A 41,317-nucleotide genomic window follows, 5' to 3' on the forward strand; every position below is an offset into this window, starting at 1 on the left:
ACACCAGCCCCCGCCAAATACGTCGGGATCAACCTGCCCGAGACCAAAACACCCCAAAAACTAGCCCAGTGACTCCACACAGCTTGACAATTTTCGCGTTGCCCAAAAACCTGCATCAAGTGAGAGAGCGTTCGAGTTGGGCGGCGGTCTTTCGCGTAGGAGCGCATCGCGGCGCATCGGGAACCGGAGGTCGCACAGCGACCGGAGGTTTCCCTATGCGTCGTGTCTAAGCGACGGCGAAGGGCCGCTGTCCGGCGGACTTAAAGGGGCGGTCCGCGGACTAGCGTTCGCGCTGGGGGTCTCCGGCTACGGTTTTGGCGGCCTCGACTTCGAGCATGAGCGTGCCCTCTTCTTCGACCAGCAGTGCCTGGTACACGTGGGGTTTGCGCTTGTAGCTGAGGTAGGCGATGCAGCCGTTCGCTGCGGCCATCTTCTCCAGCATGATCTCCGACCCCGGCACCAGGAGCTGGCCGAGGGTAAGGCCAACGGTGTTCTCCTGGCCCACTTCATCGCCCAGGGCAGTGGTGCTGCGCGCGGCGATGGCCTTGGTGGCGCACACCCAGCGGCCCCAGACGCCCTTGCTCTCCAGCAGGCTGGGCTGCTGGTTCATGGGGACGGTGGCGGCGAAATAGCGGGTGTCGAAGCGGCGGTGCGCGAAGTCGGGGCTGCGCCAGTTGACGAGCGGCTTCAGCAGATCGGTCCGCAGCGAGAGTCCCCGCTTGGCGAGGAGCTCCGTGAAGGTCTTCTCCTGGTCGGCAACGGCCACACGGGCCCGCATCCAGTCCTGCGTTGACGTATTTTCCACGGTGGTGGACATGTCCGGCCCGGCAAGGAGCACGCCGGCTTCCTCAAAGAGTTCGCGGATGGCGCCCACCACGTGGCGCCGCGCCAGCCCGACGTCGTCCGTCCCCATCTGCTCGGCCCAATGCTGGGGTGAGGGGCCCAGCCAGCCGACGGCGTCGTTGTCGGACGCCTCCAGGGAACCTCCGGGGAAAGCGAGGACGCCCAGCGGCGAGGAGCCGGGCCGGTACCCCAGCCATGTCTCCAGGCCGGTGGGCGAGTCCCGCAGCAGCACAACGGACGATGCGTAGCGGGCGGCACGCGGGGTCCGCTCACCGTGTTCGAGCCAGCTTTGGGCAGCCCCTTCAAGATCCGGAGGAAGGGCAAATAATCGTCGGGCGAGCTGAGGCAATTGAGTGAACCGGGTCCTTAGCTGAATTCAGCGATCAGTTCGACCTCTACGGGAGAGTCGAGCGGAAGAACCGACACGCCGACGGCGGAGCGGGCGTGCCGGCCTGCGTCACCAAAGACCTGGCCGAGGAGCTCGGACGCACCGTTGATGACGCCAGGCTGTCCGGTGAAGGCCGGATCGGAGGACACGAAGCCCACCACCTTGACTATGCGGGTGATGCGGTCCAGATCGCCGATGACGCTCTTGATGGCCGCCAGTGCGTTGATGGCGCAGACAGCGGCGTAGGCCTTGGCGTCCTCCGGGGACACGGTGGGCTCGTCGGAGGCGCCCTCTGTGCCGGTGGAGACCTTGCCGGTTGCTTCGAGTTTGCCGTTAATAAACGGCAGCTGGCCGGACGTGTAAACATGGCTGCCGGTGATGACGGCCGGCACGTAGGCGGCGACGGGAGCGGCCACCTCGGGGAGGGTCAGTCCCAGCTCGGCGAGGCGCTGCTCGACGGCGGAAACCGGCGCTGACTCAGACGCGTTTTCCGGCGTGGATAAAGGGCCGGACGTGGTCTCTGCGGGGGTGCTCATTGCTACTGCTTCTCCCTCTTGAGGTAGGCAACCAGGCCGTTGCCGTCAGGTCCGGTGATTACCTGGACGAGCTCCCAGCCGTCCTCTCCCCACTGGTCCAGGATCTGCTTGGTGGCGTGAATAATGAGCGGAATCGTCGCGTACTCCCATTTGGTCATGAGCTAAAGACTAGTCCTTGCCGGTAAAGTGGAAAACATGGTGACTCGTAAGAACCCCATTTTCGACACGGCCACTACCCTCGGAAAGATATTTGGTTTCCTCGGTGTGAGCGCGATTTGTGGTGTCCTGGTGGCGGGCCTGCTGGTTCCGGCTGCGGCCGTTTCCGGCAGCGCGGCAAGCGGTTCTATCGAGTTCTTCGATACCCTCCCGGCAGAGCTGCAGGTGGACCCCCCCAGCCAGTCCACCCGGATCCTCGCCGCGGACGGCAGCCTGATCGCGAACCTCTACGAGGAAAACCGGACCAAGGTTGCCCTCGACCAGATCTCGCCGTTCGTGAAGGAAGCCATCATCGCTGTCGAGGACAGCCGGTTCTACGAGCATGGCGGTGTGGACACCACCGGCATCCTCCGCGCCATGGTCAGCACAGCCCGTGGCAACAAACAGGGTGCCTCCACCATCACCCAGCAGTACGTGAACAACGTGCTCAACTCCAACCTCGCTGCCGAGGGAAACACTGAGGACATCAAGCTCAACGGTGTTAACAAGGGCGTGGGAGACAAGCTTCGCGAAATGAAGCTCGCGATCGCCCTGGAGAAGGAATTCTCCAAGGAACAGATCCTCGAGGGTTACCTCAACATCGTCTTCTTCAACCGCGACGCCTACGGCATCGAGGCCGCGTCCAAATTCTTCTTCAGCACCACCGCCAAGGATCTGACCCTCCCGCAGGCAGCACTCCTGGCTGGCCTCGTTAACAGCCCGTCAGCGTTTGACCCCATCACCAACCCGGAGAACGCCAAACAGCGCCGGGACCTGGTGCTGGGCCTCATGCTGGACCAGGGAAAGATTACCCAGGTCGATCACGACGCCGCTGTGGCCACCCCGGTGGAACCGAAGATCACAGAGTCACGCCAGGGCTGCGCGTACGCCACCACGGCACCTTACTTCTGCAACTACGTGCTACACCTGCTGCTTAACAACCCGGCCTACGGTGCGGACGCAAAAGAGCGCGAACAGAAGATCTTCCGCGGCGGCCTGACCATCACCACCACGCTGGACGTCAACGCCCAAAACGTTGCCCAAGCTGAGTCTGATGCAGCCGCCGGCGTCAATCCGGACAACTGGGGTGCGTCCATCGTCTCCGTGCAGCCCAACACCGGCAAGATCCTGAACATGGCGCAGAACACGTCGTTCCTGCCCACCGAAGGCAAGTTCAACCAGACGCAGAACTTCAACGTAGACAAGCTGGACAAGGACGGCAACGACCTCAACGGCCTGGGCGGATTCCAGCCCGGTTCCACCATGAAGCCCTTCACGTTCGCCGAATGGCTGAACGAGGGCAAGGCCATGAACACCAACATCAACGCCGCCACTCGCAAGTACCCGCAGAACTTCCCCTGGAAGAACACGTGCCCGGACCCCACCGTTGGCTGGTACGACGCCAGGATTCCCGGCAGCTTTGACCTGCAGAACTCCGACGAGGGCTACTACCGGAACATGACGATCCTGTACGGCCTGCAGAACTCGATCAACACGGCCACCTTCGCCTCGGCGGCTCAGGTTGACCTCTGCGGCATCCAGAAGATCGTGGATGCGGTCGGAATCCACGGCGGCCTGCCCTCGGCTGAAGATCCCAACCCGAAGGTCAAGATGACCACTTTGGCCAACCTGATCGGCTCCACGCAGACCGCCCCGCTGACCATGGCCTCCGCGTTTGCCACGTTCGCCAATGACGGCAAGTACTGCGAGCCCATCGCTATCACCTCTGTCACAGACCAGACCGGCGCGCAGCTCCCGGCACAGGCCACGAGCTGCCGGGATGCCGTCAAACCGGAGGTCGCCCGGGGCGTTGCGTATGCCATGCAGAAGGTCCTGGATGAGGGGTCCGGATCCCTCATCAAGCCGCGACTCTCCACGAAGACCAACTTCCCGGTGGCCGCCAAGACCGGCACCAACGACACCAACGGATCCACCTGGGTGGTCGGTTTCACCACCGGTGTGGCCACCGCCGCATGGTTCGGTGACCCGCTGGGTGACCAGAGCCGTGAGGGCCGTAACCTCACGGTCAATGGAAAGTTCTACAAGGCGATCGACGGTTACATGATCGCCGGTCCCATGTTCTCCAAGTACATGGCCCAGGTCGCTCCGGCCTATGGCACCAACGCGTTCACGGCCCCGCCCACCAACATGGTGAGCGGAACGCCCGCCCGGACCACGCCGTCAACGCAGGCCACCGCGCCTGCCACGGCTCCCGCCCCGCAGCCGTCCACGGACCCTGCACCGGGCAACAGCGACAAGAAGAACTAGCCTCCCATGGCAGTCAGCCCTGCATTGGCCAGCCGCGTCCGGAACATCGGGCGCGGCTTTGCCGTCACCGCCGGCGCGGGCACTGCGGCGGGTCTCGCCGCCGTCGGATACGGGCTGTGGGAGAAGAACCAGTTTGTCCTGCGCGAGGAGGCACTGCCCATCCTGCCCGCAGGCCACCCGCCCTTCCGCGTCCTGCACCTGAGCGACATCCACTTCGTCCCGGGCCAGGACACCAAGGCGCGCTGGCTGGAGTCGCTGGCGTCGCTGGAGCCGGACCTGGTGGTCAACACCGGGGACAACCTCAGCCACGTCAAGGCGGTGGAGCCCCTGCTCAAGGCACTGCGACCGCTTCTGGAGTTTCCCGGCGTTTTCGTCCCGGGGTCCAACGACTACTTCGGCCCTAGATTCAAGAACCCCGGTTCCTACCTGCTGGGCCCGTCCAAGGTCAAGCCCAAACCCATCGAACTGGACTGGCCGCGGCTGCGGTCCGGCTTCGGCATGGGCGGCTGGGTGGACCTCACCAACCGGCACCAGTCGGTGGTGTTGAAGGGCATCCGTTTCGACTTTTCCGGCGTGGACGATCCGCACTTGGGCCGGGAGCGCTATGCGGGCTGGCCCCGCGGCACCCGTGACCAGGATGAGAACGCGCACCTCCGCGTTGCGGTCATCCATGCCCCGTACCAGCGGGTCCTGGACCACTTCACGCAGGACGGCGCGGACCTGCTGCTGGCGGGCCACACCCATGGCGGCCAGCTCTGCATCCCCGGCTACGGCGCCCTGGTGTCCAACTGCGACCTCCCCACGTGGCGGGCCAAGGGACTCAACAACTGGGAAAGCAACGGACGTTCGACGCCGGTCAACGTCTCGGGCGGCATCGGCACCTCCCGGTTCGCTCCCATCCGCATCGCCTGCAAACCCGAGGCCGTCCTGCTGACGCTCACCTCCCCCGAATAACGAAGGTGTGAACCTGCTCACGCCATGGCATAGGGTAGTTGCTAAGGGAAACTACATTCGATTTAGAGCTTGAGAAGCGGGCATGGCCAAGCAGACCTCATTTTTCAGATCCATCAGCCGTCTTTACCCTCACGTGAGGCCGATCATCCCCCGGCTGGTGATGGGGCTACTCTGCGCACTTCTGGCCAGCGTCGTGGCGCTGACCATACCGCAGGTGCTGCGCGTCCTCGTAAATGAGTCCCTCAAACCCGGTGGCGCGTCGGACGCCGTCTGGACTGCCGCCGTCGTCATCCTGGTCCTGGGCATCGCCGAGGCGGGACTCGTGGCCTTCCGCCGGCAGTTTGTGATCAACCCGGCCACCACCGTGGAAACCCGGATGCGGGTCTCGCTCTATGGGCACCTGCAGGACCTGACTGTGTCCTTCCACGACCGCTGGGGCTCCGGCCAGCTGCTGTCGCGTGCCATGACGGACCTGAACTTCCTGCGCCGCTGGATGGCTTTCGGTGCCATCATGCTGGTGGTCACCACGCTCACGGTGGTCATCGGCATTGTGGTTATGTTCTCCATGAGCTGGCAGCTGGCCCTGATTTTCCTGGCCGCAGCGGTGCCCGTCATGGCCTACGGTTTCCGGTTCCGGACGCGCTTCAGCAAGGTGGCGCGGCGGAGCCAGGACCAGGCCGGCGACCTCGCCACCACGGTGGAGGAATCCGTCCACGGCATCCGCGTCCTGAAGGCCTTCGGCCGCAGCCGCGAGGCCCTGGAGAACTTCAACGAGCAGGCCGAGGAACTCCGCCAGACCGAGATCGTGAAGGCCAAGCACCAGGCAACGTTCACCATGGTGGTTACCCTGCTGCCGGAACTCGCGCTCGGCGCCGGGCTGGTGGTGGGTGTGATGCTCTGCGCCAGCGGCCAGTTGAGCATCGGCGCCCTGGTGGCTTTCTTCGCCACCGCCGCCGTCATTGCGACGCCGGTGGAGTTCTCCGGCATGCTGCTGGCCATGGCACTCACCGCCAAGTCCGCCGTCGACCGCCACTTCGAGGTCATGGATTCGGTCAACACCATCACCAGTCCCCCGGCGCCGCGCACCCCCTCGCAGCTGAAGGGCGCGCTCAGCTTCAAGAACGCCACATTCGCGTTCGAGGACGCACCGGACAAGCCCATCCTCAAAGAGATCAACCTGGACGTCCGGCCGGGCGAGACCATGGCCCTGGTGGGCATCACGGGAAGCGGCAAGAGCGCGCTGATCCAGCTGGTCCCGCGCCTGTTCGACGTCACCGACGGCTCCATCACCATCGACGGGGTGGACCTGCGCGAGTTCGACGTCGACGGGCTCCGGCGCGTGGTGGGCGTCGCGTTCGAGGACACCACGCTGTTCTCCAATTCCGTCCGCGACAACGTGCTCCTCGGGGCGCCCGACCGGACCGAGGGAGCCTTGGACGAAGCCCTGGATGTAGCGCAGGCGCACTTCGCGTACTCGCTGCCGGAAGGCGTGGCCACCCTCATCGGCGAGGAGGGACTGAGCCTCTCCGGCGGGCAGCGGCAGCGGATCGCCCTGGCCCGGGCCATCGCGGCGCGGCCCCGGGTCCTCGTACTGGACGATCCGCTCTCGGCCCTGGACGTGCACACCGAGGAGCTTGTGGAGACCCGGCTCCGCGCGGTCCTGAAGGACACCACCACGCTGATCGTCGCGCACCGCCCGTCCACCGTGGCGCTGGCCGACAGGGTGGCGCTGCTCGAGGATGGCCGGATCGCCGCCGTCGGAACCCACACGGAACTTCTGGCGCACAACCCCCATTACCGCTACGTCATCGCCAGCCTGGACCAGGAACCACGGGACCTGGATTCGGAACTGTCGGAGCTTGAGGACGAGTCAGAGGACAGCATCCGATGAGTAACACAACCTTCGGCACCGCCAACGAGGACGACACCCACCTCAGCAAGTCGGACAGTAAAACCGTACGACGGCGGTCGCTCGCCCTTTTGGCCACCCTGATCCGTCCGGTGCGGCTCAGGTTCTGGCTGACCATCGCCACCGTGGTCCTGTCCCAGGCCGCGCGCGTGGCCGGGCCTGCACTGATCGCGTTCGGCATCGACCACGCGCTCCCGTCGTTGCAGGCGGGCGACAACCTCCCTCTGGTGCTTACCGGCGTCGCCTACCTGCTCGCAGCGATCGCGACGGCGGGACTCACCGCCCTCTACGTCACCTCCACCGCGCGGCTCAGCCAGGCGATGCTGCTGGACCTGCGCGTCCGGGTCTTCCGGCACACGCAGCGCCTGAGCCTGGAGTTCCACGAAAAGTACACGTCGGGACGGATCATCGCCCGGCAGACCTCGGACCTGGATGCGCTGCGGGAACTCCTCGACTCCGGCGTCAGCTCCCTGGCCTCGGGCCTGCTGTTTATGGTCTTCACGGCTGTGACGGTGTTTGCCTTGGACTGGCGCAGCGGGCTGATCGTGCTGGCCGCCGGCGTCCCGATGCACTTCCTTTCGCGCTGGTACCAGAAGCACTCCCAGATCGTATTCCGCGAATCCCGGGTGGTGTCCGCCCGGCTGATTGTGCATTTTGTGGAGACCATGACCGGGATCCGCGCCGTGAAGGCTTTCCGAAGGGAAACTGAGAACGCCGGGACGTATGGCCGGCTGGCTGAGGACTACCGGCTGGTAACGGTCCGCTCTATCAACCTCAACGGCATCTTCCAGCCCGGGCTGGTGCTGATCGGCAACGTCTGCGTGGCCGTGGTGCTCCTGTTTGGCGGGTTCCGTGTGCTGGGCGGGGACCTTGCCGTGGGCGTGCTGCTGGCACTGATCCTGTCCACCAAACGCTTCTTCCAGCCGGTGGACCAGATGGCCATGTTCTACAACTCCTTCCAGAGCGCCCAGGCTGCCCTGGAGAAGGTGTCCGGCCTGCTGGAGGAGGTTCCCACGGTCCGTCCGCCCAAGAACCCTGTTGCGCTCCGCGATGCCAGGGGCGCCGTCGATTTCAAGGGTGTGGAGTTCCGCTACGGCGACGGCCCTGTGGTCATCCCCACCATGGACCTGCACATCCCCGCCGGCCAGACCGTTGCCCTGGTGGGGCAGACCGGCGCCGGGAAATCCACGCTTGCCAAGCTGATCGCCCGCTTCTACGACGTCTCCTCCGGCTCCCTGACCCTGGACGGAGTGGACCTGCGCAGCCTCACCACCACGGACCTGCGCCGGAACATCGTGATGGTCACGCAGGAGGCGTTCCTGTTCAGCGGCTCCGTGGCGGACAACATCGCCCTTGGCCGGCCGGAGGCTTCCCGGGCGGAGATCGAGGATGCTGCCCGGGCCGTGGGCGCCCACGACTTCATTACCGAACTCCCCGAAGGCTATGACACCGATGTCAACAAGCGCGGCGGCAGGGTGTCCTCCGGGCAACGGCAGCTGATCAGCTTCGCCAGGGCGTTCCTGGCCCGGCCGGCGGTGCTGATCCTGGACGAGGCCACCTCGTCGCTGGATATCCCCTCTGAGCGGCTCGTCCAGAGCGGCCTGGCGCGCCTTCTGCGGGCAACGTCCGACGCCGGCAGTCCGGCAGGTGCCCCGGGCTCGTCTGGTGCGGGGTTTGCGACCGAGGGCTCAGCTTCTGCGGGCGGCGGCCGGACGGCGCTGATCATCGCGCACCGCCTCTCCACCGTCGAAACCGCCGACCGCGTCCTGGTGGTCCATGACGGCCGCGTGGTTGAGGACGGCACCCCCGCGGAACTCATCGGCGGCGGCGGACGCTTCGCAGACCTCCACGGCGCCTGGAAGGACTCCCTGGACTAGGGATCTGACCCGGCCGGCGCCGCCGATTTCGCATCCGGGCCCGGCGTCGGCTATCCTTGTAAAGTTGCTTTTGCAGCGGATCGGGATGTGGCGCAGCTTGGTAGCGCGCGTCGTTCGGGACGACGAGGTCGCAGGTTCAAATCCTGTCATCCCGACCAATCGAAAGAGGGTCTCCCCCAGGGGAGGCCCTCTTTTGTATCTCCCGGCGGTCAAGTACCCGGGGCAGAACCGTCACGTGTCCGGGCAAAGAAATAGCCCCGAGGCATGATGACCATGCCCCGGGGCCGCGCCTCCTGAGAGGATTCCTTACATCGGGTCAGTTGCCCACGTTGGTGGTGTAGGTCTAGCCCTTGTCCTTGACGGGCTTGGACATTGGATCGGGCCAGTTGCCAACGGCTACGGATACGCCGGTGGTATCGGCGATGGAACCTGCCGACAGGACAGCCGGGGCCGCCGCAGAAAATGCCAAGGCAGCAGCAAGTAGGCCTGCGGCCGCAATATTCTTCAACATATGAGTTCCTCAATACGAGTCGGATTCGTTACAAAGTCAGCACTGTCCTTGTTGACATACATTGTAAAATGTTTTGCACAGGTACTGTCAAGCATTGAGTACAAAGACTGTCCAGAATCAGGAGGAATTCCCGTGGGCAACGGATTCGGGGAGAAGCTCCGTGCGGAGCGTCTCGAACGTGGGCTGACACAGGCTGCACTGGGCAAGGACCTGTATTCCCCCAGTTATATCTCCCTCCTCGAAACCGGCCGCCGTGAGCCGACGGCCGAAGTCATCGAGGAGCTCGCCCGCAGGCTGGAGCTGGCGCCCAAGGCGCTGGAAGCCTGGAGCCAACCCATCACAGTCAGCGACGCCGAGTACGTCCTGGCCGGCCTCTACGCGCGCCAGGCCTGGGACCTCAGGGACTATCCGCTGGCGGCCACCCACGCAGCCACCGCGGCCCAGATAGCTCTGGAGGGCAAGAACACCAGCGCGTGGTGGAACATGACCTACATGCAGGCCGAATGCCTGATCAAACAGGGCAACTGGCAGGAATGCCAAAAGATCATGCAGCACCTCCTGGAGCACCCGATGGCCACGGAATCTGCCGGCCTCGCCGTCCGTGCCCGCCAGATGCTCGCCGCTATCTGCCAGGGCCAGGGCCAGCTGAGCACTGCCGTCGAACATGCGCTGGCGGCCGTACAACTCTGCGGCCAGCTGCCCAACGGATCCACCCTGATCATCGGCGCCTACCGCGCGCTGATCGGGGCGCTGGCGGAGAGCGGCCGCCTGGATGAGGCCTGGAAATACTGCCAGGCCATGAATGACCAGATGGACGAGCACTCCATGTCCCAGCTCGCCGGTGAGGTTGCCTGGGTGATCGGCAACGTGGCCTTTATGCGGCACGATTACCCCGAAGGCATCAAGTACCACGAGCGCGCCGCCCGGATGCTGTCACCTGCCAACGACATCGATCTGTGGGCCCGTTTCAACAAGGCCTCGGCCGCCGTCCGGCTGTCCTCCGGAATCGTAGAACCGGAAACACTTTCCAGCATCGAGCGCGCCGAACTGGCGCTGTCCATTGTGGGCGGCAACAAGAGCGACCAACTCGAAGTTGCGTTTATCCGCGCGCGCTGGCTTTATCTCACCGGCGACATCGTGGCTGCCATCAACAAGCTCCGGGAAATCCACGCCGAATCCGGCGCGCTGGCCAAGCACACGGCCGGGGAAGTCTCACTCCTGCTGGGCAAGTCGCTGAAGGCCGCCGGTGAGTCCGACGAAGCCCTGGTCTACCTCGAAGAAGCGCAGAAGGCCTTCAGTGCCGCGGGAGCCTCGGACCGTGTCCAGCAGGCCCTAGACGCGGTCCTTGAGATCAGACTCGCCCAGCAGCGGGCCGCCGCAGGAGCGAAAAACGCCAAGGCAAGCTAGTAACGGGCCCGGCCGGAAGCCGGGCCCGTCAAAGGTGTTCTAGGCGAACGTCCTGCCGGTGATTTTCTCGTAGGCCTCGACGTAGCGGCCGCGCGTCCGGGCCACCACGTCTGCGGGCAGGGCTGGCGGTGGCGATTCGGAGGACCGGTCCCAGCCTGATTCGGCGGACGTCAGCCAGTCGCGCACATACTGCTTGTCGTAAGAAGGCTGCGCTTTGCCCGGCTCATACGTGGCCGCATCCCAGAAACGCGAGGAATCCGGTGTCAGGACCTCATCGCCCAGGGTGATGGCCCCGGACACGGCGTCGTAGCCGAACTCAACCTTGGTGTCGGCCAGGATGATGCCGCGTTCGCGGGCGATCTTCTCCGCGCCGGTGTAGATCTTGAGGGTCAGCTCGCTCAGGCGTGCGGCGATGTCGTCCCCCACCATGGCCACAACATCGTTGTAGGAGATGTTCTCGTCATGCTCGCCCACTTCGGCCTTGGCAGACGGTGTGAAGATGGCCCGTTCCAGCCGGGACCCGTCCACCAGGCCCGGCGGCAGCGGAATCTCGCAGACCGTCCCCCTGGCCTTGTACTCCAGCAGCCCGGTGCCGGTGAGGTAGCCGCGGGCGATGCATTCCACGGGGAACATATCCAGCTTCCGGCAGATCATCGCGCGGCCTTCCACGGCCGCGGGAACGCCGTCCTCCACGGTGGATGCCAGCACGTGGTGGACCACGTCAAGCTGGTCGAACCACCACAGGCTCAACTGCGTGAGGATGCGGCCCTTGTCCGGGATCTCGCTGGCCAGCACGTGGTCGAAGGCGCTGATGCGGTCGCTCGCCACCACCAGGACGCAGTCCTGGCCCACCTGCCGGCGGATGGCTTCGTCCGCCGGCTCGTAGAGGTCGCGGACCTTGCCGGAGTAAACGTGCGTCCAGCCCGGCAGGTCCAGGGTTTCGGTGCTGAAGCCGCGGGGCTGCTGTGGTTCCTGGGCGGAGTTCTCAGTCATGTTATGCCTTCGCCTTCGTGACAGGGAGCGATCCGGTGGCCAGTGCCGTTACCTTGATCTCACCGCGGGCGGCCTTGCGTCCGATGTCCGTCCGGAACTGGGAGCCTTCCAGCTGAACCAGCTCCACGCCGTCGTACGCCCGTTCCCGGGCCTCCACCAGGTCGCTGCCGAGGGCAACGACGGCGAGCACCCGGCCGCCGGCGGAGATCACCTTGCCGTCGTCGTCGAGCGCAGTGCCTGCGTGGATCACGTGCACGCCGTCGAGCTCGTCCACCTTCTTGAGTCCGCGGATGCGGTCACCGGTGCGCGGGGTGTCCGGGTAGTTTTCGGACGCGACGACGACGGCGACGGCGGTCTCCTTGGACCAGCGCAGCTCGTCTGCCTTGTCCAGTTCGCCCTTGGCGGCTGCCAGCAGCAGCGCACCGAGGGGGGTCTTGAGCCGGGCCAGGACGGCCTGCGTCTCGGGGTCGCCGAAGCGGACGTTGAATTCGATGACGCGGGTGCCGCGCGTGGTCAGCGCCAGGCCCACAAACAGCACACCCACAAACGGGGTGCCGCGGTTGGCCATCTCGTTGACCGTGGGCTGCGCGACGCGGTCGATGACTTCCTGGACCAGCCCGGCCGGGGCCCATTCCAGCGGCGTATAGGCACCCATGCCGCCGGTGTTGGGGCCTTCGTCGTTGTCGAAGATGCGTTTGAAGTCCTGCGCCGGGGACAGTGCCACGGTGTTGCGGCCGTCACAGAGGACAAAAACTGAAACCTCGGGGCCATCGAGGAACTCCTCGATCACCACGGTGCCGGCGGCGTCGAAGCACGTCTGCGCATGGGCCAGGGCTTCGTCGCGGTTGTTGGTGACCACCACGCCCTTGCCGGCGGCGAGGCCGTCATCCTTCACCACATAGGGTGCGCCGAAGGTGTCCAGGGCCGCGGCGGCTTCCTCGGCGTTTGTGGCCACCATCGCCATGGCCGTGGGGACTCCCGCTTCGGCCATAACTTCCTTGGCGAACGCTTTGGAGGCTTCCAGCTGCGCTGCGGCCTTGCTGGGGCCAAAGACCGGAATGCCGGCGGCGCGGACGGCGTCGGACACCCCGGCAGCCAGCGGCGCCTCGGGGCCCACCACCACGAGGTCCACGCCGAGCTTGGTGGCCAGCGCCGCGACGGCGTCGGGATCATTCCCGTCAATGTTGTGGGTGGGGACCAGCTTGCTGATGCCGGCGTTGCCGGGAGCCGCATGGACCTCGGATACGTTGGGGTCGGCGAGCAGGGAGCGGACAATGGCGTGTTCGCGGCCTCCAGGGCCAATGACGAGTACCTTCACAGTCTCCAAGGGTACTTTGTGCACCCTGCCCTTTCCTAAGGGGGTGCTCCTAAGCTGTGTCCTCGCCCGGCCATCCCTGCGGCCCGCCGCAACGAATCCAAGGCATGAAGAAGCTTCTGAAGTGGCTCAAGGACCCCGCCGCAATGGCCGCGCTGGCAGGCGTGGCGGCTGCCGCCGTCGTACTTTCCGTAGCGGAGCTGATCGGAGCGTTCTTTACCGCCCGGGCAACTCCGGTGATCGCGTTGGGGTCCACGTTCATCGACTTCACACCGCCGTGGATGAAGGACTTTGCCATCGCCACGTTCGGCACGAATGACAAAGCCGCGCTGTTTGTGGGGATGGGCCTGACCATTTTCCTGCTGGCCTGCGTGCTGGGTGTGGTGGCCTACCGCAAGTGGGCGCTGGGCGTTGCCGGTGTGCTGCTGATGGGCGCGGTGATCGTGGCCAGCGTGGTGACTCGGGCCAGCGTGAAGCCGCTGGATGCCATCCCCACCGTGCTGGGCACAATTGCAGGGCTGGTGGTGCTGCGGCTGCTGATCGCCCCGCTCTGGCGGCTGAAGTCCTGGCCCGAGGCTCCTGCCGACACGGGCGCCGCGGAACCTGACCGTCCCGCCACCAGCCGCCGACGCTTCTTCGCCGCGGCCGGGATCACCGTGGCCGGCGCTGGGATCGCAGCCACGGGCGGACGCCTGCTCAGCGCCGCCCGCAGCAACATCACCAAGGCCCGCGAGGCCCTGCAGCTGCCCACCCCGGCAAAGGCCGCGGCCGCTGTGCCCGCCGGCGTCCAGTCTCCGGCAGCCGGCGTCGGCCCCTGGCTGACCCCCAACGGGGACTTCTACCGGATCGATACCGCCCTGAGCGTGCCCGAAATCAACGCCGAAGACTGGGAGCTCCGCGTGCACGGGCTGGTGGAGGAAGAGGTCCGCCTCACCTTCCAGGACCTGCTCGACGCCGACCTCATCGAATCGCACGTGACCCTCACCTGTGTTTCCAATCCCGTGGGCGGAAACCTCGCCGGGAACGCTCGCTGGCTCGGCCTTCCCATCCGCGAGGTCCTCAAGCGCGCACGTCCCAAGGACGGTGCGGACATGGTGCTGTCGACGTCGATCGATGGCTTCAGCGCCTCCACGCCGCTGGAGGTCCTGCAGGATGACCGCGATGCCATGCTGGCGATCGGCATGAACGGCGAGCCCCTGCCGCTGGAGCACGGCTATCCGGTGCGCATGGTGGTGCCCGGGCTGTACGGTTTTGTCTCCGCCACCAAGTGGGTGGTGGACCTGGAAGTGACGCGGTTCGCGGACAGCAAGGCCTACTGGACCCAGCGCGGCTGGTCCGAGCGCGGCCCCATCAAGACCATGGCCCGGGTGGAAGTTCCGAAGTCCTTCGCCAAGGTGCCCGCCGGCCGGGTGGCGATCGGCGGCACTGCGTGGGCGCAGACCCGCGGCATCACCAAGGTGGAAGTCCAGATCGACAACAACCCCTGGGCCGAGGCAGTCCTGTCCACCGAGGCGTCCCTCATCACGTGGCGCCAGTGGTCCTTCGACTGGGAAGCCACACCGGGACCGCACTACATCAAGGTCCGCGCCACCGACGGAACGGGCGAGGTCCAGACCGATCAGCGGGCCGATCCGGTGCCCGACGGTGCCTCCGGCTGGCAGTCTGTCATGGTCACCGTGGAGTAGCCCGGCATTCGCCGATTCCGCCCCTAGACTGGCATCATGCCGCACAACCCGCATGCCACGTTCACCGTGGACTCCGCCGTCGAACTCGCCGTTATTGAACGAAGCGGTTTTGTGGAGTCCCGGCACATCGGCTCAGCCGTCGTACTGTCCGGCGACGGGTCCGTCGTCATAGAACTCGGTGACATCCGGACTCCCTTGTACGCACGGTCCGCGCTTAAACCGCTGCAGGCCCTGGCGGCCATGCAGTCCGGAGTTCCGCTGCGCGGCGCTCAGGTGGCGCTGGCCTGCGGCAGCCACGTGGGCTCCCTGGACCATATGGACGTGGTGGAGGGAATGCTCAAGGCCGCCGGCGTCCGGGAGGACCAGCTCCAGTGCCCCGCCGCCTGGCCGCAGGACGAGACGGCCCGCAACTGGCTGGTCAGGTCCGAAAAGGGCAAATCGAAGCTAGCCTTCAACTGCTCCGGCAAGCACGCCGCCTTCCTGTGGGCCTGCACCGAAAACGGCTGGGACACCCACAGCTACCTTGAACCGAACCATCCTCTGCAGCAGCGCGTCCGAAGTGTGATCGAGGAATACAGCGGCGAAAAGATCGCCCACCTGGGCATTGACGGGTGTGGGGCCCCGGTGGCCGCCATTTCGCTGACCGGGTTGGCGCGAGCGTTCTCGATGCTGGCCAAGGCCCCGGGCGACAAAAATTCCAACGCCCGCGCCGCCACCATCGCCACGTCCATGCTCGACTACCCCTGGGCCGTCCAGGGGCGCGGCGAGGCCAACACCATCGTGATGGACGAACTGGGCATCATCGCCAAGATTGGTGCCGAGGGCGTCCTGGCCATGGCCACACCCCAGGGTGTCTCGGTGGCCATCAAGATGCTTGACGGGAATCTGCGGGCCACGTCCCTGGTGGGTCTGACCCTCCTCGCCGCGGTTGGCGCCGTGGATATCCCCGGCGTCTCCAGCGTCCTCGAAAAAGTGGTGGCCCCGGTGATGGGCGGCAGCCACGAGGTGGGCAAGATCCGCCTGGGCCCGGCCGTGTCCGCGCTCCTGGACTGATGGCTGTAGCACGCCGTCGGATCGGCATTGAAGAAGGCACAGCGGCACTGGCCGCATGGCAGGAAGCCGCCGCATCGCCGTCGGACATTCCGCTCCCCCGCAACGTCACCGCCACGGCCGTGCGGTACACGCTGGAGGAGGTGACCGCGCGGGCGCCGGGGAACTCGGTGGAGGTGCGGGTGCCGCCGTTCGGCGTCACCCAGTGCGTGGAGGGACCGCGGCACACCCGCGGAACCCCGCCCAACGTGATCGAATGCGACGCCGCCACCTGGCTTGGTATGGTGACCGGCCAGTTGAGCTGGTCGGACGCTGTCGCGGCGCACAAGGTGTCCGCCTCCGGCCTGCGCGCTGACCTCTCAGGCCTGCTCCCCCTCTAACCTGCCCCACCCTCCCAACCGTCCCGGCACCGGCGCGAACGGACAGTTAAGCCCCCGCGGGCAGGGCCGCAAGTGTCCCCTCGCGCTATTAGGCGCCGGCGGGGTTCGATTCCAGCGTCAGCAGCCTGCCGATGGCGCTTGCCTGCAGGTTGTCCAGGAGGTCCCGGGGGCCGTTGTAGACCTCGGCCGCGCCTGACTCGCGGAGTTCGGCGGCGCTGGTCCCGCCGCAGGTGACGCCGATGGCAGGGATTCCCAACGCGGCAGCAGCTTGCATGTCCCACACCGCATCCCCCACATAGACTGCTCCGGCCGCGGCCACACCAACAGCTTCAAGCGCGGCCACGAGGATGTCCGGGGCCGGCTTGCTTGCCTTCGCATCGTCCGCGCTGGTGGCGGCATGGATGAACGAGTCCGCACCAAGGGCTTTGCGGGTGGCCTTCAGATCCTGCGTTCGTGCCGATGATGCCAGGGCGACGGCGAGTCCCCCGGCGTGGCACTGCGCAAGCAGCTCCTTGGCGCCGTCGAACGGTCGCAGCGACGGCCAGCTCTGCGCGAAGACTGCCGCATGGCTGGCCAGGATGTCGGCGTCGGCCTCGCGGTCCCGGCCAGCAGGAAGAAGCGTGTCCACCAAACGATCGCCACCCATCCCGACGCACCGGTGAATGGCGGCCATGGGGACGTCATGCTGGTGCTGTCGGAACGCCTGCCACCACGCGAGCGTGTGGATGTAGGCGGAGTCCACCAGGGTCCCATCAACGTCAAACAAGACGCCCCATCGCCGCCCGCGGACCAGGGCGTGGCTCTGGGTGATCACCCGACTACAGCGCGAGCGGCCCCGGACAGCTTCTTGCCTCGGGCGGCGCTATCCTTCGGGGATGACGTGGGGCCAATCCGATCCCGGATCACGGTTCCGGCACCGTTGTTACTGAAGTCCCTGATCAGGCCTGTGCCGGCAATCTCGCGGGCCATCGCAATGCCGGCCACCGCTGCGCGCTTCGTTGGGAAGGTCACCGAGATAGCCATCAGGCTTCCTGAACCATCCAACATCCGTACCCTGTAGCCGCCGTCAGGCGCATCCACCAGCTCAAAATGTCCGGCCATTACAACCACCCCTCGTTCAGTCGCGGCGCTGAGCCCCATTAGGAGCGCTCCGCAAGTCTAGTAAGTATACTTACCTTTCTCCCGGACGTGAAGAGCGGGGCAGGCCCTCAGGCCCTCATTGCCCTACCTGTCTGTCTCCGGGGGAATAGGTGTGTCACTGCGGCGAACCGTATCCTGATGAAGCTCAAGAGCGCTTGTCACAAGCGCGAAGTGACTGAAGGCCTGGGGCGTATTGCCCAGCTGCCGCCCTGCCCTGACGCCCCATTCCTCACTGAGCAGGCCCACATCGTTGCGGAGTTCGAGCAACCGCTCGAAGAGTTCGGTGGACTCCTCGGTGCGTCCCGCGCCCAGCAGGGCCTCCACCAACCAGAACGAGCAGGCCAGGAACACCCCTTCGTCTCCCGGGAGGCCGTCGTCGCTGTCGGCGGGACGGTAGCGGAGCACAAAACCGTCTTCGGTGAGCTCCCGCTGGATCGCGTCAATGGTCCCCAGCACCCGGGGATCATCCGGCGACAGGAAGCCCACCCGCGGGATCAACAGCAGGCTGGCATCCAGTTCGGGCCGGCCATACGCCTGCACAAAGGTGTTGCGGACGGGGTCGAAGCCGTTGGCCATGACGTCCCGGTGGATGGTGTCGCGAAGGGCCTCCCAGCGTTCCACGGGGCCGGGCAGGCCGAAATCGCGGACGCCTTTAACCATCCGGTCTGCGGCCACCCAGGCCATCACCTTGGAATGCGTGAAATGGCGCCGCGGCCCGCGCATCTCCCAGAGTCCGTTGTCCGGCTGGTCCCAGATGGTCTCCAGGTGCTGCATCAGGGCCACCTGGACGTCCCAGGACTCGTCCGTGTGTTTCAGCAGGGAGTTCCTGGTCAGCGCCAGGCAGTCCAGGACCTCGCCCCAGACGTCCAGTTGAAGCTGCTCGGCGGCGCCGTTGCCGGTCCGTACCGGTTTTGAATTCTCGTACCCGGCAAGCCACGGCAGTTCCATTTCCGGAAGCCTGCGTTCGCCGTGGATTCCGTACATGATCTGCAGGTCGGCCGGATCGCCCGCCACAGCGCGGAGCAGCCAGTCACGCCAGGCGGCAGCCTCGGTGGTGTAGCCGGCGGCCAGGAGCGCCTGCAGCGTCATGGTGGCGTCCCGCAGCCAGCAGAAGCGGTAATCCCAGTTGCGGGGACCGCCCAGCTGTTCCGGCAGGGACGTGGTGACCGCAGCGACGATGCCGCCCGTGGGAGCGTAGGTCAGCGCCTTCAGGGTCACCAGCGAACGGACCACGGCATCCTGGTACTTTCCCTGGACGGTGCACTGGGATGCCCAGCCGCGCCAGAAGGCCAGGGTGGTGCCCAGCACTACCTCGGCGTCCACCGTGTGCGGGCGGGGAACGTGGCTGGGCGCCCACGTCAGGACAAAGGGGATGCGCTCCCCCGCGTGGACTGTGAAGTCACTGACGGAGTGCATGTTCTCGCCGTGAAGCGGCGCCTTGGTGACGAAGTAGACGGAGTCCGGGCCGGCGATGGCATGCAGGCCGTGCCTGTCGCGCCGCACCCAGGGAACGATATGCCCGTAGTCGAACCTCAGCGCCAGTTCACCGTGCATCCTGACGCTTCCCCTCACGCCCTCAACGATCCGCACGATGTCCGCCACCGCGTCGCGTGGCGGCATGAAGTCAATAACCCTGACGGTACCCTCCGGGGTTTCCCATTCTGTTTCCAGGATCAGGGTCCCCTCCCGGTAGCCGCGCCTGGTGCAGGTGCCGCCGCTCTCGGGTGCCAGTAGCCATCGTCCGGCCTCAGGCGTATCCAGGAGCGCGTTGAAACATGCCGGCGAGTCGAAGCGCGGCAGGCAAAGCCAGTCGATGGAGCCCTCGGTGCTGACCAGGGCGCCGGTGTGGAGGTCGCCAACAACTGCATAATCTTCAATGCGCGCCATTCCCATACACTGCCACAAGGATGGGCCCTGCCGGAGAAAACAACCGTGAATGATAGTGGCAAAGCACAGCGGTGTACCGTGAGTTGACGGCCGGTCCACGAACACCGGAGGCATCATGGTTCACCCATCTCCCCTGCGGGTCAGCTGACTGTGGCTGTCTATATCGGCACCTCCGGCTGGAGCTATGACCACTGGGAGAACGTGCTCTACCCGCCAGGCCTCCCGGCCCGGGACAGGCTCCAGCACTACGTTTCCCGGTTTGGCACCGTTGAGTTGAACGCCAGCTTTTACCGGTGGCCCCGGGACACGTCCTTCGCCAGCTGGCGGCGCAGGCTCCCGGACGGGTTCGTGATGTCCGTCAAAGCTCCGCGCGGCCTGACGCACGGCAAGAAACTCTACGGACCCGAAGTCTGGCTGGAACGCATCGCCCGCTGCTGGCACGAACTGGGCGACAAACGCGCTGTCCTGCTGGTCCAACTGCCACCGCAGCTGCAGCGCGATGATGCCCGGCTGGATCACTTCCTCGCCGCGGTCCCGTGGTGGATCCGGGTGACCGTGGAGTTCCGGCACCCCAGCTGGGACCATCCGGACGTGTACGCCTTGCTGGAACGGCACCAGGCCGCGTACTGCATCATGAGCGGCGCCCAACTGCCGTGCATCCTCCGCGCCACAGCGCCCTTCGTCTACATCCGGCTCCACGGGCCTGACCATCAGCACCTGTATGGCGGCTCCTACTCCGATACGGACCTGCAGTGGTGGGCGGACCGGATCCGCGAATGGTCCGCGGCAGGCAAGGATGTCTATGCCTATTTCAACAACGACGGCGGCGGGAACGCCGTGCGGAACGCCGACACCCTCCGCTGGCTCCTTGATTGAGGCTGACGTCACGCACGGCGGCGGGACCGCCAGGGTGCCCGGCGCGCGGTTGCGCTGTGGCAGAGTGGAGACATGGACAGGGCTCCTCAGAATTCACCGCAGAACACTCCGCACCCCGCACCGCTGTCCGGCACCCAGCTTTTACGCCTGGCGCACCGGATCTCCGCCGTCGTCAACGCCGTCCGCATCCAGCTCGCCAAGGGCTGGAATTTCGCACCGCAGACCATCGCGTACCAGGGCTACGGTTCGACCGACTGGGTACGCGTGCTCGGCCGCGTCCTGTTAACCAAGAATCCGGCCCCGGGCAGCCGGGCCGAGCAGGCTGCCCGCAACGGCACACAAAACGTCCGCGGCTGGCGGGCCTTCACCAGCGTCCCCCTGCAGTTCATCGAGGTGGAAATTACCATTGGCGGCGTCACCACCCGAGTCCGGGCGGACCGTGGCGGCCTGATCGACACCGTGGTGGACGTGCAGCTCCCGCCGGGCTGGCACACGGCCATCCTGCGGGCTGACGGGACCGAACCCGTGGAGACGCTGATCCAGGTGATCGATGCCGATGCGAAGTTCGGCATCGTGTCCGACATCGACGACACCGTGATGGTCACCGCCCTGCCCAGGCCGTTCCTGGCCCTGTGGAACACGTTTGTCCTCAGCGAACGGGCCCGGATGGCGACGCCGGGGATGGCGGTCCTGCTGGAAAGGCTCACCATTGAACACCCGGACGCGCCCGTCATCTACCTGTCCACGGGTCCGTGGAATGCTGCCCCCACCCTGGCGCGGTTCCTGGGCCGGAACATGTATCCATCCGGCGCCCTCCTGCTCACGGACTGGGGCCTGACCCAGGACCGCTGGTTCCGCAGCGGGCAGGAGCACAAGCACCGCAACCTGGAGCGCCTCGCCAAGGAATTCCCGGACATGCGGTGGCTCCTGATCGGCGACAACGGCCAGCACGACGAACAGATCTACTCAGGCTTCGCCCAGGAAAACGCCGACAAGGTGGCCGCCATCGCCATCCGGCAGCTCTCCGTCAGCGAGTCCGTCTTCGCCGGCGGGCACTCCGAGGACGGCGACCACACCACGTCGGTGGTGCCCTGGATCTATTCGCCGGACGGCGCGGGGATGGCCAAACAGCTTAAGCTCCTGGACCTCCTCTAGATCAATCACCACACACTTTCAGGCGGATAGGCGACACGCATGAGCGACACCGACGGCGATGCGCGGCGGCGGGAACTTGGCGACAATCCAGGCCCGGTTGAGGAGGAGGTGGAGGAATCCTTCGACCGCACGGTTGAGGAAGGCGCGCAGCGGCTGAACCGCTCCTTTCGGGACGTGCTCATCACCGGCTTGTTCGGCGGGTTTGAAATAGGCGTTGGCATTATGGCGTACCTCGGCGTTCTATATGAGACCGAGAACCACCTTCTCGCGGGATTGGCGTTCAGTGCAGGCCTCATCGCCCTCCTGCTGGCCAAGAGCGAGCTGTTCACGGAAGGCTTCCTGGTGCCCATTGCCGCGGTCGTCGCACGGGAGGCAAGCTACGCGCAGCTCGGGAAGCTCTGGGGCGGCACACTCATCGCTAACCTGGTGGGCGGTTGGCTGTTCATGGCATTGATCATGACAGCGTTCCCGCAGTGGAGCGAGACCATCACGAAGGAAGCCACCCACTATCTCGACGCCGGGTTTAACTGGAAAACCGTGTGTCTTGCCGTGTTGGCGGGGAGCACCATCACGTTGATGACCCGCATGCAGCACGGGACGGACAGCGTCACCGGCAAGATCGCGGCCGCCGTCGTTGGCGCTTTCCTGCTCTACGGGCTGCAGCTCTTCCACTCGATCCTGGACTCGCTGCTGATCTTCGGTGCCATCCACACGGGTGCTGACATCAACTACCTTCAATGGCTCGGCTGGTTTTCCTATGTAGTGGTCTTTAATGTGCTTGGCGGGGTCCTGCTGGTGACCGCGCTACGGCTGGTGAGTGCCAGCAAGCTGGTGAAGGAACGTCGCGATGACTCACCCGAGGACCCGGAGGACGCGCACCACGCCGGCTAGGTTCCCAGGACACTAGGCGGTGGCACCTGAGGTGGTCACGCCGTCGTCGGGAGATACCGCCGTTTCGGGATCAGCGGCAGTGTCCGGTTCCTCACTGGCGGCCTGCGCGACGGCGGCACCCGCCGTCGCGGCAAGGTTCCGCTCCTCGATGAGCTCCTGAAGCCAGAAGTAGGACGCCTTCGGCGTGCGCTCCAGGGTCTCGAAATCAACATGCAGCAGGCCGAACGGCTGGTTGTAGCCTGCCGACCATTCGAAATTGTCCAGGAGCGACCACACGTAGTAGCCCCGCAGGTCGATGCCCTCTGCGTCACCGCCCGGGGCCGTGGCCTTCAGCGCTGACTCGATGTGGTCCGACAGGTATTTCAGCCGCCGCTCGTCCGGGATGAAGGTGGTGTTGGTGGACTTGTCACGGACGATGATGTCCTCGAAACTCGCCCCGCCCTCGGTGATGATCACCGGCGGCAGATGCGGGTACCGCTCTGCCATCTCTTTCAACGCCACCCCCATGTACTCGGGCTTCACCGGCCAGCCGTAGGAGGTGATGTCCGCTTCGGGCCAGGCCTCGACGTGGAACGGCGTGGAGCCGTTGCCTGCCGCACTCAAGTCACTGCCCATGGCCTCCGCCATGCTCGCCGGCACAGCCCCTTCACCAGGACCGAAAGCCACCTTCGTGGGCATGTAGTAGTTCAGGCCGTAGAAATCCAGCGGCTGGGAGATGATCTCCATGTCCTCGTCCGGATGGTCGAATGAGCCGAAGAACTTCGCGGCGCGGATGATATCCGGATATTGGCCAGTGAGGACGGGGTCCGCGTACATCCGGTTCTGGGCGATGTCCATCAGGCCCGCACTCATCCAGTCCAGGGGGTTGATGGAGTTCGGGACCATGGGCGAGTACACGTTGGTCATCCCGATCTCGCCTGGGACCCCCGCCGCCCGCAATGCCTGCATCGCGAGCCCGTGGCCCAGAAGCTGGTGGTGCACGGTAGGCAACGCGTTGACCATAAGTGCTTCGCCCGGTGAGTGCAGGCCCATGGTGTAGCCGTTGGTGCTGACCGTGGCGGGCTCGTTGATGGTGACCCAGCGGGCAACGCGGTCGCCGTACGCAGCAGCGGCAATCGCGGCGAACTCCCCCAGGCGGTAGGCGGTATCGCGATTCATCCAGCCGCCGGCGTCGTCCAGTGCCAGCGGAGTGTCCCAGTGATAGAGGGTGACCATGGGCGAAATCCCGTTGGCCAGGAGTTCGTCCAGAAGCCGGTCATAGAACGCCAGCCCGGCAGGGTTCACCGGGCCGCTGCCGTTGGGCTGGATCCGGGGCCAGGACAGTGAGAACCGGTACGAGTCGACACCCAGCTGCTTCATAAGGGCAACATCGCCGGGCATGCGGTGGTAGTGGTCGCAGGCTACGGCCGGGCTGTGCCCGTCCACGATGGCACCTTCCTTGGCCGAAAACACGTCCCAGCCCGCCGTGCCCCTGCCGTCTTCAGTAAGGGCGCCCTCGATCTGGAAGGCCGCCGTGGCCACGCCCAGCGTGAAGTCCGCAGGGATGAGGGCGGCCAGGTCCTTGGCGGAAATGTGCATGGATTCAGTCCTTCATGACCGAGAAAGCGTGGAACGGGTACGTCCCAGAATGGCACACGGCAGGGCTGCTGACGAGCGTCGCTGCTAGATCTGAGCATGATGAAAAACTGGGGAAGTTCATCGACGATTTTTCCGAGCTGGTCCAGCTGACGCAGGCCGGAAACCACCGGCAGCAGGCGGGCAAGCGGCTGCTTGAGGCGCTGACGGAGCACCTGAGTGAGTCGGCTGAAGGCCTCTCCGTGGTGAACCTTGCCGTGGGGCCTGAAACAGCCAACGGATTCCTGGCCGAGCACCGCGGGGGTGACGTTCCACCACCGTCCCAGCCTCCCGGCGTCGGACGTCATCATGCCCGACGGCCTGCTGCAGAAGGTCGCGGACCACACCGTGGGCATCGCCACGCACCGGGCGTCCCTCAAACAGCACGGCCAGCATCTCAAACGGGGCATCCTGCTGTGCGGCCGCCCGGGGACCGGCAAGACGCACACCGTGCGCCACCTGCTGAGCCAGAGTGAAGGCTCGACGGCGATCCTCCTCTCGGGCGGATCGCTCGCCAGGATCTCCGAGGCGGCCCGCATGGCCCGGGCGCTGCAGCCCTCGATCGTCGTGCTGGAGGATTGCGATCTTATTGCCGAGGACCGGAGTTTCGGGCACGGGCCGCAGCCGCTGCTTTTTGAGGTGCTGGACGCCATGGACGGCCTGGACAACGACGCCGACGTCGCGTTTGTCCTCACCACCAACCGGCCCGACATGCTGGAGCGGGCGCTGGCGCAGCGCCCGGGCCGGGTGGACCTCGCGGTGGAGATCCCGCTGCCGGCCCATGCCGAGCGAGTCCGGCTGCTGGAACTCTACGGCCGCCTGGTGGCGTTCAGCCCGGCGGCACTGGATGCCGCCGCGGAACGGACGGCGGGAACCACCGCCTCCTTCGCGCGGGAACCGGTCCGGCGGGCGGTGGTGGCTGCGGCGCTGGATAACACCCCGGTGTCCGATTCGCACCTGGCGGCCGCCGTGGACGACCTGATGGCCGACGCCGAAACCCTCACCCGCAGCCTGCTGGGCAGCGGCACGGACGCGGCCGGCTCATTGTGAGCCGAAGAGGAACTCCTTGGCGTGCGCCACGGCCTTCCGGAAGGCATCGTTCCGGAGTGTGACGAGTTGCTCCGCGTCGCCGTCTGCCGGCTCGAGATAACCGGTGTAACCGGGCCGCAGCACCCAGACGTCGCCGGCGGGCGGAAGATAGAACACCCCGAAGGACCGCTGCTGCTCGTCTTCGGCGGTCCATACGGGGACCACTGCCAAGGCCGCGCCAGTGGCAGGATTGATCCAATGTGCGCGGGGAAGCGGCTCTTCGTGGGCTTCGGGGTCCAGGAACGGTGCAGTACCCTCGCCCCAGCGCTGTTCGAAGCGTTCGTGGAAGGCAGGAATCAGGTGGGAGTCGTAGCGGCGCCAGTCGCTCATTGTTTTGTCCGCCTCCTCGCGGTGATGGCTGTCGTCTTACGGGTTTACTTCCACGGTCCGCTTTCCCAGCGCACCGTGGTGATCCTGATGGTGTTGCCGGCCGGGACGTACCGGTTGCTGACCTTCCGGACGGGGATGACTGTCGGGGTGCCACCCGGCGCGCTTGGTCCGTTGCGGCTCCTGTCGTAGGTTGCGCGCCGCGCCGCGTCACGGAGGACAGCGAACGCCTGCATGATCCGCAGCAGCTCTCCATCCTGCACGTCGCGGTCAACCGTTGCGCCGCCGTCGAGATCCGGATGACGGGTGCGCATCAGCACCCGGTAGGCACGGGAGATCTCCTGCTGGCTGGCAGCAGGCTTCACGCGCAGCACATCGTAGTAGTCCGGCTGGCTGGTCATGGCGGTCCTTGTCGGGAATTCTGACCGGGAAGGTGCAGGGGCGCCGGACGTAGCCGGCGCCCCTGGGTCCGGACCTACTTACCGATCTCGTGCAGGGAACCCTGTTTGGTTTCGATCTCGATCCTGCGCGGCTTGGCCTGCTCCAACACCGGGATCCGCAGGGTCAGCACGCCCTGGTCGTAGCTGGCCTTGATGGTGTCCGCATTGAGCGTGTCGCCCAGGATGAGCTGACGACTGAAGACACCGCGCGGTCGCTCTGAGGCCACCAGCTCAACATTGGGCTGGGTGGGGTCCTGGCGCTCCGCGCGGACGGTCAGTACGTTGCGCTCCACGTTCAGGTCCACGGAATCCACCTTGACGCCCGGGAGGTCGAACGCCACCACGAACTCGCCGTCTTCCTGCCAGGCGTCCATGGGCATTGCCGCCGGCCGGGCGGCGGTTCCGAAGACCTGCTGGGCGAGCCGGTCCAGCTCACGGAACGGGTCCGTACGCATCAACATCATTTCCCACTCCTTCAGTTGCTAGAAGTTGAATCCAGTTCATCTATCCACCATCGGTTATCTGTATTGGTGGATATAGATTTTTTATAGCACTCGTGCGAGACTGATGCAACATCACGGGGAAGGTATTTTGGGGTGGACGCGGTCAGTAGAACGCCAGAACAGAAACCGGGTCCTCGGGCCGGTCAGGCACTGTATGCCATCTCTGTAGCAGCAAAGCTGGCAGGGACCGGGCAGCAGAACATCAGGCTCTACGAGACGAAAGGGCTGATCCTCCCGGAGCGTACGGCCGGCGGCACGCGTCAATACAGCAACGCCGACATCGGCCTGCTCCTGCACATCGGGGAACTCCTGGACCAGGGGCTCAATCTTGCCGGCATAGCCAAAGTCCTGGAGCTCGAGGCAGCGAATGCCGAACTGCGCCGCGCCCTCAGACGGGCCAGGTCACGCCCGGACACGTAGCGGCCAGGGTCCCCTGGCCAGTCAGGATCCGCGGCCGCCCGCCAGCCGGTAGGACTCCTCGAGCAGTTCTCCGAGTTCCTCGGCGCCGATTTGGTCCAGCCGGACCAGCACCAGCTGCGGCGACCGCTCATGGTGCGGGGTCCAGAAATATGTAGCAGGCTCCATGCCGGCCAGCGCCTCCCGCTCGGTGGTCTTCACCGTCAGCACGCCGTCCTCCCACATGCGTGCCATCAGCGTCTTCGCGAACCAGGCGGGCCGGTCCCAGCTGCTGCGTTCGGTGACACCGGGCAGCGCCAGGCACATCCTCCGCACGTCGTCCTCGGCTGCCATCGCGGCTAGTCGCCCGGCGCGTCCGCTTTGGAGAGTTCGCCCGTGATCCGTTCGCCGGGGATCCTGGCGGTCCGCCACGTATCCAGGGCGATGACGGCACCGAGGATCAGAAGCGAGAGCGTCATCGAGGCCAGCGCGTCGCTGAGCCAGTGGTAGCCAAGGTACAGGCGGCTCACCGCGGCGAGAACTATGCCGATGCCCGCACCAACGAAGCCGAAGACGGCCGACGTCGGGTTTTCCCGTCGCGAGAAGACCAGGAAGGCGGTCACTAGCAGGAAGTCGCAGGCACCCAGGACGTGGCCGGACGGGAACGAGAAGGTGTGGTCGGCGCCGAACAGCATCAGTTCCACAGGGGGCCGCGAGCGCTGGACGATCGCCAGGATGATCTGCGATATCACGACGCCGGTGAGCATGGCGGCGGCGAGCATAATGGGCCGCCAGGCGTGCTTGGCCGCGAACCCCCAGACCACCGCCACCACCAGCACGATGATGGGCAGGGCGACCGGGCCGAAGACCACCGCGAGGAAGATCATCACGGCAGTGAGGGTCTCGGACCGGAGCGAGAGCAGCCAGTCGCGGATGGATTCGTCGGGACCCCAGGGGCCGGTACCGCTCTGCAGGACGCCCACCAGCGTCGCGACGAACAGCAGGGCCCCCACGCTGATGAGCACCACCGCCGTCCGGTACAAAGCCTTCCGCGCGGCCGGTTCCATGAAGCGTTCCTCCACCACGAACTTGTCATGGAAGGTCCGCCAAAGACTGTTCTTGCCTGCCTGCTCTGCCACTGTGTGTCCGTCCGTGCGCCGTTAAGGAGTGCCTAAGGTGAAGATTATCCCTTCTGCCCGGCGTTGGCCTGCTCTGCCCGTCGTTGGCCCTGCGGCGGGCATGTCAGCCCGCGGGGGTAGCCTGTCTCAATGGGCGCGATGAATGAGCTGATCAACCGGCAGGGCGTGGAAACACTGGCCGGGATCCTGGCTGCGGCCGCTCCGGGATCGGGCTGGCCGCAAGTGGCTGCTGCCGCCGCACACTTGGACGAGTTGAGCCTGCGCAGCCGGACGGATGCGGTGAGCAGTGCGTTGCTGGCGGATGTGCGGCAGCTTCCGGATCCGGGATACCCGACGGCGGCACGCATCTTCCGGAGCGCCCTTTCCGGCGCCGGTTTCACGGGCTGGATCCTCTGGCCGGTATCCGAAACGGCCGTCACGCTTGCCCTCGAATCAGGCACTTCACCCTACTTTGACGACTGCCTGGCCCTTCTGGCCGAACTGACCCCGAGGCTCACGGGCGAGTTCGCCATTCGCCGGCTGCTGGCCGCGGACCTGGAGCGTTCCCTCGAGATCATCCAGGGCTGGACCGGGCATCCGGACGAGCATGTCCGGCGGCTGGCCAGCGAGGGGACGCGGCCGTACCTCCCCTGGGCGGTGCGGGTACCCGCCGTCGTGCTTCACCCGGAGGCGTCCCTCCCGGTTCTGGACGCCCTGTACCGGGATCCTTCGGAGTACGTGCGGCGCTCGGTAGCCAACCACCTCAACGACCTGGCGCGGCACGCACCAAAGGTAGTGGTGGCGACGGCGGCGCGCTGGCTGTCCGCGCCGGACGCCAACACCGCATGGGTGGTCAGGCACGGCCTGCGGACCCTGATCAAGAATGCGCACCCGGGAGCGCTGGCCCTGCAGGGGTTCGTGCCGGCGTCGCTCGCTGTCACGGGGCCGCGGCTGGACCGGAACTACGTGGCCCTGCCGGGTGAACTTGCTTTCGACTTCGAGATCGCCAACACCGGAACGGCGATGCCCGGCTGGCGGTTGACTACGTGGTCCATTACGTCAAAGCCAACGGCACGCAATCGGCCAAGGTCTTCAAGATCGCGGCGCTCACCCTCGCCGCCGGTGAGACCCGTACCCTCTCGAAGCGTCATGCCTTCCGTCAGATGACCACCCGGGTGCACCACCCGGGGGTCCACGCCCTTGAGCTGCAAATCAACGGGATCCGGCACGGGCACACGGAGTTTGAGCTGCACCTCTGAGGTGGGAGGCACTGCCGGTACCTGTATCAACAGCCACTCCCACACATGCGGAATGTGCGGTTGGCTAGTGGAGGAACACCCGGGCTCCTGCCCCTGACGAAGTGATGAGGAAACGAAAATGCGAGCAACCATCATGTATGGCGCCGGCGACGTGCGCGTGGAGAACGTGCCCGATCCCGTCATCCAGAATTCGACCGACGCGATCGTGCGGATCGTCAATTCCTGTATCTGCGGCTCCGACCTGCACCCCTACCACGGCATGCCCTCGTCCAGGCAGGGCAGCCCCATGGGCCACGAGTTCATCGGCGTCGTGGAGGAAACAGGCAAGGACGTGTCCACCCTGAAGAAGGGGGACTTCGTCATCGCCCCGTTCGCCTGGTCCGACGGTACCTGCGTCTTCTGCCGTGAAGGCCTGCAGACCTCCTGCCGCCACGGCGGGTTCTGGGCCTCGAACGGAATCGGCGGCGCCCAGGCCGAGGCCATCCGTGTCCCGTTCGCCGACGGCACCCTGGTCAATGCCCCTGTGGGTGAGGACAGCGAGCTGCTGCCGTCGCTGCTGACCCTCTCCGACGTCTACGGCACCGGCTACCACGCCGCCATCAAGGCAGGCGTCAACGCCCGGACCACTGTCACGGTCATCGGTGACGGCGCCGTCGGGCTGATGGCGGTGCTGTCCGCCAAGCAGCTCGGTGCCGAGCAGATCATCCTGATGGGCCGGCACAAGGCCCGCACCGACCTGGGCATCGAATACGGCGCCACCGACGTCGTCGCCGAACGCGGTGAGGCCGGCATCGAGAAGGTGCGCGAGCTCAGCGGCGGCGACGGAACGCACACCGTACTTGAGTGCGTGGGGCACCGCCCGGCGTACGACCAGGCCCTCGGCGTCATCCGCCCTGGCGGCGTCATCAGCCGGGTGGGCGTGCCCCAGTACGAGGACGCTCCGATCGGCTTCGGCTCGATGTTCGGCCCGAACATCACGCTCACCGGCGGCCCTGCCCCGGTCCGCGCCTACATCGAGACGCTCCTGCCCGGCGTCCTTGACGGCACCGTCAACCCGGGCAAGGTGTTCGACCGGACCATCAACCTGAACGAGGTCCCCGACGGCTACCGCGCCATGGATTCCCGCGAGGCCCTGAAGGTCCTGGTCCGTCCGTAGCGCCACCCTCGAAAGGAAACAACCATGGCTACCTGGCTCATCACAGGCTGCTCGACCGGACTCGGCCGCGCGCTCGCCCAAACCGTGCTTGCGAACGGCCACAACGCCGGCTACGGTTACCGTGCCGCGGTTGAAGAGGCCGACGACGCCGAGATCCGGCAATTGTTCGACACCAACTTTTTCGGCGCCGTCAGCATGATCAAAGCAGTACTCCCCGGCATGCGCGCCAACAGGGCCGGGTCCATCCTGAACATCTCCTCCATCGGGGCGCGCATCTCACCGGCCGGATCCGGATACTACTCCGCCAGCAAGGCAGCCCTGGAGGGCCTGTCCGGCTCCCTCCACAAGGAACTGAAGCCACTCGGAATCAACGTCACCGTCATCGAGCCCGGCGCGTTCCGCACCGACTTCGCGGGCCGCTCGCTGACCCAGTCGGCCACGCCGATCAAGGACTACGCGGAGACGGCCGGGAAGCGGCGCAAGGAGAACGACACGGTCCACGGCACCCAGCCGGGCGACCCCGCCAAGGCGGCGGAAGCCATCCTGGCGGTCGCCGCGAGCCCGAACCCGCCGTCCCTGCTGGTGCTCGGCAGCGACGCTTTTGACTTGTTCGGCGCCGTCGCCCAGGCACAGCGCACGGAACTGGACCAATGGCGGGACGTCAGGCTCAGCACGGACATCGGAGGAGAACAACCATGAGCACGCAGAAGCAACCGAAAACGCCCACCGTCAAGGGACCCGATGACTGGTTTACCGGCGACGTCTACTTCAACGCGTACTACTCCGGCCAGCAACCGTCCCGTGCCCGGCTGAATCTGGTTCGCTTCACTCCTGGCGCGCACACCGCCTGGCACAAGCACGCCGTCGGGCAGACCCTGCACGTCACGGAAGGCATCGGGTATGTGCAATCGCGTGGGGAAGAGCTGATCGAGCTGCAGCCCGGCGATACGGTCTACACGCCCGCGGGTGAGTGGCACTGGCACGGTGCGACGGAAGGCAACTTCATGTGCCACCTCGCCCTGTGGGAAGCACCAGTGGACAGCGACGAGGCCGAAACGGTCTGGGGCGCCAAGCTCACGGCCGACGAATACCCCTCGACGAAGTAGAAGACGACAGGCACCCGCACTAGGGCCGCAGCGCGGCGTTACTGCGGGTGCTTGGCAGTTGGTGATGGTTCGGCGAACTCGTCATCGTGCGTGGCAGCCCAGGAGGCCAAGAGCTGCAAGGCGTCAGCCGTCGGGGAACCGGCGGGCGCGGTGTACACGTTCAGCACCAGGCCCGGCTCGCTGGGCAGCTCCATGGACTGGTAGTTCAAATCCAGGTCACCCACCACCGGGTGGTGCAGCCGCTTAAGCCCGCTGCGGTGGAAGACGACATCCCGGGAAGCCCACCGGTCCCTGAACAGCTCGCTCTGCGTGGACAGCTCGCCGACCAGCCGGATGAGTTCGGGGTCGTGCGGATGCCGGCCTGCTTCAAGCCGCAGCATCGCTGCGGCATCGTTGGCGATCTGATCGTAATCTCGCCAGAACTCCCGGGCTGCCGGGTCAAGGTACGTAAACCGGGTGGTGTTCACGGGGCGGTGCGCGCTTTTGAAAACAGGTGAGTAAAGGGCCCGCCCCATCCGGTTTGCTGCCAGGATGTCGTGGCGGCCGTTGCGGACCCACGCCGGCGCGTCAGCCATTGCATCGAGGACCTGCTGCACTTCAGGGCGGACAGTACCGGACGGCTTGCTGCGCCTCCTGCGAGCCGGCCCGGCGGCGCGGGCGAGGTCAAAAAGATGCTCCCGCTCGGCTTCGTCCAGCTTCAGCGTGCGTGCGAGGGCATCCAGCACGCTTTCGGACGCCCCGGCGAGGTTGCCGCGCTCCAGGCGCACGTAGTAGTCCACTGACAAACCGGCCAGCATCGCCACTTCCTCACGCCTCAGGCCGGCGACCCGCCGATTCCCGCCGTACGCAGGCAACCCGGCTTCCTCGGGCGAAATCCGCGCCCGCCTGGAACTTAGAAACTCTTTTATGTCCGCGCGCACGTCTCCCATACCCCTACGGTAAGCGCCCGCGGTCCCGGGCGGCAGGCACTGTCAGTACCTGCCTGCTCCGCGCCCGGGGAACGCAAGCCCAGCCACGACCCGGCAGCTACCGCTGGGTGGTTCCGCTGGCGGTGGCGCCCAGCATGGCGAGCTCGGCCCGGCTGGGCAGGCCCTCCCAGTCACCGGCAGTGCTGACGGCGAAAGCCCCCATAACGGCGCCGCGTTGCAGGCGGCCGGCAACGTCCTCACCGTCGAGCAGGGCAGAGAGGTAGCCGGCTGTGAAGGCGTCCCCCGCGCCCACGGTATCAATGCTTGTCACCGTGACGGCGGGCGCCTCGAACCGTCCGGAGGCGGTATGGACGCCGGCGCCGGCTGCTCCCCGCTTGACCACGACTTCCCCAACCCCCTGCTCCAGCAACGAGGCAGCGAGCACGGTTTCGGCGTCGTCGTACCCCAGGGAATCGGAGCCGCTCAAGGCGGCGGACGCCACGAGGTCCAGTTCGTCGTCGGACGCTATCAGGATGTCGGCGTGCCGCGCGATGGGGCCCAGCACGGTTCGGGCCTCGTCCCGGGTCCAGAGCCGGCTGCGGTAATTGACGTCGAGGGAGACCACCACTCCGTCGGCGGCGGCGCGCTCGGCAGCGTATTCAAACGCCTTCCGGGCTTCCGGGCTGAGCGCGGGGGTGATGCCGGTCAGGTGCAGCACGCGCGGGCTGGCACCGAGGGCACTGTCCACGTCGTCCCGGCTGACGGTGGAACCAGCCGAACCGGCGCGGTAGTAGAAGGCCCGGGTGACGTCCGCGGTCCGCTGTTCGAGGAACATCACGCCCGTGCTGCGGGACGGATCCACCCGGCACTGCGTCCCGATGTCCTCGGAGCGGAGCTGCCGCAGGATGAATTCGCCGTGCGGATCGGCGCCAACTGCACCGGCCCACGTGACTGTGTGTCCTAGCCGCGCAACCCCCACGGCGACGTTCGATTCGGCACCGGCCACGTGCATGGCCAAGCTTCCGCCGGCGGACAGCGGACCGGCGGACCGCAGCGACACCATGGACTCGCCGAAGGTCAGAAGGTCGACGGCGGCGCTCACCGCACGCCCGCTGCGGCGGTCGCTACGGCCGCTGCGGCCGTTCGGCGGGCAAAGGAGTCCGCCAGGTCCACAAACGCGCGGGCACGCCCGCGCATCGGCGCGAGGTCACCGCCGGAGCCGACATCACCGAACAGCGGCCCGCCAAGCCCGACGGCGATCGCGCCGGCTTCCCAGTAACCCGCGGCCTCGTCCAGGCCCACGCCGCCGACGGCGATAAACGGGATCCCGGGGAAGGGATCGCGCAGCGCCTTGAGATAGCCGGGGCCGCCGATGGAGGCGGGGAACAGTTTGATGGCGGTGGCCCCGCGGTTCATCGCTTCGTACGCCTCGCTGGGCGTCAGGGCGCCCGCCAGGACGGGGATTCCCTGCCGCGCCGATTCGTGGATGGATGCGGCCAGGGACGGCGTAACCATAAACTGGCCGCCGGCCCCGGCGACGTTGTCCACGTCTTGCACGGTCAGGACGGTTCCGCCGCCGACGTAGCAGCCGGCCGGTGCGGCGGCGCGGACCTCGCGGATGGCATCCAGCGCCCCCGGCGTGGTCAGTGCGATCTCGACGAATCTGAACCCTTCCGCCATCGCGGCGAGGGCGGCCTGCGCCGCGGCCTTGCCGTCGGTACCGCGCACGATTCCCACGAGCCGCGACTCCCGGATTCCGGCCAGCAGGCTTTCGGGCGTGATGTCCGTGCTGTCAGTCATGTTGTTTACCATTCTGCAAATGCTCCGTCCGAGTGGCGCCAGACCGGCCCGCGCCAGGCGTGGCCGCGCTTGTCCGCCGCGCGGACCACGGCCTCGTCGATTTCAATGCCGAGGCCGGGACCGGTCAGCCGTTCAATGTGGCCGTCCACGAACTTCAGCGGGGACTTGTCCACCACGTAGTCCAGGACTTCGGCGCCCTTGTTGTAGTGGATGCCGATGCTCTGTTCCTGGATCAGGAAGTTGGGCGTCGCGAAGCCCACCTGCAGGCACGCTGCCAGGGCCAGCGGCCCCAGCGGGCAGTGCGGTGCCAGCTGGACGTCGTAGATTTCGGCGAGCGAGGCGATCTTGCGGACCTCGGTGATCCCGCCGGCGTGTGACAGGTCAGGCTGGGCCACGGCGATTCCTGCCTGCAGTGCGGGCAGGAATTCCTGCCGGCTGTAGAGCCGCTCACCGGTGGAAACCGGCGTCGTGGTTGAAGAGGTGAATTCGCGCAGCAGGTGCGTGTTTTCCGGGACCACGGGTTCTTCGAGGAAGAACGGCCGGTACGGTTCCAGCAGCGGCGCCACCCGGCGGGCGTTGGCCAGGCTGAAGCGGCCGTGGAAGTCCACCGCGACGTCGCGGTGGTCCCCCAGCACCTCGCGGGCCGCGGCAACACGGCGGACGACGCCGTCGATCTCGGCCACCGAGGCGACGGGGCTCATCCGGCCGCTGGCATTCATCTTGACGGCGGTCAGGCCCACTTCCAGCTGGGCGCTTATCTGGTCCGCCACCTCGTTCGGCTCGTCCCCGCCCACCCAGCCGTACATCCGGATCCTGTCGCGGACGTGGCCGCCCAGGAGCTGGTGCACGGGGGTGTTGAAGTGCTTGCCCGCGATGTCCCACAGTGCCTGGTCCAGCCCGGAGACGGCACTGGCCAGGATGGGTCCGCCGCGGTAGAAGGAACCCTTGGTCATGACCTGCCAGTGGTCTTCGATCCGGAGGGCGTCGTTGCCGATCAGCAGCTCCGAGAGCTGGCCGACGGCGGTGCGGACCGTTTCGCTGCGCCCCTCGCAGGTTGCCTCGCCCCAGCCGACAATCCCGCTCTCCGTCTCGATCCGGACAAACAGCCAGCGCGGCGCGACGAGGAAGGTTTCAATTCTGCTGATGAGTGTCATACCGGACCTAGCCCTTGGTAGCTCCGGCGGTCATGCCGGAGACGATGTACTTCTGCGTGAAGAGCGCAATGATCATGATGGGGATGGTCACCACGGTGGCGGCCGCCATCAGCCCGCCCCAGTCGATGCTGGCGTAGGAGACAAAGTCGAAGATGGCAACGGGAAGCGTCTTGGTCTTGGACCCGGAGAGCACCAGGGCGAACATGAAGTTGTTCCAGGAAAAGATGAAGGACAGGATGCCGGCGGTGGCCATGCCGGCCACGGACAGCGGCAGCGTGATGCGCTGGAACGCGCCGATCGGCGTCAGTCCGTCCACCTGCGCCGATTCCTCCAGCTCCAGCGGGAGCGAATCGAAGTAGCTCATCATGATGTACACGATCAGCGGCAGGGCAACGAACATGTGGCTGAGGATCAGTACCTCGAACCCACCTACCATTTTCAGGTTGGAGAACACGTAGTACCAGGGCACCAGCAGGGAAACACCCGGGATGACGCGGGCCATCAGGACCACCAGGGCTGAGCGGTGCATGGTGAACCGGCTCATGGCGTACGCAGCCGGGACGCCCAGCACCAGCGAGAGGGCCGTGGAGACAAAGGCCACCCAGAAGCTGTTGAAGATGAAGACGAAGTAGTTGTTGCGCTGCAGCACGTTTGCGTAGTTCTCGAACGTGGGGCTGAAAATGAACGATTTGGCGGTGTCGTAGATGTCAACGTTGGTCTTCAGTGAGGCCAGCAGCATCCAGAACAGCGGCGCGACCAGGAACAGCACGACGGCGATCAGGGCCGCGACGCGGAAGACCTTGTAGGCGCGGGTGCCGAGGGGCTTCTTCGGGCGGCGGACCGGCCGGGGATGCCGGGGCTGCCCGGCGGACGTTTGGGTTTTGGTGTTTTCGTTCAGGACGGTCATTTGCTTACCGCTTTCTTGCGCATGGTCAGCAGCCACATGGAGCCGATGATGATCATGAAGAACAGGATCAGCACCGCGGAGGACAGCCCGTACTGGTTGTAGTCGAAGCTCAGCCCGTAGGCGTAGACGTTCAGGGTCTCCACTTCGTGGAAGGACCCGCCTCCCTTGCCCTTGGTGGCGTACAGGATGTCGAAGGTCTTCAGGGCGTCGATGCCCCGGAGGAGGATGGCCACAATCACCGTGGGCATCATCAGGGGCAGCGTGATGAAGAAAAAGCGCTGGAACGCGTTGGCTCCGTCCATGCGTGCCGCCTCGTCGGGCTCCTCGGAGAGGGAGGTCAGGCCAGCAAGCAGGATCAGGACCACCATGGGGGTCCACTGCCACACGTCCATGAAGATGGTGGTGCCGAGCGCGGTGTCCTGGCCGGAGAGCCAGGGCTGGGCGGGGATGCCCACAGCGGCGAGCAGCTGGTTCGCGAACCCGATGTTGGGGTCGAAGATCAGCCGCCACATCATGCCGACGGCTACCGGGGTTGCCACGAGCGGCAGCAGGATGGCCACGCGGACCCACTTTTCGCCGCGGAAGGGCCGCCACAGCAGCAGGGCGATGCCCATGCCGAGTGCCACTTCGCAGACCAGGGCGATGCCGGTGAAGGTGAGTGTGCGGCCCACAGCGGGCCAGAAGCGTTCGACGTCGGACAGGACCGTCAGGTAGTTTTCCAGGCCGATGAATTCGGTGGCTGCGCGGACGGAGCCCTGCGAATCGGTGAGGCTCAGGTACAGCGTCCAGGCCAGCGGGAAGATGATCAGGACGCCGACGAAGGCCATCGCCGGGGCTGCGAAGAGCCATTTGCGGTGCCGGTTGGCCCAGTCAGAGAATTTTTCGCGGGCACCGGGAGCACGGCCTGCGTTCCGGGCTGCGCTGCGGGGAGGAGTCATTACAGACATGGTTCACCTAAGGAGTTGGGGGGTGAAGAATGGCCGGGGCGGGACGGCAGCGTCACTGCCGTCCCGCCGGGGCTGTTGCGTACACCGGGCCTCATTGGCTGAGGCCCCGTGCACTGCGTGCGTTACTTCTTTTCGCTGTCCAGGAACTTCTGGAAGGCCACGTGGGCCGAGTCTGCTGCGGCGGAAGCGTCGGCGCCGGTGATGCTGGCAACGATCGGCTCGCCCACGATTTCGCGGGCCTTGCCAACGGTGACTACCTCGGGACGGTCGTGGCCCACACCGTTTTTGGCGCTGGCGGCAATGGCTTCGGCCAGGTCCTTCGGGTACGTGGAAGTTCCGGCTGAGTCAGCCCAGACGGAGGCGCGGGGTCCGGGGACGCCGGCCTTCTGTGCGGCCAGGGTGCGTTCCTTGCTGGTGGCCCACTGGATGAACTTCCAGGCGTTGTCCTGGTTGCCCGAAGCCTCGTTCACTGCCAGGCCCCAGGACGGGATGTTGTACGGCTTGGAACCGGCGGGACCGGCGGGCAGTGCGGCGAACCCGACAGTCTCGGCAACCTTGGACTTGGCCGGATCGGTGGCGTTCTTGTAGAGCGAGTCCGCCTCGGTGTAGAAGGCGGCCTTGCCCTGGGTGAAGATGGCCATCGCTTCGGGCCAGCTCATGTCCGTGCTGACGTTAGCGGGACCGTAGTTCTTGATCAGGCCGCCGTAGAAGGCATAGGCCTCTTTGGCAGCTGCCGAGTTGACGGTGGACTTGCCGCTGGAATCGGTGAAGTCGCCGCCGAAGCTGTACAGGAAGCTGGAGAACTGGGTGACGGCGGCGGACTTGCCGGTGCGGGCCACAAAACCGGCGGTGTCCGGGTTGGCTTCCTTGATGGCCTTGGCGGCCGCTTCAAGCTCCTCCATGGTCTTGGGGACCTCAAGGCCGGCGGCCTTCAGCAGGTCCTTGCGGTAGTAGAGGACTTCGCGCTCGGTGATGATGGGGACGCCAACAACCTTGCCGTCAGCGGTGGTGGCCTTGACCGGGCCCTCCTGGTAGTCCTTCCAGTCCCAGCCGGAATCCGAGGAGACCTTGCTGGTCAGGTCCGCGAGGTAGCCGTTCTTCGCGAACGCCTTGCCTTCCTGGAGCGGGCGGTACATCATCACGTCGATCTCGTCGCTGCCTGCGTTTAGCTTGACGTTGTACTGGTCCGAGAGCTGGTCTTCGCCGAGCTGCGTCAGTTCCACCTTGAGCCCGGAGGACTTCTCAAATTCCGGGATGGCGGCCTTGATGCCTTCGGTCCAGACGTGATTTGCGAGAGTTACCCGGACGATGCCGGATTCCTTGGCGTCGCTGCTGCCGCTGCCGCCGCCGCAGGCTGTCAGCCCCATGGAAAATGCCGCGGCGACTGCCGCGTACTTCATTACTGAACGTCGCTTCATGACGACTCCCTTGCTTCGAGGCTGACGTCACTGTCCAGCCATCTACAAATGCATCTTTACATCTGCTCTGGAAGAGAGCATAGGTAAATAAGGCAGACTTAAACAACCCCTTTTGGCAACCAGTATGATTTATCTATGAAAACCCCAAAGGCGGAGTCCCCTACCGACCGGCATACCGCGTTGGTCCAGAGTTTGGGGCTCGCCATTGCCGAGGGGTCCCTCGCGCCGAATTCGGTGGTGCGGCTGGACGAGCTGGAGGCGCAGCACAAGGTATCCCGGTCCGTGGTCCGGGAAGCCGCCCGGGTTCTGTCATCCAAAGGCATGCTGGCATCCCGTCGGCGGTTCGGCACCGTGGTACAGCCCGAAGAGGCCTGGAACCTTTACGATCCCCAGGTGATCCGCTGGCGGCTGGCCTCGTCCCGGCGGCTGGAGCAGCTTCAGGCCCTCAACGAACTCCGTGGCGCGATCGAACCACAGGCTGCCCGGCTCGCGGCCGAGCGGGCGTCGTGGGATGCCGGGAGCGACCTGGTCTCCCTGGCCGCGCGGCTGTGGGCGGCCGGCCAGCGCGGAGAGCAGGAGGAGTTCCTCCGGCTGGACGTGGAGTTCCATGCCGCCGTACTCAAGGCTTCCGGCAACGCCATGTTTGCCCAGCTCCAGAATCTTGTGGCCGAGGTCCTCACCGGCCGGACGGAACACGGCCTGATGCCAGACCTGCCGCACCACGAAGCACTTCAGCTTCACGTTGACGTGGCCAGCGCCATCCAGCGCGGTGAGGCCGGCGCCGCCCATGCCGCCATGAGCAGGATCGTGGAACAGTTCGCTGAGGAAGTGGGCCATATCTGGTCCGAGCACAACCATGGCAAGTCGCCGGATGCTTCCCCTCAGCACACAACCCCGCGGCACACAACAGGGGCCGACGGCGCCCCCCAATTGCCGCCGTCGGCCTCCCTTTCCACAACCGACAGCTAGAACGAACCCGTGGTGAACTGCCACGTCTTCGTGGCCAACTGATTGCCTGCTAGGTCCCGGATGGACGTCCCGCCGCCGCTTACGGTCACCATGTATTTCGTATTCGCTGCCAGAGTGTTCTGCGGGTCCAGGATCCACTGATTGGTGGTGCCGTTGCGGAAGACGGCAGCCGGGACCAGAGCCCCGGTGGCCGCGTTCTTCACCGTGAACGTGGCGGTGCTGACACCCTGGACCGGCTCACTGAAGGTCACCGACAGGTTGTTGTTCCGCCGGACCAGGAGGGAGTTGCTGCCCGGCGTGAACCCTGTGACCGTGGGCGCCGGGCCGGTGGTGAACGTCCAGCTCGTGCTGGCCAAGGGCGTGCCCGCGGTGTCGCGGATGGCGGTGGCGCCGCCCACCAGCGTCGCCGTGAAGGTGACGTCCGCGGCCAGGTTGGCGGAGGGATCGAGGGTGGCCGTTTTCGTTGTCGCGTCGTAGCTGACCGTTGCCGGGATGGCGGTGCCGGCGGCGTTCCGGAGCACAAATGTTCCGGCACCAACACCCTGGACGGCCTTGCTGAACGTGGCCGTCACGTTGCTGGCCACGGGTACCGCCGTCGACTGTGCTGCGGGTGATTTGGCCGTAACAGTGGGGGCGGGCGCCACGGGTGCCGGTGCCGGTGCGGGTGCCGCCGCGTACACCAGGCGGTTCGGCGTGCCGGTCCCGGTGCCCGTGATGACTCCGGCGGTGGCGTTCGAGGTCAGCGCCGAAGCAATCTGGGCCGGTGTGAGTGCCGGGTTCTGGGACAGCAGCACCGCCGCGGCGCCTGCCGTGTGGGGCGCTGCCATGGATGTGCCGGACATGGACGCGGTTGCGGTTGTTGAGGTGTACGACGCGGAGACAATGCCGACGCCAGGTGCATACAGATCCACGCAGGAACCGAAGTTGGAGAAGGAAGCCTGGCGGTCGGCGGAATCGCTGGCCGCCACGGTGACCGCTGCGGGGAGCCCCGCCGGCGAGCTCCCGCAGGCGTCCGCGGCGGAGTTGCCGGCGGCAACCACTGCCGTGACGCCGTCGTTGATGACACCCTGGAGCGCGGAATCCACAGCCGCGCTGGCCGCCCCGCCCAGGCTCATGTTCACCACGGCGAGCGTTCCGGCGGCGTGGTTGCCGGCGATCCAGTCCAGGCCGGCCACAACGTCGGAGTTGAAACCGGAGCCGGAGCAGTCCAGGACCCTGACGGGGACGATCGTCGCCGCCTTTGCCACGCCGTAGGTGGTTCCGGCCACCGTTCCGGCCACATGGGTGCCGTGGCCGTTGCAGTCGCCGGCTCCGCGGCCATCGGCCACTGCTGTCCAGCCTGCTGCCACGCGGCCGGCAAACTCTGTGTGCGAGGCGAGCACGCCGGTATCCACCACGTAAGCGCTGACTCCGGCGCCGGCGGCGGTCCACGTGTAGGAACCCGAGAGGGGCAGGGGCCGCTGGTCCACGCGGTCCAACCCCCATGGCGCGGGCTGCTGCGTTGCGGAGAGTGTGATGGGGGCGTCCACCTCCACCGAGGCGACGCCTGCCGAGCGGGACAATGCCGCGGCTTGCGCCGGCGTCGCCGTAACCACAGCGCCTCGCAGGGCGTGCGTAAAGGAACGCCCGACGCCGATGCCCTGCGTTTTCAGGCGCGCCGCCTCGGCCGGGACGTCGGTTTCGGCGGCGTAGCGGACCAGGTAGCGGACGTTTGCGTCGGTGCCGGCGGGGGCAAGGGCCGGCTCAACGGCCCCGGCGGGCAGGCCCGAGGCGGTCAGTGCCACGGCAGAAATCAGCATGGCGGCAGCGGGCAGCACAAAACGGAAGGTGCGCATGGTGGGGTCCTAGTGTTCCGTGTTAATGGTTTGTTTGCGTTTCATCTTGCCCAGGAGATAGTCCGCTGATTTGGTCCAGGTGAATGGTTTGGCGTCCTGGTTGTAGTTCTC

General features: G+C 66.1%; 41 protein-coding genes and 1 tRNA gene. 19 read left to right on the forward strand and 23 right to left on the reverse strand.

Annotation, left to right across the window (positions count from 1 at the left end; all coding sequences use genetic code 11):
• Positions 1 to 280 precede the first annotated feature (280 nt).
• The 3 genes from ACX80X_RS18535 to ACX80X_RS18545 are packed head-to-tail and all read right to left on the reverse strand — an operon-like array spanning position 281 to position 1,925.
• Positions 281 to 1,192 (reverse strand): NUDIX hydrolase, encoded by a 912-nt coding sequence (locus tag ACX80X_RS18535; protein WP_459312998.1) that lies wholly within the window; start codon positions 1,190 to 1,192, stop codon positions 281 to 283.
• Positions 1,193 to 1,209: 17 nt separating this feature from the next.
• The gene (locus ACX80X_RS18540; protein WP_252609772.1) at positions 1,210 to 1,767 is read right to left on the reverse strand and encodes a RidA family protein; all 558 of its coding nucleotides are present in this window, start codon (positions 1,765 to 1,767) and stop codon (positions 1,210 to 1,212) included.
• A gap of 2 nt (positions 1,768 to 1,769) precedes the next feature.
• Positions 1,770 to 1,925 carry a DUF4177 domain-containing protein gene (locus tag ACX80X_RS18545; RefSeq protein ID WP_099093395.1) on the reverse strand — a complete coding sequence of 52 codons (156 nt, stop codon included), beginning with the start codon at positions 1,923 to 1,925 and terminating at the stop codon, positions 1,770 to 1,772.
• 37 nt (positions 1,926 to 1,962) lie between these two features.
• Between ACX80X_RS18545 and ACX80X_RS18550 the strand changes: the two genes are divergently transcribed.
• The 5 genes from ACX80X_RS18550 to ACX80X_RS18570 all read left to right on the forward strand — a co-directional run bounded on the left by ACX80X_RS18550 (position 1,963) and on the right by ACX80X_RS18570 (position 9,128).
• Positions 1,963 to 4,230 (forward strand): transglycosylase domain-containing protein, encoded by a 2,268-nt coding sequence (locus tag ACX80X_RS18550; RefSeq protein ID WP_252609770.1) that lies wholly within the window; start codon positions 1,963 to 1,965, stop codon positions 4,228 to 4,230.
• 6 nt (positions 4,231 to 4,236) lie between these two features.
• Positions 4,237 to 5,184: a metallophosphoesterase gene (locus tag ACX80X_RS18555; protein WP_459313005.1), complete on the forward strand. Its 948-nt coding sequence runs from the start codon at positions 4,237 to 4,239 to the stop codon at positions 5,182 to 5,184.
• Between the two features lie 82 nt (positions 5,185 to 5,266).
• Entirely contained in the window at positions 5,267 to 7,075 is a 1,809-nt protein-coding gene (locus ACX80X_RS18560; protein WP_459313006.1) for an ABC transporter ATP-binding protein, read from the forward strand.
• The gene (locus ACX80X_RS18565; protein ID WP_459313008.1) at positions 7,072 to 8,970 is read left to right on the forward strand and encodes an ABC transporter ATP-binding protein; all 1,899 of its coding nucleotides are present in this window, start codon (positions 7,072 to 7,074) and stop codon (positions 8,968 to 8,970) included. The genes ACX80X_RS18560 and ACX80X_RS18565 overlap by 4 nt, the downstream gene beginning before the upstream one ends.
• Positions 8,971 to 9,051: 81 nt before the next feature.
• A tRNA-Pro gene (locus ACX80X_RS18570) sits at positions 9,052 to 9,128 on the forward strand.
• 185 nt (positions 9,129 to 9,313) lie between these two features.
• Here the strand turns inward: ACX80X_RS18570 and ACX80X_RS18575 are convergent.
• Entirely contained in the window at positions 9,314 to 9,481 is a 168-nt protein-coding gene (locus tag ACX80X_RS18575) for a hypothetical protein (RefSeq protein ID WP_252600306.1), read from the reverse strand.
• A gap of 132 nt (positions 9,482 to 9,613) precedes the next feature.
• Between ACX80X_RS18575 and ACX80X_RS18580 the strand changes: the two genes are divergently transcribed.
• On the forward strand, positions 9,614 to 10,888 hold the full coding sequence (locus tag ACX80X_RS18580; RefSeq protein ID WP_252609755.1) for a helix-turn-helix domain-containing protein: 1,275 nt from the start codon (positions 9,614 to 9,616) through the stop codon (positions 10,886 to 10,888).
• Between the two features lie 39 nt (positions 10,889 to 10,927).
• On the opposite strand, the gene ACX80X_RS18585 is transcribed toward ACX80X_RS18580, so the two are convergent.
• Positions 10,928 to 11,881, reverse strand: coding sequence for a phosphoribosylaminoimidazolesuccinocarboxamide synthase (locus ACX80X_RS18585; protein ID WP_252614113.1), 954 nt, complete (start codon positions 11,879 to 11,881; stop codon positions 10,928 to 10,930).
• 1 nt (position 11,882) lies between these two features.
• Positions 11,883 to 13,199 carry a phosphoribosylamine--glycine ligase gene (gene purD / locus ACX80X_RS18590; protein WP_459313020.1) on the reverse strand — a complete coding sequence of 439 codons (1,317 nt, stop codon included), beginning with the start codon at positions 13,197 to 13,199 and terminating at the stop codon, positions 11,883 to 11,885.
• Between the two features lie 104 nt (positions 13,200 to 13,303).
• Here purD and ACX80X_RS18595 point away from each other — a divergent pair, with 104 nt between their 5' ends.
• The 3 genes from ACX80X_RS18595 to ACX80X_RS18605 are packed head-to-tail and all read left to right on the forward strand — an operon-like array spanning position 13,304 to position 16,311.
• Positions 13,304 to 14,881: a molybdopterin-dependent oxidoreductase gene (locus tag ACX80X_RS18595; RefSeq protein WP_252600301.1), complete on the forward strand. Its 1,578-nt coding sequence runs from the start codon at positions 13,304 to 13,306 to the stop codon at positions 14,879 to 14,881.
• A gap of 36 nt (positions 14,882 to 14,917) precedes the next feature.
• Positions 14,918 to 15,934 carry an asparaginase gene (locus ACX80X_RS18600; RefSeq protein ID WP_252600300.1) on the forward strand — a complete coding sequence of 339 codons (1,017 nt, stop codon included), beginning with the start codon at positions 14,918 to 14,920 and terminating at the stop codon, positions 15,932 to 15,934.
• Positions 15,934 to 16,311, forward strand: coding sequence for a sterol carrier family protein (locus ACX80X_RS18605; protein ID WP_252600299.1), 378 nt, complete (start codon positions 15,934 to 15,936; stop codon positions 16,309 to 16,311). The genes ACX80X_RS18600 and ACX80X_RS18605 overlap by 1 nt, the downstream gene beginning before the upstream one ends.
• 88 nt (positions 16,312 to 16,399) lie before the next feature.
• On the opposite strand, the gene ACX80X_RS18610 is transcribed toward ACX80X_RS18605, so the two are convergent.
• From ACX80X_RS18610 to ACX80X_RS18620, 3 genes are all read right to left on the reverse strand, one after another.
• On the reverse strand, positions 16,400 to 17,077 hold the full coding sequence (locus ACX80X_RS18610) for an HAD family hydrolase (RefSeq protein ID WP_252600298.1): 678 nt from the start codon (positions 17,075 to 17,077) through the stop codon (positions 16,400 to 16,402).
• Positions 17,078 to 17,121: 44 nt separating this feature from the next.
• Positions 17,122 to 17,412 carry a YegP family protein gene (locus ACX80X_RS18615; RefSeq protein ID WP_252570412.1) on the reverse strand — a complete coding sequence of 97 codons (291 nt, stop codon included), beginning with the start codon at positions 17,410 to 17,412 and terminating at the stop codon, positions 17,122 to 17,124.
• Between the two features lie 123 nt (positions 17,413 to 17,535).
• Positions 17,536 to 19,338 carry a glycoside hydrolase family 15 protein gene (locus tag ACX80X_RS18620; protein ID WP_252600296.1) on the reverse strand — a complete coding sequence of 601 codons (1,803 nt, stop codon included), beginning with the start codon at positions 19,336 to 19,338 and terminating at the stop codon, positions 17,536 to 17,538.
• Between the two features lie 150 nt (positions 19,339 to 19,488).
• On the opposite strand from ACX80X_RS18620, the gene ACX80X_RS18625 reads away from it, so the two are divergent.
• The 3 genes from ACX80X_RS18625 (at position 19,489) to ACX80X_RS18635 (ending at position 22,260) form a co-directional block, all read left to right on the forward strand.
• Positions 19,489 to 20,214 (forward strand): DUF72 domain-containing protein, encoded by a 726-nt coding sequence (locus ACX80X_RS18625; RefSeq protein ID WP_252600295.1) that lies wholly within the window; start codon positions 19,489 to 19,491, stop codon positions 20,212 to 20,214.
• A gap of 72 nt (positions 20,215 to 20,286) precedes the next feature.
• The gene (locus ACX80X_RS18630; protein WP_252600294.1) at positions 20,287 to 21,369 is read left to right on the forward strand and encodes an App1 family protein; all 1,083 of its coding nucleotides are present in this window, start codon (positions 20,287 to 20,289) and stop codon (positions 21,367 to 21,369) included.
• 39 nt (positions 21,370 to 21,408) lie between these two features.
• Positions 21,409 to 22,260: a formate/nitrite transporter family protein gene (locus ACX80X_RS18635; protein WP_252575216.1), complete on the forward strand. Its 852-nt coding sequence runs from the start codon at positions 21,409 to 21,411 to the stop codon at positions 22,258 to 22,260.
• A gap of 12 nt (positions 22,261 to 22,272) precedes the next feature.
• Here the strand turns inward: ACX80X_RS18635 and ACX80X_RS18640 are convergent, their stop codons facing one another.
• The gene (locus tag ACX80X_RS18640) at positions 22,273 to 23,838 is read right to left on the reverse strand and encodes a glycoside hydrolase family 1 protein (RefSeq protein WP_459309229.1); all 1,566 of its coding nucleotides are present in this window, start codon (positions 23,836 to 23,838) and stop codon (positions 22,273 to 22,275) included.
• A gap of 300 nt (positions 23,839 to 24,138) precedes the next feature.
• Here ACX80X_RS18640 and ACX80X_RS18645 point away from each other — a divergent pair, with 300 nt between their 5' ends.
• Positions 24,139 to 24,924 carry an AAA family ATPase gene (locus tag ACX80X_RS18645; protein ID WP_252614118.1) on the forward strand — a complete coding sequence of 262 codons (786 nt, stop codon included), beginning with the start codon at positions 24,139 to 24,141 and terminating at the stop codon, positions 24,922 to 24,924.
• On the opposite strand, the gene ACX80X_RS18650 is transcribed toward ACX80X_RS18645, so the two are convergent.
• The 3 genes from ACX80X_RS18650 to ACX80X_RS18660 form a co-directional block, all read right to left on the reverse strand.
• Complete coding sequence (locus ACX80X_RS18650; protein WP_252614120.1) at positions 24,916 to 25,293, reverse strand: hypothetical protein; 378 nt, start codon at positions 25,291 to 25,293, stop codon at positions 24,916 to 24,918. The two genes, ACX80X_RS18645 and ACX80X_RS18650, sit on opposite strands and share 9 nt — an antisense overlap.
• A 44-nt stretch (positions 25,294 to 25,337) precedes the next feature.
• Positions 25,338 to 25,691: a J domain-containing protein gene (locus ACX80X_RS18655; RefSeq protein WP_252614122.1), complete on the reverse strand. Its 354-nt coding sequence runs from the start codon at positions 25,689 to 25,691 to the stop codon at positions 25,338 to 25,340.
• 74 nt (positions 25,692 to 25,765) lie between these two features.
• Complete coding sequence (locus ACX80X_RS18660) at positions 25,766 to 26,191, reverse strand: Hsp20/alpha crystallin family protein (protein ID WP_252600353.1); 426 nt, start codon at positions 26,189 to 26,191, stop codon at positions 25,766 to 25,768.
• Positions 26,192 to 26,326: 135 nt separating this feature from the next.
• On the opposite strand from ACX80X_RS18660, the gene ACX80X_RS18665 reads away from it, so the two are divergent.
• Positions 26,327 to 26,653: a MerR family transcriptional regulator gene (locus ACX80X_RS18665; RefSeq protein ID WP_252600289.1), complete on the forward strand. Its 327-nt coding sequence runs from the start codon at positions 26,327 to 26,329 to the stop codon at positions 26,651 to 26,653.
• 21 nt (positions 26,654 to 26,674) lie between these two features.
• On the opposite strand, the gene ACX80X_RS18670 is transcribed toward ACX80X_RS18665, so the two are convergent.
• Together ACX80X_RS18670 and ACX80X_RS18675 are read right to left on the reverse strand one after the other, a co-directional pair.
• Positions 26,675 to 26,983: an MmcQ/YjbR family DNA-binding protein gene (locus tag ACX80X_RS18670; protein WP_252600288.1), complete on the reverse strand. Its 309-nt coding sequence runs from the start codon at positions 26,981 to 26,983 to the stop codon at positions 26,675 to 26,677.
• A 5-nt stretch (positions 26,984 to 26,988) separates the two neighbouring features.
• Positions 26,989 to 27,768: a phosphatase PAP2 family protein gene (locus tag ACX80X_RS18675; RefSeq protein WP_459313012.1), complete on the reverse strand. Its 780-nt coding sequence runs from the start codon at positions 27,766 to 27,768 to the stop codon at positions 26,989 to 26,991.
• A gap of 129 nt (positions 27,769 to 27,897) precedes the next feature.
• On the opposite strand from ACX80X_RS18675, the gene ACX80X_RS18680 reads away from it, so the two are divergent.
• From ACX80X_RS18680 to ACX80X_RS18695, 4 genes are all read left to right on the forward strand, one after another.
• Positions 27,898 to 28,914: a DNA alkylation repair protein gene (locus ACX80X_RS18680; RefSeq protein ID WP_459313014.1), complete on the forward strand. Its 1,017-nt coding sequence runs from the start codon at positions 27,898 to 27,900 to the stop codon at positions 28,912 to 28,914.
• A 210-nt stretch (positions 28,915 to 29,124) separates the two neighbouring features.
• Positions 29,125 to 30,162 (forward strand): zinc-dependent alcohol dehydrogenase family protein, encoded by a 1,038-nt coding sequence (locus ACX80X_RS18685; protein WP_252600286.1) that lies wholly within the window; start codon positions 29,125 to 29,127, stop codon positions 30,160 to 30,162.
• Positions 30,163 to 30,186: 24 nt separating this feature from the next.
• Entirely contained in the window at positions 30,187 to 30,861 is a 675-nt protein-coding gene (locus ACX80X_RS18690; protein WP_459313016.1) for an SDR family NAD(P)-dependent oxidoreductase, read from the forward strand.
• Positions 30,858 to 31,268: a (R)-mandelonitrile lyase gene (locus tag ACX80X_RS18695; protein ID WP_252600284.1), complete on the forward strand. Its 411-nt coding sequence runs from the start codon at positions 30,858 to 30,860 to the stop codon at positions 31,266 to 31,268. The genes ACX80X_RS18690 and ACX80X_RS18695 overlap by 4 nt, the downstream gene beginning before the upstream one ends.
• A gap of 38 nt (positions 31,269 to 31,306) precedes the next feature.
• Here the strand turns inward: ACX80X_RS18695 and ACX80X_RS18700 are convergent, their stop codons facing one another.
• From ACX80X_RS18700 to ACX80X_RS18730, 7 genes are all read right to left on the reverse strand, one after another.
• Positions 31,307 to 32,197, reverse strand: coding sequence for a helix-turn-helix transcriptional regulator (locus ACX80X_RS18700; RefSeq protein ID WP_252600283.1), 891 nt, complete (start codon positions 32,195 to 32,197; stop codon positions 31,307 to 31,309).
• A gap of 97 nt (positions 32,198 to 32,294) precedes the next feature.
• Positions 32,295 to 33,278 (reverse strand): sugar kinase, encoded by a 984-nt coding sequence (locus tag ACX80X_RS18705; RefSeq protein WP_252609746.1) that lies wholly within the window; start codon positions 33,276 to 33,278, stop codon positions 32,295 to 32,297.
• Positions 33,275 to 33,976, reverse strand: a complete 702-nt coding sequence (locus ACX80X_RS18710) for a bifunctional 4-hydroxy-2-oxoglutarate aldolase/2-dehydro-3-deoxy-phosphogluconate aldolase (RefSeq protein ID WP_459313018.1) — start codon at positions 33,974 to 33,976, stop codon at positions 33,275 to 33,277. Before ACX80X_RS18710 ends, ACX80X_RS18705 begins: the two co-directional genes overlap by 4 nt.
• A 5-nt stretch (positions 33,977 to 33,981) precedes the next feature.
• Positions 33,982 to 35,130, reverse strand: a complete 1,149-nt coding sequence (dgoD, locus tag ACX80X_RS18715) for a galactonate dehydratase (RefSeq protein ID WP_058931277.1) — start codon at positions 35,128 to 35,130, stop codon at positions 33,982 to 33,984.
• A gap of 7 nt (positions 35,131 to 35,137) precedes the next feature.
• The gene (locus ACX80X_RS18720; RefSeq protein ID WP_252609742.1) at positions 35,138 to 36,037 is read right to left on the reverse strand and encodes a carbohydrate ABC transporter permease; all 900 of its coding nucleotides are present in this window, start codon (positions 36,035 to 36,037) and stop codon (positions 35,138 to 35,140) included.
• Positions 36,034 to 36,975 carry a carbohydrate ABC transporter permease gene (locus ACX80X_RS18725; protein ID WP_141141625.1) on the reverse strand — a complete coding sequence of 314 codons (942 nt, stop codon included), beginning with the start codon at positions 36,973 to 36,975 and terminating at the stop codon, positions 36,034 to 36,036. Before ACX80X_RS18725 ends, ACX80X_RS18720 begins: the two co-directional genes overlap by 4 nt.
• Before the next feature lie 131 nt (positions 36,976 to 37,106).
• Entirely contained in the window at positions 37,107 to 38,402 is a 1,296-nt protein-coding gene (locus ACX80X_RS18730; RefSeq protein ID WP_252600279.1) for an ABC transporter substrate-binding protein, read from the reverse strand.
• Positions 38,403 to 38,537: 135 nt separating this feature from the next.
• Between ACX80X_RS18730 and ACX80X_RS18735 the strand changes: the two genes are divergently transcribed.
• A complete protein-coding gene (locus ACX80X_RS18735; RefSeq protein WP_252600278.1) occupies positions 38,538 to 39,371 on the forward strand; it encodes a FadR/GntR family transcriptional regulator in 834 nt (277 codons plus the stop codon).
• Here the strand turns inward: ACX80X_RS18735 and ACX80X_RS18740 are convergent.
• Positions 39,368 to 41,206 carry a S8 family serine peptidase gene (locus tag ACX80X_RS18740; protein WP_252600277.1) on the reverse strand — a complete coding sequence of 613 codons (1,839 nt, stop codon included), beginning with the start codon at positions 41,204 to 41,206 and terminating at the stop codon, positions 39,368 to 39,370. The genes ACX80X_RS18735 and ACX80X_RS18740 overlap by 4 nt on opposite strands.
• Positions 41,207 to 41,317 lie beyond the last annotated feature (111 nt).

Source organism: Pseudarthrobacter sp. MDT3-1, from assembly GCF_054510755.1.

Bases quoted from the DNA above. Each gene is read 5' to 3' on its own strand.
- ACX80X_RS18740 (WP_252600277.1), bottom strand. From the start codon at position 41,206: ATGCGCACCTTCCGTTTTGTGCTGCCCGCTGCCGCCATGCTGATTTCT.
- ACX80X_RS18730 (WP_252600279.1), bottom strand. From the start codon at position 38,402: ATGAAGCGACGTTCAGTAATGAAGTACGCGGCAGTCGCCGCGGCATTT.
- ACX80X_RS18695 (WP_252600284.1), top strand. From the start codon at position 30,858: ATGAGCACGCAGAAGCAACCGAAAACGCCCACCGTCAAGGGACCCGAT.
- ACX80X_RS18640 (WP_459309229.1), bottom strand. From the start codon at position 23,838: ATGCACATTTCCGCCAAGGACCTGGCCGCCCTCATCCCTGCGGACTTC.
- ACX80X_RS18720 (WP_252609742.1), bottom strand. From the start codon at position 36,037: ATGACCGTCCTGAACGAAAACACCAAAACCCAAACGTCCGCCGGGCAG.
- ACX80X_RS18630 (WP_252600294.1), top strand. From the start codon at position 20,287: ATGGACAGGGCTCCTCAGAATTCACCGCAGAACACTCCGCACCCCGCA.
- ACX80X_RS18680 (WP_459313014.1), top strand. From the start codon at position 27,898: ATGGGCGCGATGAATGAGCTGATCAACCGGCAGGGCGTGGAAACACTG.
- ACX80X_RS18540 (WP_252609772.1), bottom strand. From the start codon at position 1,767: ATGAGCACCCCCGCAGAGACCACGTCCGGCCCTTTATCCACGCCGGAA.
- ACX80X_RS18710 (WP_459313018.1), bottom strand. From the start codon at position 33,976: ATGACTGACAGCACGGACATCACGCCCGAAAGCCTGCTGGCCGGAATC.
- dgoD (WP_058931277.1), bottom strand. From the start codon at position 35,130: ATGACACTCATCAGCAGAATTGAAACCTTCCTCGTCGCGCCGCGCTGG.
- ACX80X_RS18725 (WP_141141625.1), bottom strand. From the start codon at position 36,975: ATGACTCCTCCCCGCAGCGCAGCCCGGAACGCAGGCCGTGCTCCCGGT.
- ACX80X_RS18650 (WP_252614120.1), bottom strand. From the start codon at position 25,293: ATGAGCGACTGGCGCCGCTACGACTCCCACCTGATTCCTGCCTTCCAC.
- ACX80X_RS18620 (WP_252600296.1), bottom strand. From the start codon at position 19,338: ATGGCGCGCATTGAAGATTATGCAGTTGTTGGCGACCTCCACACCGGC.
- ACX80X_RS18655 (WP_252614122.1), bottom strand. From the start codon at position 25,691: ATGACCAGCCAGCCGGACTACTACGATGTGCTGCGCGTGAAGCCTGCT.
- ACX80X_RS18685 (WP_252600286.1), top strand. From the start codon at position 29,125: ATGCGAGCAACCATCATGTATGGCGCCGGCGACGTGCGCGTGGAGAAC.
- ACX80X_RS18700 (WP_252600283.1), bottom strand. From the start codon at position 32,197: ATGGGAGACGTGCGCGCGGACATAAAAGAGTTTCTAAGTTCCAGGCGG.
- ACX80X_RS18555 (WP_459313005.1), top strand. From the start codon at position 4,237: ATGGCAGTCAGCCCTGCATTGGCCAGCCGCGTCCGGAACATCGGGCGC.
- ACX80X_RS18545 (WP_099093395.1), bottom strand. From the start codon at position 1,925: ATGACCAAATGGGAGTACGCGACGATTCCGCTCATTATTCACGCCACC.
- ACX80X_RS18690 (WP_459313016.1), top strand. From the start codon at position 30,187: ATGGCTACCTGGCTCATCACAGGCTGCTCGACCGGACTCGGCCGCGCG.
- ACX80X_RS18565 (WP_459313008.1), top strand. From the start codon at position 7,072: ATGAGTAACACAACCTTCGGCACCGCCAACGAGGACGACACCCACCTC.
- ACX80X_RS18735 (WP_252600278.1), top strand. From the start codon at position 38,538: ATGAAAACCCCAAAGGCGGAGTCCCCTACCGACCGGCATACCGCGTTG.
- ACX80X_RS18670 (WP_252600288.1), bottom strand. From the start codon at position 26,983: ATGGCAGCCGAGGACGACGTGCGGAGGATGTGCCTGGCGCTGCCCGGT.
- ACX80X_RS18615 (WP_252570412.1), bottom strand. From the start codon at position 17,412: ATGGCCGGACATTTTGAGCTGGTGGATGCGCCTGACGGCGGCTACAGG.
- ACX80X_RS18550 (WP_252609770.1), top strand. From the start codon at position 1,963: ATGGTGACTCGTAAGAACCCCATTTTCGACACGGCCACTACCCTCGGA.
- ACX80X_RS18585 (WP_252614113.1), bottom strand. From the start codon at position 11,881: ATGACTGAGAACTCCGCCCAGGAACCACAGCAGCCCCGCGGCTTCAGC.
- ACX80X_RS18660 (WP_252600353.1), bottom strand. From the start codon at position 26,191: ATGTTGATGCGTACGGACCCGTTCCGTGAGCTGGACCGGCTCGCCCAG.
- ACX80X_RS18560 (WP_459313006.1), top strand. From the start codon at position 5,267: ATGGCCAAGCAGACCTCATTTTTCAGATCCATCAGCCGTCTTTACCCT.
- ACX80X_RS18595 (WP_252600301.1), top strand. From the start codon at position 13,304: ATGAAGAAGCTTCTGAAGTGGCTCAAGGACCCCGCCGCAATGGCCGCG.
- ACX80X_RS18600 (WP_252600300.1), top strand. From the start codon at position 14,918: ATGCCGCACAACCCGCATGCCACGTTCACCGTGGACTCCGCCGTCGAA.
- ACX80X_RS18575 (WP_252600306.1), bottom strand. From the start codon at position 9,481: ATGTTGAAGAATATTGCGGCCGCAGGCCTACTTGCTGCTGCCTTGGCA.
- ACX80X_RS18635 (WP_252575216.1), top strand. From the start codon at position 21,409: ATGAGCGACACCGACGGCGATGCGCGGCGGCGGGAACTTGGCGACAAT.
- ACX80X_RS18605 (WP_252600299.1), top strand. From the start codon at position 15,934: ATGGCTGTAGCACGCCGTCGGATCGGCATTGAAGAAGGCACAGCGGCA.